The following is a 57,671-nucleotide window of genomic DNA, read 5'->3' as shown; positions in this document are numbered from 1 at the left end:
GCCGATAGTGCGATGGCGTCATGCCTTTCAACTGCTGAAAACGCCGATTGAAATTGGAGATATTGTTGAAGCCCGACTCGAAGCACACATCGGTCACCGGTTTGTCGCCGTCAGCCAGCAGTTCACAGGATTTGCTGATGCGCAGCCGGTTGACGAACTCGATGAAGCAGCGCCCGGTGGCTTGCTTGAACACGCGACTGAAATAGGTCGGCTTCATGCCCAGGTGTTCGGCGACTTCCTCCAGTGGCAGTTCACGGGCGTAGTGGGCAAAGATGTAATCCACCGCGCGGTTGGTGCGATCGATATTGTGTTCATCCGCCAGTTGCGGCGTTGTGGCACCGGACAGCAGTTGGTAGTCGTCGGTGGCTGCGAGCAGCTCCAGCAAAATGAAGAAGTGCCCGAGGCGGGTCATGCCTTTGGTGTCGGCGATTCGCTGCATCAAGGTCATCGCCTGGCGGATGGTGTGCTTGCAGCGAAACTCGATGCCGTACTGCGCGCGCTCCAGCAAGGGCGCCAGTGTCTTGAGTTCGGCAAACACCTGGTGGCCGCTCTCGAACAGCTCGTCGGTGAAGTTGACCAGCATGTCCCGCTTGGGCACCACTTCGTCTTCGGCGACCTGGCTGATCCAGTTGTGGGGCAGGTTGGGGCCGGTGAGGAAGAGAGTTTCCGGATAGAAGTTGCCGATGTAGTCGCCAATGAACACCTTGCCGGAGCTGGCGACGATCAGGTGCAGTTCGTATTCCTTGTGAAAATGCCAGCGCACCAAGGGGCAGGGGAAACCGTGCTGGCGATAGATGATCGACAACCCGTTATGGTCGTCCATCAGTTCGTAGGAAGGATCGGTGACTCTGGCAGTCCGGGTCATATCAGGGCGCTTTTATTGTTATTGCGCCCTGATCATGCCTCTTTACCGGCCGACATTGCCAGCCTGGGGCATGTCGACCGACGTCATGCGCCCGGTTACGGATGCAGGGCGCTGCCATAAACCGCCTTCATGCTCGACGCGCTCCAGCAGTAACGCACGATGTCTGACTCATCGAAAAAGTCGGTGCTGACAATGCTGCATCGCGTCACCCAGTCCCGGGTCGGGTTGAACCAGGCGTTGATCTGGTTCTTGATGTCTTGAGGCCCGCCCAGAAAGCCATAGCTGGTGGCCGATAACGACCAGAGAAAGCTCTCGAACGGTGCGTCTTGCAGCTCGTTGGCAATGTGGCGTTCCAGTTCCGCCGTGTCGGTGAAGGTTTCGCCGCTCCATTTGTGCGGGATGCGCGGCCAGAAGTAATCATCGTCCAGCCCCCGCACAACGTGCGCTGCCAGCACCAGCCTGCGGCGGGTGCTCATGCGTTTGAGTTGACCCACCGTTTTCGACGCGTCGTAGGACGGTATGACTCGGTGCCCGAGTCGACTCACCAGCAGGTCATTGAGTTTCTTGTGGTCAAAACGCTTGGCACCGTCGCCCATTTGGTGGAAGTCGAAGACGATGAACTCGTCCGGGTTTTGATCAAGAAACGCGGTTGTCGCGTCGATCAGCTCATCAAGGACACGATGAGACTGAAAGCCATTGTGATGAAAGTAGAAGATCGATTGATCGTGCCCCTCGGTGTAACCAAGTCGGATATCAAATGCCCGTGCACCATTGGCCAGTTGCCACGCAAATGAATCGTTTTGGCCCGTGGTCCAGTTACCAATGACAACATCATAGTTGGGGGCTTTTTTGTCCATGCCACTGTTGTGAGTGCCTGGCCAGATCAAGTCGGTCAACTTCAGGCGGTCGATGTCGAGCACATTACTCATCCATTTTTTTTTGTCGAGCGTACCTTGTAAAGATTGGGTCATTGTCATTCCTGATAGTGGCTTCAGCCCATCCGTGGGATGAAGTGGATATATGTAATTTCAAGCATAGAGCTGCGTTCCGACATTGCCAGCGACGGAAACATCTGCACAAATTAATAGTGTCAGGCGTTGGCTTTGATCAGATTGGCCATCCGGCAATGGCTGACCAGATTCGATGTTTCAAAAAAGTCCGCATTGATAATGCTGCACTTCAGAATCCACTCGCTGACGGCCGGGTCAAACCATTGATCAAGCTGCTCGCCGATGTTCACCGGGCCGCCCACGGCATGGTAACTGGTGGCGGAGAGCGACCATGGCATGTCGCTGGTTGGCGGGTATCGCATGACCTGCGAGATATGCGCGTTCAGCTCACTGATGCTGGTCGTCCCGATTCCGCTCCATTCGTGCGGAATGTACCGGCAAAACAAGGTGGCATCGAAGCTCGGGTGATATTCGGCGGCAACCAGCACACGCCGGGCATGACTGGCCCGTTTCAATTGACCGAGTGTCAGGTCCGCATTCCTGTAAGGAATTATCCGGTCACCCAAATGAGTCATCAGCAGGCGGTTGAACTCCCGATGGTCAAAGGCCTGGTTGCCTGCATTCAACTGATGAAAATCCAGCACGATGAACTCATCGGGGTTTTCCTGCAGAAACCGGATCACGCTCGTGATCAGGTCTTCCAGGGAGCGGGAGGAGCGAAAACCGTTGTGCTGGCACCAGAAGGTTCCGACGCCATTGCGACCGATTTCATACTCCAGCCTGACATCGAGCGCGCGGGCGCCTTGGGTCAATTGATAGTAGAACGTATGGGTCTGGCAAGCGGCCCAGTGACTGATGCCCGGCGCCGCATACGAGGCCTTTTTGTCCACGCCGGCATTATGCGCGCCAGGTAAAACAAGTTCCGCAAGCGTGAGTGAATCAATGGCCGGAAGTTGGGTCATCCAGCGATGGGTGGTAAATGATTGGTTGTTGTAGAGGAAATTAAGATTAGTTGCTGTTAGATCGTTATTCATTGTGCGTCCTTGCACAGTAGGTTAATCGTCAGAGGAGACGATTCTAACGATCAAGTGTCATCTTTAGTTCGGTTTTTCGCTTCAATCCATTGCGCCATGTATTGAGTGCTTTTATGTTGGTGGTGGCGCAACATACTACCGGTAAAGTTGTCCCGTCTTAGTGTCGACAGGTGCTGTTGGCAATACTCGAGTTTTGCAATCAACGCCGGGCCGTGGGTGTGCAGCTGATAACGTTCGGCCAGCAGTTCCAGGCCAACAGCCTGGGCGTTCGACCATTGGGCCTGGTCTTTATAGAGTTGCACTGCGCTATCGGCAAACTCGCGTGCCGTGCGGGTCACGGCGCCCGGCCAGGGGCCTTGGCCATACATCGCTTCGGCACCGATCGGCGTGGTGACATTCGGTGTACCGCAAATCATCGCGTCGACGATTTTGCCCTTGATGCCCGCACCGAAACGCAATGGCGCCAGGCACACGCGAGCGGCCGACATCACTTGCAACGCGTCTTCTGCCCAGTTCATTACATGGAAACCTTGCGCCGCATTGTGCAGCGCGGTCGCCTTGGGTGGCGTGTAGGCCCCGTAGATGAGCAAACGAGCGGTGGGTAACTGCTCGCGAATCAGTGGCCAAATGGTGGTTTTCATCCAGAGCACCGCATCCCAGTTGGGCGCGTGACGGAAGTTGCCAATACTGAGGAAGTCCGTGCGCTCCTCAAAACCCGCCAGCGGCGCGCTCGGTAGGTCGACCATCAACGGGCACCAGTGCAGCAGGCTGCGCGGCACCTTGAACTGCTCGACCAGCAATTCGATTTCCGTTTCGGAAATCATCAGGTTCAAGTCGCAGCGATACAACGCAGCGATTTCCCGTTTCGCCAGATCGGTGTCGGCCATCAGTTCGAATTCTTCACGCAAGGCCGGTGCGAACAGCCCGCTGAAGTCATTGTCATCGTCGCTCGCCTTCAACCGGTCCTTGAGCCGTTGATGCCGGGCATGGCGCAGGCTTTGCAAATCTTGCGTTCCGAGCACGCGCAAGGCATCGGGGCAGTGCTTCTCGACACGCCAGCCGAACTGTTCTTCCATCATGAATTGCTCGAACAGCACGATGTCCGGCGCCAGTTCGCGGACAAACACATCGAAACTGCTGTTGTTCAGTTCGATCGGCACTTCACGAATGCCCAGCGCCGTCAGGTCTTCCTGATGTTCGCCAGCACCGGCCGGGCTGCTGAAGGTCACGTCCCAACCTTGTTGCAGAAACGTCCCGAGCAGTTGCATCACATACCCACCCGCTGCGGAAGAGCGTGGCTCGGGCCAGACGTAGCCGATAACCAGGACTTTGGTGGCGCGGGGCAGACTCATGCGGGGAGATTCCTTGAAGCGGGCAGGGGAATAAAAGCGGGGCGCAATTAAACCACAGCCGAGGACGATTCCTCAGCCCGCTCAACGAAGGCTAGGCATTGTCGAGAATGCCTTTGACCTTGTCGCGCAATTGATCAATGGAAAACGGTTTGCCGATCACATGCATTCCGGCGGGCACCTCAATATTTTCTGCGTAGCCGCTGGCAAACAGGACGGGCAGTTCCGGGCGTACCATGCGCGCCTGCGTGGCCAGTTCGCGGCCATCCATGACCGGCAAACCGACGTCGGTCATCATCAGATCGATGTATTGATCTTCATCATTGAGAAATGCCAGCGCCTGCTCGCATCCGTCAGCTTCCAGTACCTTGAATTCCAGCTCCTCCAGCACATCGACGATCAGCATGCGCACAATGTCGTCGTCTTCAACGACCAGGATGATGGATTGTTCAGCGGACATAATGGGGCTCTCGACAGTTGAGTTCGCAGTGACCGGTCCGATCAAAAACGCCGGGCGTTAGCATGAGTAAGTAACGGAACCCGACAAGTTCCCGACCCCGCTGGAAAAAGAATAGCCGTACCAGGGTGGACAAGGATAACCGCTCCTTTGCGCTGGGGCAGTTGAATGTAGGATTTCGCGCACAATCACGTCAGAAAATTGGATCAATGCGGCGGATTTGAGGCAGACTCCCTGGATTCCAACAGTTCGACAAGGCCCTCCCATGACCACTGCGTCTTCGGTTGACGAGCAACGATTTCGTAAACTCCTGAGCCGCAACGTCAGCCTGCCGTTGGGTGTCGGTGTGCTCAGCGCGGTGTTCTTTGTCTCGCTGATCACCTATCTGCTGTCGGTGATCCAGTGGGTCCAGCACACCGACCGGGTGATCAATAACGCCAATGAAGCGGTCAAGCTGACCGTCGATCTGGAGACCGGCATGCGCGGTTTCCTGCTCAGTGGCGACGAGAGATTTCTTGAACCCTACGAAACCGCCAAGCCGAGAGTCGCGGTAGCGGTCAAGACCTTGCTCGAACTGACGGCGGACAACCCGGTGCAAACCGACCGCCTGCAACGGCTCCAGGCCCTGCAGGATGAATGGGCGACTTACGCGCAGAACATGATCGACTTGCAGCATGCGGGCGGTGACTACCGCAGCGCCATCAAGGCCGGGCGCGGCAAACGCCTGACTGATGAAATCCGCAAGCAATTCGAAGACGTGATCGACATGGAGCAGCAGTTACGCGCCACGCGTAACGAAGAAGTGCGCCGCAGCACGATCTGGAGCATCAGCCTTTATCTGCTGTTCATTGTCGGCATCAGCGGGTTGCTCGCCTACATTGGCCGTCGGGATCTGCTCAACCTTTCGCAAAGCTACAGCGCCAACCTGGCCGCGCAGCAGGCCAGTGCCCATCGACTGGAACAGCAAGCCTGGCTGCGCAACGGCCAGACCGAGCTGGCCGAGCAAGTGTTGGGGCAACTGTCGCTCAATCTGCTAGGGCGCAACATTCTGCAGTTTTGCGCGCAATACCTCGGCACGGCGGTGGCGGCTATTTATGTACGTGAGGAGCATGGCGGCCTCAAGCGCATTGCCTCTTACGGTTTTTCCCGTGAGCAGGAAGCCCTTGAACAACAGATTTACAGCGACGAAGGGATTGTCGGGCAAGTGGCGCAACAGGCGAAGCTGATACGCCTCGACAACGTGCCAAGCAACTATTTCAAGGTCAGTTCCGGCCTTGGTGAAGGCTTGCCGCACAGCGTGCTGGTGGTGCCGACCAGCGATGACGATCGGGTCAACGGGGTCATCGAACTCGGCTTCCTGCGCCCGTTGAACGACCGCGACATCGAACTGCTCGAACTGATTGCCGGCAACATCGGCACTTCCATCGAGGCCGCGCGCTATCGTCAACGCTTGCAGGAAGTGCTGGCCGAAACCCAGCAACTCAACGAAGAACTGCAAGTTCAGCAAGAAGAGCTCAAGACCGCCAACGAAGAGCTTGAAGAGCAATCAAGGGTTCTCAAGGAATCCCAGGCGCACCTGGAAACCCAGCAGGTCGAGCTGGAGCAGACCAACGAACAACTTGCCGAACAGGCCCTGACTCTGGCCGAGCAACGCGATGCCATGGACCTGAAGAACACCGAACTCAATCAGGCCCAGGCCCAACTCGAAGAGCGCGCCGAAGAGTTGCAGCGCTCTAGCAAGTACAAGTCTGAATTCCTCGCCAATATGTCCCACGAATTGCGCACGCCGCTGAACAGTTCGTTGATCCTGGCCAAGTTGCTGGCGGAAAACCCGCAGGAAAACCTCAGCGCCGAACAGGTCAAATTCGCCGAGTCGATCTATTCGGCCGGTAATGATTTGCTGAACTTGATCAACGACATTCTCGACATCTCCAAGGTCGAAGCCGGCAAGCTGGATATGCGTCCGGAAAACACCAGCGTCGCCCGCCTTGTGGACGGTTTGCGCGGGATGTTCCAGCCACTGGCGACGGACAAGCAGCTGGATTTCCAGGTCGATGTGCAGCCCGGCGCACCGATGATGATTTTCACCGACCGCCAGCGTCTGGAGCAGGTGGTGAAGAATCTGCTGTCCAACGCGGTGAAATTCACCGAGAAAGGCACGGTCAGCCTGACCGTCGCCAGCCAGCCCGGCGACGGCATTGCCTTTATCGTCCGCGATTCCGGGATCGGTATCGCACAAGAGCAGCAGGAAAGCATTTTCGAAGCGTTCCGCCAGGCCGATGGCACCACCAATCGCCGTTACGGCGGCACCGGGCTGGGCCTGTCGATTTCCCGCGATCTGGCGGCACTGCTTGGCGGTTCCATCAGCGTCACCAGCGAACCGGGGCAGGGCAGTGTGTTCACCCTGGTCTTGCCGCAGCAATACGTTGAACCGGGCGAGACGCCGGTCGAGCCGATGCAGGCCTCACCGGTTGCGCTGACGCCGAGAGCACCGGCGCCTGCCCTGGTGCCGCTGATCGCCGAAGTCGATATCCCGCGTTTCGACGATGATCGAGGCAAGGCACCTTTCACCACTCGCTGCATTCTGGTGGTGGAAGATGAGTCAAACTTCGCGCACATCCTCTACGATCTGGCCCACGAACTGGGTTATCAGTGCCTGGTGGCCCATGGCGCCGACGAAGGTTATGACCTGGCGAAGGAATACATCCCCGACGCCATCCTGCTGGACATGCGCCTGCCGGACCACTCTGGCCTGACCGTGTTGCAGCGCCTGAAGGAACACGCGGAAACCCGACACATCCCGGTGCACGTCATCTCGGTCGAAGACCGGGTCGAAGCCGCGATGCACATGGGCGCCATTGGTTACGCGGTCAAGCCGACCACCCGTGAAGAGCTCAAGGACGTGTTTGCCCGCCTCGAAGCGAAGCTGACCCAGAAGGTCAAACGCGTGCTGTTGGTGGAAGACGACGACTTGCAGCGCGACAGCATTGCCCGGTTGATCGGCGACGATGACATTGAGATCACTGCGGTCGGCCTCGCGCAGGATGCACTGGACCTGCTGCGCACCACCGTTTTCGACTGCATGATCATCGACCTGAAACTGCCCGACATGTTGGGCAATGATCTGCTCAAGCGCATGTCCACCGAGGACATCTGTTCGTTCCCGCCGGTGATCGTCTACACCGGGCGCAACCTCACTCGCGATGAAGAGACCGAACTGCGCAAGTATTCGCGCTCGATCATCATCAAGGGTGCACGCTCGCCGGAGCGTCTGCTGGATGAGGTCACACTCTTTTTGCACAAAGTCGAATCGCGGTTGTCCCATGAACGGCAAACGATGCTCAAGACCGCGCGCAGCCGCGACAAGGTCTTCGAGGGTCGCAAAGTGCTGTTGGTGGACGACGATGTGCGCAACATCTTCGCCCTTACCAGCGCGCTGGAGCAAAAGGGCGCAATCGTGGTCATCGGCCGGAACGGTCGTGAGGCGATTGAAAGACTGAATGAAGTGGAGGACATCGATCTGGTGTTGATGGACGTGATGATGCCGGAGATGGACGGTTTCGAGGCGACGAGCCTGATCCGTCAGGACCCGCGCTGGCGCAAGCTGCCGATCATTGCGGTGACGGCCAAGGCCATGAAGGACGATCAGGAGCGCTGCCTGCAGGCCGGCTCCAACGATTACCTGGCCAAGCCCATCGACCTGGATCGCCTGTTCTCGCTGATTCGCGTGTGGTTACCGAAGATGGAACGCATTTAGTGGAACGCAATTATTCAGTGGAGCGAAGTAGCGAAATCGAATTGCGGTTGTTGATCGAGGCGATTTACCTCAAATACAGCTACGACTTTCGTGATTATTCCGGCGCGTCGATCAAACGCCGCGTCCAGCATGCGTTGAGCCAGTTCGAGTGCGCGACCATTTCGGCGCTGCAGGAAAAGGTGCTGCACGATCCAACCGCGTTCATGCAGTTGCTGCAATTGCTGACGATCCCGGTCAGCGAGATGTTCCGCGACCCTTCGCACTTCCTCGCCATTCGCCAGGAAGTGGTGCCGCTGCTCAAGACCTACCCCTCGATCAAGATCTGGATCGCCGGTTGCAGCACCGGTGAAGAGGTGTACTCGATGGCGATCCTGCTGCGCGAGGAAGGTTTGCTCGATCGCACCATCATCTATGCCACCGACATCAATCCGCGCTCGCTGGACAAGGCCAAGCAGGGGATTTTCTCCATGGAGAATGTCCGGGCCTACACTCATAACTACCAGCAGGCAGGTGGCCAGCGTTCATTCGCCGACTACTACACGGCGGCGTATGGCTACGCGATTTTCGACAAGAGTTTGTGTGAGAACGTGACCTTCGCCGACCACAGCCTGGCGACCGACAGTGTCTTTTCAGAAACTCAGTTAATTTCGTGCCGTAATGTTTTGATTTATTTCAATAAAAAACTTCAGGACAGGGCGTTCGGGTTGTTCCACGAATCCCTTTGTCATCGCGGCTTTCTGGTGCTGGGCAGCAAGGAAACCCCGGATTTTTCGGCCTTCGGCAACCAGTTCGAGCCGTTGGTCAAACAAGAACGGATCTACCGTAAATCATGAACAGTGCAGCGAAATTGCCTTCTGTGGAGGCTATCGTGATCGGGGCTTCGGCCGGTGGCGTGGAGGCGTTGCTGAGCATCCTCAGCCCTCTGCGCGAAGGCTTCGTGCTGCCGATCATCGTGGTGCTGCACCTGCCGGACGAGCGTCGCAGCCATCTCGCCGACGTGTTTTCCCGAAGAGTCGCCATGCGCGTAGTCGAGGCCCATGACAAGACGCTGATTGAAGCGGGCACGCTGTATTTCGCCACGCCGGGCTATCACTTGTCGGTGGAGCAGGACCGCAGCTTTTCCCTGAGCCTGGAGGACCGCGTGCATTATTCGCGGCCCGCCATCGACTTTCTGTTCTCGTCGGCGGCGGATGCCTACGGTCCCGCCCTGGCCGCCGTGCTGTTGACCGGCGCCAACCGCGATGGCGCCAGCGGCCTGGCCCAGGTCAAACAGCGTGGCGGTCTGACCATCGTCCAGGATCCGAAAGAAGCCCAAGTCGCGACCATGCCCCTGGCGGCGCTGGATGTTCACCAGCCAGACCATGTTCTCCCTATCAACGACATCGGCCGTCTGCTTGTCGAGCTGGAACGAATAGCATGCTAAGTAACATCCAAGCCAAACTGCTGATTGTCGACGATCTGCCGGAGAACCTGTTGGCGCTCGAAGCGCTGATCAAACGCGAAGACCGCATCGTCTACAAAGCCTTGTCCGCCGACGAAGCCTTGTCGCTGCTGCTGCAACACGAATTCGCCATGGCCATTCTCGACGTGCAGATGCCTGGCATGAACGGCTTCGAACTGGCCGAGTTGATGCGCGGCACGGAAAAAACCAAGAACATCCCGATTGTGTTCGTCAGCGCCGCCGGCCGTGAGCTGAACTATGCGTTCAAGGGCTACGAAAGCGGCGCCGTGGACTTCCTGCACAAGCCGCTGGATATCCACGCGGTCAAGAGCAAGGTCAACGTGTTCGTCGATCTGTTCCGCCAGAGCAAGGCCATGAAGCAGCAGGTCGAAGCGCTGGAGCAGAGCCGCCGCGAGCAGGAAGCGCTGCTTAAACAGTTGCAGAGCACCCAGCAGGAACTGGAGCAGGCGGTGCGCATGCGCGATGACTTCATGTCCATCGTCGCCCACGAAGTGCGTACGCCGCTCAACGGCCTGATCCTCGAAACCCAGCTGCGCAAGATGCACCTGGCGCGCGACAACGCCGCAGCGTTCACCCTGGAAAAGATGCACGCGATGGTCGATCGTGACGAACGGCAGATCAAAAGCCTGATTCGCCTGATCGAAGACATGCTCGATGTGTCGCGCATTCGCACTGGCAAGCTGTCGATCCGACCGACACGCTTCGATCTGTCGGCGCTGGTGCGCAACTTGTTACAAAATTTCGCCCCGCAGATCGATGCCGCCGAATCCTCGGTCACCCTGTACGCCGAGCATCCGGTGGAGGGCAATTGGGACGAATTTCGTATAGAACAGGTGATTTCCAACCTGCTGACCAACGCCTTGCGATACGGCGCGAAGAGCCCGATCACCGTGAAGGTGTACAGTGAGAGCGGTCAGGCGCGGGTGGACGTACGCGATCAGGGGATCGGCATTGGTGAAGAAAACCAGAAGCGTATTTTCCAGCAGTTCGAACGGGTTTCGGCCAAACACGCCGTCGCCGGGCTGGGCCTGGGGTTGTTTATTTCAGAACAGATTGTGACCGCCCATGGCGGTACCATTACCGTCGAGAGCCGGATTGGCGAAGGCGCCTTGTTTCGCGTTTGTCTGCCGCTGTAGGAAAACAGCCATTTAAACGCAACCTCTGATCGACCTCACGGTCGTATCAGCAGCTATTGACCGAACAAAGGCTACCCATGAGTGAAGATGCACAAGATGTCGTACTGATCGTCGAAGATGACCCCTCCATCCTGATGGTGCTGTCGGCCTACCTGTCGGGTGAGGGTTACCGGGTTTTGCAGGCCGAAAACGGCGAGCAGGCCTTCGAGATTCTGGCGAGCAAGCCGCATCTGGACATGATGATCACCGACTTCCGACTGCCGGGCGGGATCTCCGGCGTGCAGATCGCCGAACCCGCCGTGAAACTGCGACCGGAGCTCAAGGTGATTTTCATCAGCGGCTACCCGCAGGAAATCCGCGAGACCGACAGTCCGATCACGCGCACGGCGCCGATTCTGGGTAAGCCGTTTGATCTGGATGTGTTGCAGGAAATAATGCAGGACATGCTGTCCTGAGCATGGCTCGACAGGTTGTCCCAGACCTGTAGGAGCCGGCTTGCTGGCGATGGCGTAAGTTCTGACACTGCGCGTTATCGTTCTTCGCGGGCGAGCCTCGCTCCTACAATGCTGCGTCGTGTTGCCCCGATCCTGTAGGAGCCAGCTTGCTGGCGATGGCGACCGCAAGATCAACAATGATTTAAAGCCCTTGCTGCAGGGCGGGATCGTCCGGATTGAGCTGTTCGAGTTGCGCCAACAGAATCTGCACGTTTTGCAGTTGCCCGCTTTCTTTCCAGTAGTTGATCAACAACACCCGTGCCTTGCGGTCGGCCGGATGGCGCTGGACGATTTCCTGCAACTGTTTCTGCGCCGCTTCCAGCTCTTGTTCGCCGTGTAGCGTGGTGGCGAGGTCGTAGCGGTAATCCTTGTTGTCCGGTTCCAGCTCCACGGCTTTGGACAGGCCGAGCAGGGCGAACTCACTTTGCCCGTGATGCAGCAGCCAGAGCCCCAGGGCATGTTGCAGGTAGGCGGAATCGGGTTGAGCCTTCAATTGTTTGGCCAATAGCAACCGGGCGGCTTCGCCTTGGCCCTGTTTGTCCAGCACCTCGATCTGCATCACCAGTGCCGGCAGATTGTCAGGCGCAAGGCGCAAGGTGTTCTCGAGCGCCTGTTGCGCCGCCTTGAATTCGCCGTTGTGCAGATGCAGCCGGGCCAGCTGGTACTGGTTGTCCGCGCTGTCGGGCGCACTCGTGAGCACTTGCTCCCACGCGTCGATCGCCTGCTGCAACGGCCCAAAGTACAAACCAAGGTCATCCGGCGAGAGCCCAAGCAATGCGTTCACGGCGGTAAACCGCACGCTTTGTTCGCTGTCATCGAGCAACGGGCCCAACAGCAGGCTGCGCTGCCCGCTGGGGACTAAACCGCTGATGCTTTTGATCGCAGCGATGCGCACTTCGGCCGCCGGGTGTTGCAGGTCTGCGTCCGCCAGCTTCAGGGCGAGCGGGCTGGGATAATTGGGCAGTTCGGCATGCAGCCAGACACGGCGTTTGGGCGAAATGTCAGGGCGACCCAATTGCTGGTACAAAACCCGCGCTGCGCCCGGTTGCCCGGCCCGCGCCTGGGCCAGCGCTTCGCTGAAACCGCGCTTGATCGCCTCCGGCACCACGGGCGTTGTACTGCGCAGCAACAGCCACGCAAGGCCGATGGCAAACAGGACACAGAGGCTGATGATCAGGTAACGGCGGGACTGGGGCATGCAGGAATCCGGTAGCAGGCAAGCTTTTGCAAGGTTGCCAGCTTCGGTCAGGCCGGGCTGTGAGTCAAACCCTGAGGCCATTGCGCGGCGAATAGTCAGTATTTTTCCTACAAGTGCTGTCGACACTGAAACCCTGTCGAGCCGCTGAAGCAGTGACTACGCTTGCTGGAGATGACTCGATGAGCGTTCCCATGCAACCGCTGCTTCAATACTTCAAGGCAATACTCAACCCTGGCCCAGGGGTGGTGTTGTTCGCCTTGAGAACCATTGCGGCCGGGCTGTTGACGCTGTACCTGGCGTTCCTGTTCGACCTAGACCAACCCAAGTGGTCGATCATGGCGGTGGTCATCGTCAGTCAACCATTGGGCGGAATGGCCCTGGCCCGCAGTTTCGGTCAGGTCATCGGCACCACACTCGGGGCCGTCGTCGCGGTGGTGATCATGGCCATTTTTCCCCAGGCGCCGTTGCCTTTCATCGTGACCCTGGCCTTGTGGCTGGCGTTGTGTACCGCCGGCGGCACCTTGTTGCGCTACACCAGTTCCCAGGCATTTGTCTTGAGCGGCTACACGGCGGTGGTCGTGGCACTGTTGGCAGTACCTGATCAGGACGGCACGTTCCTGTTGGCCGTGACCCGCGTCACCGAAACCTTGTTGGCGGTGGCCTGCGTGTGTGTGGTCAGCCTGCTCACCGCGCGCCCGGAAACCGTGGCCCGGGACTATTTCGCCAAAATCGATCAAGTCATCAAGCTGCTGGCCACCCATGCCGCGGCGGTCATTCGTACCGAAGAAAGCGAGGCTGACTTTCACCGTCGGCAGATGCAACTGCTGGGGGAAATCAGCGCCCTCGAAGGTGTGCGCAGACATTTGTATTTCGACGCGCCACGGTTACGCAGCGCCAATGGTCTCGTGCAGCTACTGGGTAATCAGCTCGTGTTGCTGACCTCGCGCCTGACGGCGCTGCGTCACCAGCGAGAACTGCTGACCGAGCGTTGGCAAGGGGCATTACCCGAGGAAATCCAGCGTTTGCGCGCCGAAGAGCTGGCCTTCCTCGATCAACTGGCCCTGCAAGGGCGCTCGCTGTCGAGCGAGGCGCGGCACCATTTCGCGGCGCTGCAACAGCGTTTCGATGATCAGGCTTATAAGGCCGAACAACTCACCGAAACAATGCCTGCCACGTTGCGCTCCCTGGCCTGGGCACTGCGCTGGGAACAGGCCCGGATGTTGGAGCAACTGGGGCAGATGCTGGAGCTGAGCGACGCAATCCAGGAAGAGCGGGCGGCCAGTAGCGTATTCCGCGGCCAGGAAAATCCTTTGCATCTGGACTATACGCTGGCGGCAATGAACGCAATCCGCGCCTTTACTGCATTGGTGGTGGCCGGGTTCATCTGGATCGAGACCGGTTGGGACGGGGCTCGGGGCGGGATGATTGTGGTGGGGATTCTCTGTTCGCTGATGGCGACTTTCCCTCGGCCATTACTGGCCAGCCAAAGCTTTGCCAGGGGGTTGGGTCTGTCGTTGGTGGTGTCGGCGCTCTATCTGTTCTTGCTGATTCCGATGATCAATAGCTTCGAGCTGCTGGCCTTGCTGCTCGCTCCGTTGCTGTATGCCGTCGCGGTGGGGCTGTCGAGCCCGCCAACCACGGGCACCGGCATCGGCCTCGGATTGACGACGATGCTGTTGCTGGGCCCGCAAAACGTCGGCGTCGGGCAAAACACCGCGATTCAGTGGTTCGAGTTTGCCGGTGCCTATATCAGTGCCACCGCACTCGCTCTCAGTGTCTATGCCCTGATCTTCCCGTTCCGACCCGTCTTGCGGATGCGTCGGCTGTTCAATGAGAACTGCCAGCAGGTCTACGCTTTGCTGAAGACCCCGGCCACCGACGAGCAACAATTTGCGTTTGAAAGCCGCATGGTCGACCGCCTGACCATGATGTTGGGGTTGTTGCCGGCGATCAGTGACAAGCATTCCAGAGACCTGTTTGAAGTCAGCCTCGGGTGCATGGCACTGGGCGTGGCGTTGAATCAGCTCAGGCAACAGGCGCAAGACAACACGTTGTTGAGTACCGATCAATTGAACCGTTTGCTGGCGGCGGTCCGCGAAACAGGGCGATTGATTGCCGGGCGCGCCGGGATCGACATTGAACGGTTGCTGGAGAACCTGCATGTCCTGGGTGATGAAATGGACGACTTGCATCTGGACGTTCATGAACACCTGTGGTCGGTCTTCAGGATGCGCGTGGCGCTACTGATTGTGGTGTCGTTTCTGGAGCGATATCGCGCCTGGTTTCAACCCGCCGAACAGGAAGGAGACCCCATCCTTGCCCATTGACCTGGAAGTGGGCGGCGTCTATTTGCCGCCGATCGCGCAGGCGCTGTTGCTGGCCTTGCCGATTTTCCTGCTACTGGACTGGACCTTGCGCCGTCTCGGTGTGTTGCGGTTCGTCTGGCACGAAGCCTTGTTTGAAGGTGCGTTGTACGCCTGCGTTTGCGCGACGCTGATTCTGGTGATGGGAGCCTGATGCCTTGAAGAAGATCCTTGCCCGGCTCACAACAGTGGCGGTGGTGCTGCTGGCCTTTGTGCTCGGCTGGTTCGCCTGGGAGCATTACACCCGCGCCCCCTGGACTCGCGATGCACGGGTGCGGGCTGATGTGGTGACCTTGTCCGCCGATGTATCGGGTCGGATTGTCGCGCTGAGGGTTCAGGACAATCAGCATGTCGACAAGGGCCAGTTACTGCTGGAGATCGACCCGGCTCGCTACGTCCTCGCAGTGGAGCATGCCAAGCGTTCGGTGGAGGTTTCGAAGGCCACTCTCGGCCAATCCGAAGCAGCGATTGTCGCCAGCGAAGCGCTGCTGCGCCAGCGTCAGAGTGAAGAGCGCCGGCGGCGCACGCTCAAGCAACGCTTCGCGATTTCGGGCGAAGAATGGGAAAAGTCCAGCACAGAGGTGGCGGTAGCACAGGCCGAGTTGCTGCGTAACCAGGCCAACCTGGGGCTGGCGCAGGCCAATGTGCAATTGGCCGTCGCGGCCTTGACCCAGGCGGAACTGGATTTGCAGCGTACCCGGGTCGAAGCGCCCGTCAGCGGTTACGTCACCAACCTGCTGACCCGACAGGGCGACTATGCCGCGGCCGGGGGCGCATTGTTGGCGTTGGTGGACAGCGATTCGTTTTATGTCAGCGGTTATTTCGAAGAAACCAAGCTGCCGAGAATCGGGGAGGGTGATCGGGTCAGGATCGAATTGATGAGCGGCGAAACCTTCGGCGGCACGGTGCAAAGCATTGCCTTCGCCATCGCCGACCGCGAGAACCTGCCCGGCGGCCGCCTGCTGGCCAATATCAACCCCAGTTACACCTGGGTCAAACTGGCGCAACGGGTGCCGGTGCGGATAAAAATCGACGCCGACTATGCCGGCAAGGACAAACTGCGGGCGGGGACAACGGCCACCGTGACCGTGCAGGAAACCCGCACCTCCCAAAATCACCCCTGATCCCCCGTAGGAGCCGGCTTGCTGGCGATGGTCGTTAACGATAATGCGTACGGATTGTTTCACTGCGGCGCACTTGAGACCATCGCCAGCAAGCCGGCTCCTACAATGGACTGTGTTGAGGCTGAAAATGATGTAATCCTCAATACCAAAAAAAAGCCCCGCGACCGAATGAGGCGCAGGGCTAAAAAATTGGTTGGTTGCGACCAGCCAAAAGAGCTCTATAACGTGTTACTTGCTGGCGATCGTCTCTGGTTGCCAACCGCCACCCAGAGCCTTGTAGATCGCGACGATGCCGCGATACAGATCGACTTCGGCCTGGGCCTGAGTGTCTTCCGCCGCCAAACGTTCGCGTTGGGCATCGAGCAGGACAAGGAAGTCCGCCGTGCCTTCGCGGTAGCGAATTTCAGCGAGGTCGGCTGCCGCGCGGCTTGATTCACTCTGACGAATCAGCGAAATCAGGCGTTGCTGGCGTTTGCCGTAATCACTGAAGGCGTTTTCCGATTCTTCCAGGGCCAGCAGCACTTGTTGCTCGTAGGTCGCCAAGGCGCCTTCGGCATCCGCGTCGGCGCCGCGGATACGGGCTCGAACACTGCCCAGGTCAAACGCCGCCCAAGTGATACTTGGGCCCAGCGCCCAGGCGTTGGCCGCCGAGGATCCGATCTGCGAACCACGTCCGGCGGTCCAGCCGAGGAAGCCGCTGAGGCTGACCCGCGGGAACAGATCCGCCTTGGCCACCCCAATACGCGCCGTGGCCGAAGCCAGTTTGCGCTCGGCGCTGAGAACGTCCGGACGACGTTGCAGCAGTTCTCCCGGATTACCGATCGGCAGTGCCTTGGCAATCGCCGGCAAGTCTTTCGGGCTCAAGTCAACGGTCAGTTTGTCCGGACGTTCACCCAACAAGGTGGCGATACGGTTTTTCTGCCGAACCTGTTCGGCCTGCAATTGCGGCACGCTGGCTTCGACAGACGCCAGGCGTGCATCGGCGCGGACCACATCGAGCTGATCGCCGACGCCGGCATCGCGCAGGCTTTCGGTGATCTTGCGCGACTCCTGCTGGTTGTTCAGGTTAGCCAGGGCAATTTTTTCCCGCAGTTGCGCACCGCGCAGCTGACCGTAGGCGTCCACCAGTTCGGCAATCATGGTGACTTGCAGTTGGTACAGATCCGCTTCGGCCGCTTGCTGTTCGGCGTCGCTGGATTCCAGGTTGCGCTGGATGCGACCAAACAGGTCCAGTTCCCAGGCCATGTCCAGACCCAGGTCATAGCGTTCGCTATTGACCCGTTTGGTGGTCTCGCCCGGAATCTGGCCTTTGCCCAGATCACTGCTGACGCGGCTGGTGATGGTCGGCATGGCGTCATTGCTGACGTCATCGCGGATCGCCCGGGCCGCCTTCCAGCGAGCGAAGGCGACGCGCAAGTCACGGTTGCCTTGCAGCGATTGCGTCACCAACTGGTTGAGGGTCGGGTCTTCAAACTGCTGCCACCAGATGCCTTCGAAACGTGAGCGGTCGAAGTTTTTCTGACCCGCAGCGCCATCGGTGGCGGTGGTGATGTTGGCCGGTTCAGTGGCCGGGGTCTTGTAGTCCGGGCCGACGGCACAGGCGCTCAGGGCCAGTACCAGCAGGCTCGGCAGGAAGGCTTTCAGGCTCATTGTTGCGCCTCCAGTTTCAGGGCTTTGGCCGCTTTGCGCTGCTCGCCGCGTTCCACGAAATTACGGATCAACACGTAGAACACTGGCGTCAGCAACAGGCCGAAGAAGGTCACCCCGAGCATCCCGGAGAACACCGCCACACCCATGGCGTGACGCATTTCGGCACCGGCACCGCTGGAGAACACCAGTGGCACCACACCCATGATGAACGCGAAGGAGGTCATCAGGATCGGCCGCAGACGCAGGCGGCAGGCTTCAAGCACCGCAGCCAGCGGGTTCATGCCTTCTTCCTGTTTGTCCTTGGCAAACTCGACGATCAGAATCGCGTTCTTGCAGGCAAGCCCCACCAGAACGATCAAGCCGATCTGAGTGAAGATGTTGTTGTCGCCTCCCGAAGCAATCACACCGGTGATGGCCGACAGCAGGGTCATCGGTACGATCAGGATCACCGCCAGTGGCAGGCTCCAGCTTTCGTACTGCGCCGCGAGTACCAGGAACGCCAGCAATACGCAGAGCGGGAACACGAACAGTGCGGTGTTGCCGGACAGAATCTGCTGGTAGGTCAGGTCGGTCCATTCGTAGGTCATGCCGTTCGGAAGTTCTTCCTTGAGCAATTTCTCGATGGCTTTTTCGGCCTGGCCGGAGCTGTAGCCTGGGGCTGCCGCACCGTTGATTTCAGCGGTGATAAAGCCGTTGTAGTGCATCACGCGGTCCGGGCCCGAGGTGTCGCTGACCTTGATGAAGGTCGCCAGCGGGATCATCTCGCCTTTGTTGTTGCGCACTTTCAGCTGACCGATCTGGTCCGGTTCGAGGCGGAACTGCTGCTCGGCCTGGACGTTGACCTGATAGGTACGACCGAAGCGGTTGAAGTCGTTGGCATACAGCGAACCCAGGTAAATCTGCAGGGTGTCGAAGATGTCGCTGACGGCCACGCCGTGAGTCTTGGCTTTTTCCCGGTCGATGGCGGCATCGACTTGCGGCACGTTCACCGTGTAGCTGGTGAACAGGCCTGCCAGTTCCGGCACACCGTGGCTCTTGGTAATGATGTTCATGGTTTCTTTGTACAGCTCGTCGTAGCCCAGGTTGCCCCGGTCTTCGATCTGCAGGCGGAAACCACCGATGGTGCCCAGGCCTTGTACCGGCGGCGGCGGGAAGATCGCCATGTAGGCTTCCTGAATCCCGGCGAACTGGCCGTTCAATGCACCGGCAATCGCACCGGCGGACATGCTCGGGTCTTTACGCTCGTCGAACGGTTTCAGGGTCACGAACACGATGCCGGCGTTAGGGCTGTTGGTGAAGCCGTTGATCGACAGGCCCGGGAACGCTACAGCACTTTCCACGCCAGGCTGTTTCAGTGCCAGGTCGGACATGCGTTTGATCACGTCTTCGGTACGGTCCAGGCTGGAAGCGTCCGGCAGTTGCGCGAAAGCCACCAGGTATTGCTTGTCCTGGCCAGGTACGAAACCGGTCGGGGTGTGGGCGAAACCGAAGAAGGTCAGCACCATCAGGCCTGCGTACAACAGCAGGGCAATACCGCTGCTGCGGATAACCCGGGCTACGGTGCCGACATAGCCATGGCTGGCGCGTTCGAAGAACCGGTTGAACGGACGGAACAGCCAGCCGCCCAATAGTTTATCAAGCACTTTGGTAAAGCGATCTTTCGGCGCACTGTGGCTCTTGAGCAGCACGGCGGCCAGGGCAGGGGACAGTGTCAGCGAGTTGAACGCCGAGATCACGGTCGAGATGGCAATGGTCAGGGCAAACTGTTTGTAGAACTGGCCGGTGAGTCCGGAAATGAACGCCGCCGGGATAAATACCGCACACAGCACCAGCGCCGTCGCGATGATCGGCCCGGTCACCTCTCGCATGGCTTTCTTGGTGGCTTCTACGGGCGTTTCTCCCAGCTCGATGTGCCTTTCCACGTTCTCCACCACCACGATGGCGTCGTCCACCACGATACCGATGGCCAATACCAGGCCGAACAGCGACAAGGCGTTCAGCGAGAAGCCGAACAAGTGCATCACTGCAAATGTACCGATCAACGAAACCGGCACCGCCACCAACGGAATGATCGAGGCACGCCAGGTTTGCAGGAACAGGATCACGACCAGAACCACGAGGATCAGTGCTTCGAAGAGGGTGTGAACCACCGCTTCGATGGAGCCGCGCACGAAGATCGTCGGGTCATAGACGATGCTGAAATCCATGCCTTCCGGGAAGCTCTTCTTCAGCTCCGCCATCTTGTCGCGCACTTCGTTGGAGATTTCGATCGCGTTGGAACCAGGACGCTGGAAGATCGGGATCGCCACCGCCGGCTGGTTGTTCAGCAAGGAACGCAGGGCGTATTGGCTGGAACCCAGCTCGACGCGCGCGATGTCTTTCAGACGGGTGATTTCACCGTTGTCGCCGGAGCGAATGATGATGTTCTCGAACTCTTCTTCGGAAACCAGACGACCCTGAGTGTTGACCGACAGCTGGAACGCGGTGGCATTCGGCGCAGGCGGGGCACCCAAGGCACCGGCAGCGACTTGACGGTTTTGTTCGCGGATCGCGGTTACGACATCGGTCGCGGTCAGATTGCGCGAAGCGGTTTTGTTCGGATCGAGCCATACCCGCAACGAGTAGTCGCCCATACCAAACAGCTGCACATCACCGACACCGCCCAGACGCGCCAGCTCATCCTTGATGTTGAGCAAGGCGTAGTTGGACAGGTAGAGCATGTCGTAGCGTTTGTCCGGCGAGGTCAAGTGCACGACCATCGTCAGGTCGGGCGATGCCTTGTCCACGGTGATACCGATGCGCGTCACTTCTTCTGGAAGTTTCGGCTCGGTCCGGGTCACGCGGTTCTGCACCTGCACCTGTGCGTTGTCCAGGTCAGTGCCCAGCGCGAAGGTGATGGTCAGGGTGATCTTGCCGTCAGCGGTGGACTGCGAGGACATGTACAGCATGTTCTCGACGCCGGTGATGGCTTGCTCCAGAGGAGCGGCCACGGTTTCACCGATGACTTTTGGGTTGGCACCCGGGAAGTTGGCACGGACCACAACGGTCGGTGGCACGACTTCCGGGTATTCGCTGATCGGCAACTGGAACAGCGAGATGGCACCGGCGATCAGGATCAGCAGCGATAGCACCGCTGCAAAGATCGGCCGTGAAATGAAGAATTGGGAAAAATTCATCGGAGTCGTTATCCCTTAACCGCGTGGGGTTGCAGCAGCCAGTTTCACAACCGAGCCCGGCGCGACCTTGGCAGGTGCGACTTGGGGCAGGTTGCTGGCTTCCAGCGCTTGTCGTTGTTGTGCGAGTGCCGCGAGGGTTTGCTCGCTGGCCATCGGGATCACTTCAGGGGTGACTGGCGAACCGGGACGTACCCGTTGCAGGCCCTTGACGATGATCGTGTCGTCCTTGTTCAAGCCGTTGCGCACGATGCGCAGCCCTTCGATTTTCGGACCCAGCTCGACCGCGCGGTAGGCGGTTTTGTTGTCGGCATCCATCACCAGCACGAACTTTTTACCGAGGTCGGTACCGACCGCTTCATCGTTGATCAACACGGCGGAGTAGGTGCCGCTGCCGACCAGTTTCAGACGCGCATAAAGGCCCGGGGTGTAAGCGCCGTCGCTGTTGTCGAACACTGCGCGGCCACGGATGGTGCCGGTTTTCGGGTTGACCTGGTTGTCGACGAAGTTCATCACGCCCTGGTGCGGGTTGCCGTCTTCGTTGGACAGGCCGAGGTAAACCGGAGTGGTTGCACCACGTTTGCCCTGGCGAGCGAGTTGGGTGTATTTGAGGAACACACGCTCGTCAGCGTCGAAGTAGGCGTAGACCTTGTCGGTCGACACGACGCTGGTCAGCGCGGTGGTATCGGCGGTCACCAGGTTGCCGGCGGTGATTTCGGCACGGCTGACACGGCCGCTGATCGGTGCGGTGACGCGGGTGAAGCTCAGGTTCAGTTTCGCCAGGTCCAGTTGTGCCTGAAGGGCACCGACTGCAGCGCGGGCTTCTTGTGCAGCACTCGTGCGCGAATCGGCCAGCTCGGCGGAAATCGCGTTGCTGGTACGCAGGCGCTCACCGCGCTGGGCTTCGTTTTCGCTGCGGGTCGCATTGGCGCGCGACTGAGCGACCAGCGCTTCGAGACGGCGGACCTCGGCCTGGAAGGGACGCGGGTCGATCTGGAACAGCAAGTCGCCTTTCTTGACCAGTGCGCCTTCGGTGAAGGCAACGTCATCGATCTGACCGGAGACCCGTGGACGAATCTCTACCGTTTCCGGCGCTTCAAGGCGCCCGGTGAATTCGTCCCACTCATTGACCGGTTGTTCCAGCACCTTGGCGACACTGACTTTCGCCGCAGGCATGGTCGCGGCAGACTCCGGAGCCTTGCCGCAAGCGCTCATCACCACTACGGCCAGCAGGGCCAACGGGAAGCGCAAATGTTTGAGTGACTGTTCCATGGATGCATCCGCCAATGTATTGAGATGGGCGGATGATGCTCGGCGGGGGTGGTATCGCACGAATCGAATGAAGCGAAGGTAACTATCATTCGGAATGATATAAGCGCCGTGCGAGCCCTCTAGCATGCACCTCGGGTTGGAACGCGATCAATGTGTTTGACGGCAATTCTGTGTTGCGGGGAATGCAAGGAATCGGCGTGAGACCGAGTCGCTCCCTTCGCGGGCAAGCCTCGCTCCTACAGTTGATCGCATACTCCTGTAGGAGCGAGGCTTGCCCGCGAAGAGGCCATCAGCGCCAACAGAAGATCAGGATCAGGCCAAACTATCCGGATCCCCAAAGAACATTTTGACAGGGCTCTAGGACGGTTGTTTCAGGTTGCAAAAAAAGAGTTGTGCCCCCATTTTTGCCCCCACTTGCACCGACTGTGCTAGCGATCGTGAATGGCGATTACTGATAAACACCAGTGTGGCTATGTTTGGCTTTCGGTGTACTCCCTCAAGTCAGTATTTAATCTTTCTTGTGACTACATCAGTGCTATGCAGATCGGGCAGGCCCAAAGCATTACCGACCAGCCCAAGCTCGCCTCGGCAGGTATCCAAATCAGCATCCATATCCTCGCGCATTTCATTCATCTGTATGCGTCCACTTTCTCACCAGTTGCCGATCTTCTGGCAGCTTCGCCAGCAAAGGTAGTAGCTGACCTGTGGCACTTCAAAGCTGAAGATATGAACTTCAATTTTGAGCAAGAAAAAAGCGCCGATCACGATGCTTAGTTAACAGCGCACTCAAGCCAAGACACTGCAGATAGAGCTGTTCATCGGCAGTGCGCAGACGAAGTTTGCCAAGACCAAGCAGCAAGTACCTGGTTTCACCGGCAATGAGTGGCATACGGTGCTGTGAGTCATGAATGTTCTGCATCAGGGGCGAGGGCGTTATGACGAGATCGCCTCGGAATTAAGTGCCAAGGATGTGCAAAATGCCTTGAAAAAGCTTGGCTGGCCAACCTAAAAGTCTCGGTTCAAGCAGTCGATGCTGCCGTGCAGCGCTTGGACAACAGGGGCAAATTAAAGGGGGGCAAGATTTGACTCCCCTGGCACCTAAGGCGTTTTGACATCACTCTGTCTTTGTGAGAAAAGTCCTGGCTCCAGCATGGCCATACCCAGGGCAGCGCGAGCGAGCGTCGGATTACAGGAGTAGAGCGTGAAAATCGGTGTTGATTTCGGTACGAGCTTTTCCAGTGCTGCGGTTTGCATAAATGGCAAGGTTCAGTACATCACGTTTGGCCAGGATCAGCAGTTTCGCACTGCGGTGTTTTTCCCGGATCGGCACGTAGATGAATCGCTGTTCAGCCTCACTGTCGAGTACGAACGCGAGATCGACAACGCGATCAGGGCCCGTAAAAGCCGCTATTCACAACAGCTGTCCGATTATGAGATGCGTTTTGCAGCGGTGGTCAGCGAGGAGCGCAAAAGGGCGCGCGAGGGCGACCTGTATTCTCCCCAGGAGAAAGAAGCGCGGCGTTCGACACTGATCAAGCCTCGACGTTTCTCCGACGAAGAGATGCGCCAGGCAGAGCTCAACGCTATCCGCCGGCGCTGGCGCGATCAGCAACGCGAAAGCATCGCCCAGGAAGGTCTGCACGTCAGGCAGGCGACAGGTGTGTTCGGTGAAGATGCCATAGATGCGCTGTACAACAGCGAACTTGGCAGGATATTCCAGTCGCCCAAATCCATGCTGGGCTTCAAGCTGGAGCAGCCTTATTTGGACGTTGTGACCAGTGTGGTGGCGCAAATCCTGGCGCATATCCGCCGCGCCGCCGAACAGCAGCTGGGTACTGAAGTTCGATCGGTGGTACTCGGGCGACCTGTCGAGTTTCGAGGCACGGGGGCTAGCGTCAATCACCAGGCCCCGCAGCGTCTGCTGGAGCAAGCGGCGAGGGACGCAGGCTTTACCCAGGTTGAGTTTCTCGAGGAACCCTGCGCTGCTGCCTTGGCTTATCACGTCGGCGAGCCTGTCGCACACGAGGCGCTCATCATCGATATGGGCGGCGGAACTACCGATGTCGCTTACGCAACAGTCGGTGGCAACGCTGCCATGCCAGTTATCCATCGCGTCTGGGGCAAAGGGCTCGGCGGGACGGACGTGGATGTCGAGCTGTCCATGCGCGTGGCTATGCCTTTGTTTGGCCACGGGAATGAGCATGGGCTGCCGTTGTATGCCTACCGCAGTGCCGCAAAGGTTGCCGATTTGAGCCGCCAGCAGGCGTTTCTCAAGTATTGCATCAAGCGTGTGGTCGAGCCCTTCAAGACACGCCTGGAAATTCTGGGTGAAAAGGGCGCGACCGTCAGGCTTAACCGGGATGTCGAACAGCTCAAGATTGAATTGAGTGACGACCGTACTGCTGGCCTCTCGCTCGACTTCATTGAACAGGGTTTGGCGGTGCATGTTGAAGACGTTGCGCTGACCACAAGCGCGCAGGGTTTCCTGGACAAACTTGGGCAACTGCTCGAACAGGTGCGTAACGACCTCCCAGAGGCCAACCCTGTCATCTTCATGACCGGTGGTATGTCCAGGGCGCCTTATGTGCAGGACTGCGTGCGCAAGTACTTCGGCCTGTCGCGGATAGTCTTGGGCGATGCGTCGTTTGGTGTCGTGACCGGGCTTGCGCAGTTTGCCCAGCCTTTCGAAGCGGCAGACCCGGTGCAAGAAGAAAAACGCATGACCCAGTTGCGCGAGCGGTATGCGCGGGCTGTGGCGCACGCTGACGAGTCGGCAGCCCTCTACCAGAACAAAGTGGATGACTTCGAGCGTCAACTGCAGGTGCAGAGGAACATTTTTGCCGGCACCAAAATTGCCAAATACCTGGACCTTCTCGAAGAGCAGGTGAGCAGTACCTATGAGGCCAACCAGCTGGCAGGCTGGCTGCCGCACGGCGACAAGTTCACTGAGCTCGAGTATTTCGAAGCGCTCGTTCGCCAGGACCGTGGCGCCCGGCGCTACACGTCGTTGGCCAATGTGCCTGGGTTCTTGCGCCATGAGTTCGAGGATTGCGACGAGGACTCTTTCCGATCTTATGCCGATGAACTCCGGCAGGAATGTCGGAATGTCTACGGCTGGGTGACCGAGTCGCGGGAAATCATGGAAGACCAACCGGGCTTCGACGATTTCTTCGATGAGCTCGGGTCCTGGCCCGACGAAGTAGTAGCGAAGAAACGTCATGCCGACCTGGCGCTTACACTGTTTGATAATCTGTATGAAGGTTGGCAGCGCTGCCAGAAGGCAGGCCTTGATTTGCTGCAAATGGCCAACTACCGCACCGATGACTTCGACCCCACCTTGCAGTAAGAGCTGCGGGATTCTTGATAGTCCCCGCTCGTAACCTATGTAGTGCCACTGGTGCAGCAAAGCCTGTGCTGCCTGGTCGTGCTGTCGATATCCTTCGTTTTGAGTAATCCCATGCGGTTGAGCCAATACCTGACTGAATATGATGAAGACCTCAGTGGCGACAGCCAGATCGATCCGTTGGGCGTGCTGATCATCTGGTCTGCCTTTGGCCAGCAGATTTTTCGCAACCGGGTCAACTCGGTTTCGAACGATGTACGGAACTACACGCTCAATCTGTTGCATCATGCCGTTATCAAGGACTTGTTGGACGATGTTGATACCAGCCTGAGCAAAGCGTTGGACGAGCAGTCTGGTGGGCGCCATGGCCTGGCGCTGCGCCAGGCTTGCCTGGTCTATCTGGAAAACATTTTCACGTATGCCGTGGTGACTGCGGCGCCCGACTCGGGCGTTGACAGTCAAGGCGTGCTGGGTGCCAGCAAAGCCCGTGCACGCCTTGAGGTCGACAGCAACCCGTTTCTGCGCTTCACCCATAAAACAGCCGGGCACCTGTTGGTACGTCAGTTAGGCTTGGGTGTGAGTGGGCGCTACAAGACGCCGTTCATGCAAATAGGCTTCTTTAACGACCGCTATAACTACCATTACAGTCAAGAAGCAGCGCAGTTGTGGTTGAAAGTTAAGGCGATGATTCAAACTCACGCGCCGTTCAGCGTGTTGTTCCAAGAAGCACGCATGCATTTGCAGGGGCTTTTCCGGGGCTTCAAGGCAGGTGGCGGCAGTGCGCTCAAGCAAGTACCTGACAGCCTCATTGAGGCCTACCGAAGGGCATTGCCAAACTCGGCGCAAGTAGGCGCTGACACGCGCGATTTCTGGTTGACCTTGACCGGCCTCGACACTGGCGCTGCGGGCGCTCTGCTGCAGGTACTGGATGATCAGGCACAAAACTATCCAGGCAGTGACATGCCGATCCAGCAGTTGTTCTCCGTGGCCGAAAAAAACTGCAGCGAAGCGCCGGAGCGGCGAAAGCTTGTGCACGTGCAGCAGGTTGAACCACTGCTTGCGCAGGCCGATCTGCTGTTTACGCTGGCCTGCCATGGCCGGCACCAGAGCCTCGACGAAATCGAGGCGCACTGGCGAGGGCTGGGGCGCGACGCCGGTACCTTGCCGGCTGCCGCCGCGCGTATCGACGCGCATCCAGAACTGCTCGACATTCCTTCGCACACCGGCCGCCGGCGGCTGGAGCGGCTCATGCGCTTGGCGCGTCAAGAGCGCTTCAGCGACCAGCTCCGCGACCTGATGGGCTACCACGCGGCGGTGATGCGCGAGCGTGGCCAGTTGCCCTGGGTGCAAATCGAGCAGGCCGAAAAGGTCAAGCTCAATGCACGCACCAAGGCGTTGCCAGAGGCGCAAAATACGCCCATGTATCGCTGGGTGAACACCTACTACATCCACCAATTCAACAATCTGGTGACCGGTTATCGGGGAGGCCAGGCATGAAACTGCATTCAGCTTTCGCCGAGCAAGTGAAGGCCTGCGGCCAGTTGCGCAGGGTATGGCTCACCAGTTTCAACATCGATATCGAATTTATCGAAACCTATGTGTTGCCAACTGTGCTGGGCGCCGAGATTCCCCGCACGCGCATGGAGTACGAGGCGCTTCAGTTGGCCCTGACTGAGCAGGAAATCGATCTGAGGGTCTTTTGTGATCGACGTTTCATCGGTGCCGACCAGAACAAGCGCACGGCGCTCCAGGTGCACGGTGTCTGTACTGCGCAAAAAACGGAGTGGAGCTACCCAGGCGTTGACGCAGACAGCCTGTTGCATGCAAAGGTGATCTACCTGGAAGGTGACCAGGGGCGTGTGCTCGGCGCGGGCAGTGCCAACCTCACGCTCAGCGGGTGGGCGCGCAATCAGGAGGTATTCCACTTCCAGCCGATCGACGCGTTTTCGCTTTATCAATCCGTCAAAGTGTTCTTCCAGGCTCTGTTTAACAATGTGGGTACACCGTGCCCCTTGGAGAACAGGCGCAGTAGCTCGTTCGCCAGCGCTGAGTCATCCGTGCAGTTCTGTCACAGTTTTCAGAGGCAACCGTTTCTGGCGCAATTGCTGGGCGAGCGTGCTTGCCATCACCTGGCCGTCTGGTCCCCTTATCTACCCAAGGATCTGGCACAGTTTGTCAGCCACCTTAAGCGCAGCTACGAGCAGCCGCGCATGAAGGTCAGTCTGGTGCCTGATCGGCTCGATGGGCAGTTCCTGCGCACCGGTTGGACCGAGGCGCTTGGAGATCTTCTCGCCAACGATGAGTTGCGCTTGCGGCACAACCCGAGCACGGTTGATGACCGCTCGCCGATGACCCATGCCAAGCTTTGGAAAACCTCCACGCACCTGGCCATCGGCTCATGGAATTTCACCCGGGCGGGCAGTAACTCGCTGCTCGACTCACGGGGCAAGCGGTTACCCGGCAACAACATCGAGGCGGGGTTCATCCTGGCGAACAACAGTGCCGTGGAAAGCGTCCTCGGCCCCACGATGGACACCAGCCCGGCGTCGTTCTTGAGCGCTGAAGCATTGCAGGCGCAAGCGTTGCAAATCCCGCAGAACCTTCCCTTCGACATCGTGGTGGCGTTTGACTGGGCAGAGCAGGTGTACCAACTGCGCGGCCAATGGCATACAGCAGGAGAACCGGACCAAGGGTATCGGATAAAACTGCCGGACATCGACGTTGCAATCGCGCTTGGCTGGAAACCCCGCAGCCGCGAACTGCGAGAGTGCAGGGTGCCGGTGGCGAACGCGCACGCGCTGTTGTTCGATCACAGCTTCCAGGTGCTCAAGGACGGCCGGGTGTGCTTCGTGGGCATGTTGCTGGAGACTACCCCCGAGTTCCGTCGCGCGCAGCGATACGACGACCTACTTGGGTTGGTCGACGCCATGGCGCAGATCGACATTGTGCCCAACCAGGATGATGTCGGTTTCCGCGTGCGCGAATCAGAGACGGGTGAGCTACAGGTCGATGGTGGGAGCGCCGACGAAGACACTGGATCAAGCGAGCAAGACGGTTCAGCCCCTGCACACATCAGCTACTTCCGGCTATTCACAGCGAGCTACCAGTTTGCGGCCCGGTTGCATGGGCTTGAACAGTTGTCGGCGCTCGAGCAGTGGGTATTCGTGCGACCGGGATGCCTGCAGGAATGGGTAGACAAGACCCGCCAGCGCCTCAGCGGGTCTACGCCCAATGTCTTCGACTGGTTCCTGGCCCAGGAGGTTAGCGGGCTCTGCAAGCTGGCGTTGGCGCTTCGTCATCGCCTGCCCAAGGGTGACCGCAAAATTGCCTTGACGCGTTGGCACACACTGAAGGTCGATATGCCGCCGTTACCAGCCGAGGCCAACGATGATTATCGGCAAACGCTCGAGCAGGAATTTGGCAGATTGGAAAGCAAGTGGGGTGGGGCATGAGTCGATTTGAAGAGAGCGTGCTGACCCCTGAATCCGTGTCGCAGTGGATCAACTTCAAAGGGCGCAAGGATCCTGACTGGCGCTATCTGGCAGATGATCGCCAGTCCATGGCAGCCAAGCAGACCGAAGGGGTCGCCTACCTGTGGAACCTGTTGGCAGCGGACAAGGTGGCGCTGCTGGCGGATGAAGTCGGCATGGGCAAGACTTTCCAGGCGCTGGGTGTGGCGGCATGGCTGTGGAAAAACAAGCCTGATGCCAAGGTGTTGGTGATGGCGCCCAACCGACATTTGTGCGGGCATTGGCGCAGGGAGTTCGAAGGCTTCGTTCGCGAGCACATTTGCCAAACCGAGACCACCGATGGCATGCCGGTACCTACGGTCTGTGAGCGCTACAAGCTGGAAGACCTGGTGCAGGCGGTGCAAAACGATGAAGGGCAGTTTTACCTCACCACTGTCTACGCGCTCAGTGGCTTGCTCGACCCCGAGCGGCGCGCTGAAGGTGCTCAGGGGGCAGGCAGGATCGCTGCCGATTTTCATCAGCAGTTGAAGCAGCACCTGGGCCCCTCGGGGTTTGACCTAATCATCGTCGATGAGGCGCATTACCTGCGCAACGTGTCGGGTGGATCGCAGCGCGTGAGTGCCGCAAGGGCACTGTTTGGCAACGCTGGCAGCCGCCTGGGCGCCTGGAACCTTCTGCTCACCGCGACGCCCAGCCATACCCGGCTGGACGATGTGCAGAACATCCTGGGTTATTTCACCCGGATCGATCGTGACGCAGGCCTTGAAGCCATGAACGGTGCCGAACACACTCGCCATTTGCTGCAACGGCACGCCTTGCGGCGTTTGCGACTGATGGAGGGGCAGGGCGGTTTGTATGGCAAGCGGCATTACCGCCACGAAAAAGCTGTTCCTGCAAGCTTCGATGGGCGCCCGGATGCCGAGATGTTCTTTGCCCTGTATCAGAAGCGGTTGGTGGCCGACCTGGGCCGGCAGAAGGAGAACAAGAGCCTTACCTATGGCTACCTGGAAGGATTCGAGTCTTTTGGCTGGAAACCGCAGATCGGCGTTGGCGGCGATGGCGGCGATGCAGATTACCAGGACGCGGTCGAAGATCGGGTGGTCGAGGATTTCACCAAGGCCACCGATACCGAACTGTTGCGTGACCTCACCCGCAGCTATCACGATCAGTTTCACACCTTTCCCGATCATCCCAAGTACGGCTTGCTGATAGACCAGTGCGTGCCCAAGGCAGTGGGTGACCTCTGCACCGCGCTCGAAGACTTGAAACACCTGATTTTCGTTCGGCGTATTCCCTCTGTCCGCGAGTTGACCCAGCGCATCAACGAGCGCTATGACGAGCTGTTGGCCGGCATAATTGTCAATGCATGGGGCAAGCAAGCGGACGATCCGGCAGTCAAGCACTGGCGCGATCAGGGTTGGTCGCGCGATGGCTATACCCAGTTTCTTAAAGGCGTGAAGCATTCGTTTGCCGAAGTGGACGCGCACGAGGAGGCAGAGCAAGACGAGGGAGAGGGAGAGGGCACGCAACTGGCGTCGCGGATTGCCGAGCTGTTCGTGGTCAAGAAAGGCGCTGGTGGGCAAACCGATTGTGCCAATGTGCGCCTGCGCTTCAGCAAACCGGAAAGCGTCTTTGCACTGTTCCTGGAACCGGCATCGGACTACTTGATTGGCGGTTACACCGCGTTCTACGCCAAGACGGAGACCGGCCGGGTTGATTATGCCAATGCTGCCAAGTATGTGCGTTTGCACGGTTGGGACGGTCCGCAGATCCACGATACCGCTGCCCGCAAGCGCGGTGCGCCGCACGACCACCTGGAGCATCCGCTGCACAGCGTTTGGTCGCTGTTGGTACCGCGCTTGCCGCAGACCCTGTATCGCAAGCTCGAAGGCTGGGCGCGCGACAACAAGGCGATCGCGGAAAACTTCGCGAACTACATCAAGGCCGGGTTTCTTTATGCGAGTCCTGTCGTCGTCGAGCTTTATGCCTGGTTTGTCGAATACTGGCAGCAGACCCATGAGCGTGAAGCGCAGCGTGCGTACCGTGGTTTTCAAGAGTGGGTAAGCGCACGTGTCGATGACTCTTTGATGCTGCGCTATTTCATCGCAGCGTTGGAGACGTTCGACACGCTGTGCGGCAAGATCATCGATCATGGTTTAGAGCAGTGGGACGAGGAGTGGCGCAGCCTCAAGCGCCTCACCAGCCCATGCTGGTATGCCTGTGGCGACAACAGCGAAGGGCGCCCGCGCCTCATCCTGGGCTTCAATAGTCCGTTCTATCCCAACGTGCTGGTCTCCACTTCGGTACTCCAGGAAGGGGTCAACCTGCATTTGCAGTGCCACCAGATCCATCATTACGGTCTGGCCGGCTCACCCGGTGACAATGAGCAACGCGTGGGGAGGCTGGATCGCCTGTTTGGCTGCGTGAACCAGCGGCTGCAGCGGTCAGGCAACGCAGAGCTGAGCATTCACTATCCGTTTTTACAGGGATCGGTCGATGAAGACCAGGTTGCTTCGTTCATAGAGCGCAAGCATCAGGTGGAAGAGCAAATGGACGCGTGCGTGCAGGTGCACTTCGATAAACAGCTAAGGATCAGTGACGCTCAACAGTGGCGTAGCTTCCTGCGCAAACCAGTGCCCATCAGCGACGAGCCTCTGCAGGATCCGTATGGCGCTGTGTTTCCTGCGCCGGGCCGACAGTGTTTGCTACCCCAAACGGCACATGCACCATCGGCAGATCATCCGCTGGAGACTGCAGTTGACTGCGTTGATCGTCGAAGAACACGTGGGGCTTGAGGATCGACAGTACCTTCATGATACGCAGCCTGAGTTGCAATAGTTGGTGTTAGCGAAGTGGGCTGTATATTAATTGAGCGCCATCGAGCCTTGCGAAGTCGCGTAAGGAGGGGGCACGCCCCCCCTTACCGAGTCAATACGCTTGACGCAGTGCCAGCAGGGCTTCTTCGAACAAATGCTGGTCTTGCGTCTGTTCTTGCCCGCTCTGCACGAGCAGCGCGCGCTGGGTCGCCATCCATTCATCGATCGGCTTGAAGACTTCCTCAATCACCAGGGCAATCTGGTTCAGATAGGCTTGGCGCAAGTCTTCGACAAAGGTGCTGGCCGCATCCTCCACCGCCTTGGTCTGGCGCTCCAGCGTGGCCTTTTCGGCCTTTTCACTGCTGATGGCCTGGTAGATGCCGTAGATGGCCATCCCTGCCTGTACCAGCGGGCCAGCCCAGCGTCCGGCCATAGCGGCCCAACGTTCCATGGTCTTCTTGCCGATCCCCTTGAACAAGGTGGGCAACAGCTCTTTGCCCAGTTCCAGCGCCTTCTTCACGCCTTGCTCGGTCATCGTTTTCAGGTCGCCCATGGGCATTTTGCGCATGGCATCCTTGAGCGCTGGCGACAATCCACTGTCGTCATTGCCGTTGCTCTCGCGAGTAACGCCATTCACGCAGGCGTGAGCAGCACCGAAGGCGCTGTCGGCCAAAGTCTGGCCAATGTCTTCAAGTTTGCGCTGGGTTGCCGGCAACTCGGTCTTGAGGGCAGTCATCATGTCGGCGGTCAGCGCGGCGATGACTCTTGAGGCGCCGTCTTCCATGGCCTGCTCGCCCTGTCCAGCGGGTTGGAGGTGCGCATCGTTGATCAGCGCTACGACGCTCGACTTGGCGCGCACGCAGCGGCTGTCGAGGTGATGACGCAGCACGTTCTGCAGCCGGTCACGCTCGCTATCGATCTGCATGCGGGCTTTGTCCAGCGCCTGCGCCTGTTCATCGCCGCCGGCCTGATGCAGGCGCATCAGCGCCAGTTCGATGGTTTCTTGCAGGTCTTTGCGGCAGGTCTTGAACATCACGCCACTGTCACTGCTGGCAAGGAAATCGCCCAGCGCCTGTTCCAGTTCGAGGATGCCGCTGAACTCCACCAGTGGCTCCTTACTTTCGACACGGCCGCGCAGGGCAGCCTTGGCGTTGACCCAGTGAATCGGCACCTGCTCCAGGATATCGCCGATGCCATGGGCGAGGGCGGCGCTCTGCAGATGCTGGCGCAGGTTGTCGTTGATGCTGACGAAGTCGCGGCTGTCGTGCTGCACACCGGCCTTGTTGTTGACGATCAGCATCACCCGGCGGCCCGAGACGACGATCTGCGCCAGGCGTTCCCAGGTGGCGGCCTCGTCGATCGTACCGCCGGCTGCCACCACAAACAGCACCACTTCGCTGTCCTGCAATTGCTGCGTCGCAACTTGCTCATGCCTGATCGGCGCATCGATACCCGGTGTGTCCAGGAGCACGTACCCCTGCCAAGGATACTCGGCCACCACCGAGGTTTCCGGGTGGTCGGCCATTGGCGCTTCGGCGCGTCCCATTAGGGCGTTGAGCAGCGTGCTCTTGCCCGCGTTGTAGAGCCCATAGACCATGATCTGCGGACGCAGGCGTGCCGCTCGGCTATGCAATTGGTTGCCCAGTTCGCTGACGCGTTCGGCTGGCAACCAGCGCTGGAGCGGCGCAGTGACTGTGTCGTAAGTGGCGAGTACACGAGAGAAGTCAGGCAGGGCCATGATCGAGTTCCTTGCTAATGGCGTTGATCTGTTGAGCAGCGAGGTCGTCCAGGTTTTTCAGGGCCTGGCTGAGATTTGACAGCCAGGTCGATACATCGACGAAGCACAGCGCATCGAGCTGGAGGTAGAGCCGGTTGAGGCGATCTTTGGCGTAGTCAATGAAATGCTCGCGCGTCGTTAGAGAAACTTCGTCACGGTTGTCGCCGACGATGATCTCGAATTGGGTCGTTTCATCGAACTGGCCGCCCGCCGCCGCCCCAGCCTTGGCCCCCATCCAGCCACCGATGGCTGCACCGATTAACCCGCCGATGATGGTTCCGGGTCCCGGCAGCAGCATCGTACCAAGGGCGGCACCGGCCTCAGCCCCGCCCCAACCTCCGAGCCCGGCACCCCCGGCCTTGCCGATGCCTTCGTTGCGCCGCGATTGGTAGTTGACGCTGCGCGTGCGAGGGGTAAACCCCGGTAGCGCCTTGCCGGCCGGCGCCACGCTCTGGGCTGCATGGCCCAAGTCTTCGAACTTCTGCCCGATGGCCTCGCACAGTGCCCCGGCGCACTCGGCAAATTGGCGGTCGAACAGCGCCCAGCAGGCGTCGAAAAATCCCTGGTCGTCCAGCGCGTGTTGATCAGCCAGCTTGTTGATCTCCATGGGCAGGCGCTGCTGCAGTTGGGAGAGCACCCGCTCGGTGTTGTTTTTCAGCTCTTTGCGCGCATTGGTCAGTTCGCTCTGCAACTCGCTCAAGAGCGTCTGCTGCAAACTGATCGACTCGCTCAATTGGCGGCAGAAGGCTTGCAGATTCTTCAACGGCACTTGCTGCTTGATCTGCAGGCCTTCGGCAACGGCAAGGCGGCCGATTTCTGCCGCAAAGTCGGCCAAGCCGCTGACTTGCCAGCGCTCTTGCTGTTCCTCGGCGGGGCCTTGCTCGGCATAGCAGGAGGAGATGGAGTGAACCTTGAGATCATCCAGCGAACATTCGGGGGCTGATTCGCGCAGGGACTGGATGAAGTAGTCGACTTGCAGCTGGCGTGCGCTGTCGCCTTTCATGATCAGCTTCTCCACGACCTCACCGTCATCATCGACGTCCACGTCGTTTTCGTCGCTACCGGTGAGCAGCACGATCATGTTCTTGTCTCTGTGCAACAGAGCCCTGGCCTCGTCCAAGTCCGAACGACGGCCTGGGCTTTCGGATTTGCTGAGGAAGATCACCAGGTCGGCGGCGTCGACGTAGTCCTTGGTCAGCTCACCGTTGCCCGCGTTGACCGAATGCAGCCCGGGCGAGTCGACCCAAGTCAACCCTGGCAGGCGGAACCCTTGGATGGCGCTGGTGGCCTCCACGACATCGACGCCGAAACAGCCGTTTTCGCGGATCTTCGCATCGCTGGTCTGTTCGCACAACCGAGTGGAGGCTTCGCTGAAAAACTCAGGTTTGGGCTGTGCCTGGGCGATCAGTTGCGCATCGGGTTCGGTGCGGCCATAAGCCAGGTAATTACCCAGCGATGACTTGCCAGCCTTGACCTTGCCAAAGACAAACACCAGCAGGGAGTCGCCGAACTTGCTGCGAAACTGCGTGTTGCGCTCGTAGTTCCTGACGTTCTTGATCCAGGCGTCGAAGCGCTCATCCAGATTGTTTTGGCAGGCCTTGGCAAAGGTCAGGAAGGGGTGATCGGGAGCCAGGCCGGAGCGGCTCCATGGCGAAGTTGTGCGAATCCGCTCCAGCGCATCCAGAGTCTGCTTAAGGCGCGCTTCGCGCTCCTCGACCTGGCGTTGCACTTCGTTGAACCCTTGCGCGACCTGCGTAAAGACATGCAGCAGTTCGCTGCGGTTGGCGGGAGCGGGCGTCATAGCGATCTGTCCAGTAATTGTCGTTTCAAGCGTTTGAGGCCTTGAATTTCAGTGCGCAGGGCTTTGACTTGGCCTTCGCACTCTAGCCATTTAGGGCTGAATCGGGTGTTGGGGGCCAGCAGACGCAGGGCCTTGAGCTGGCCTTGGGCCGTGGCTTGAGGCGGGCTGGCGATAAACGCCTGCAGGCTTTCTATCGTCACACCGGCGTGGCCTTTGCCTGAAAGTATGATGTCGGCCTTGTGCGTGGCCATCAGCTCGCTCAGCTGTGCGTCGATGTCCTGAGTGAGCTGTTGATTGCGCTGCGCCTGCAGTTGATCCCTTGCCTGCTTGCGTGCCCGCGCCTCGGCGCGTTCGCGCGACTTGGCGCGTGCCTGGCGCTCGGCTTCTTCCTTTTCACTGCTGTCGGAACTGACGACCGCTGCCACAACGGTTCCGATCACAGGTATCAGTAACCACCACATGTTGATTCTCCTTGCGTGATATCAATCAGTCAGCCGCGGGCCAAGCCATGGCTTACCGATTCGAAGAGTCCGTCGACACTGCTTTGCAACTGTTCGAGCTGAGCGGCCTGCGTGCCCTCGAGCTTGACCAGTCGCTTTCTACGCTGGGCAATCTGCTGGTCGAGGAAATGCTCCAGGACGTCGCGACGGTGATCGTCGCGTTCGGCACGCTGTTTGCTCACACCTCGCTCAAGCAGCACCGGATGCGCCTGCAGATGCTCGCGCAAAGAGTCGAAGCCGCTCAGTTCGAGCAGCTTCGTGTTGCCCTTACGCACACCGTTGCGCAAGGTGGTGAACGAGGTTGCGAAGGCAGCCGGCACGGTCCCGAACAGCGACTGCAAGATCTTGCTGATCGCCTGCTCGCTGACTTCCCGCTGGGTGACGCTTTCGGCATGGGTAAGCACCACCACCAGGTGGCGCTCCAGATCCAGGCGACGGCGCTTGAGTTCGCACAAGAAGGCCGTTTCGATTTGTTCAAGCGTGGCGGTACGCAAGTTGTGCACGAACAAAATGACATCGGCATTGGCCAGGCCCAACCACGCGAGTCGATCATCCTCATCGCAGGCATCGATTCCCGGGGTATCCAGATAGAGGCGTCCTTCATGCTCCAACGCCTGTAATTGCGTGGTTGCCCGTATTTCCTTGGTTTCAAAGACTTCCGTTTCAATATGCCCGGTCAGGCCGTTGAGCAGTGCGCTCTTGCCCGCATTCATGAGTCCGCATACGGCAATCCGAGGTGCCGGGCCAAGGCTTTTCGCCTCTTCCAGCTCCGTGCGCAGGCGGCAGAAGTCAGGGTGTTGCTGGGTAAGCTGAATCAGCAGGTCGTCGTCCGGCACCTTTCGCTCCATGTGTTGGATCCCGTTTGGTGCATAGCATGGCGATGAGATGGCTAAGTGGCAACTGGCTATTAGTCGTTAGAGCGCAGGCTGCATGAGGCAATCATGTCACTGGCATCCAAATAGCCCAGAAGCGAATGGAGTGTACGTGCTCCATACGATGTACGAAGGATTACGGTGTCACGTCTGCTAGAAGTCTGGTCAAGCCTCCAGCATCACTAGGAGTGAGCGGCCGACTTTCTGGCAGCGCTTTGAAAAGCGTCGGGGTGAGGTCTGAATTCAGCTTGGCAAGCTACACCTGCGATATTAATTGCACAGGAGGTTTCACTCGGTTGCTCACGCACTTGGGCAGAGTAGTGCATCTCATCGGCCTACCTTCACTCCGCGGTGTTTGGGAAGAGTAACGGGTGAGTTTTCGAGAGGGGACTGTTGAACTCTAGGCTGGGGGCATCCTTTTCAAACCATCCAAAGCATGCCCTCAGATGTGCCCCCAATGTAGCAATCCACTGGAAGTGAATGGAGCTCCATGGTTTGTGGAAAGGCAGAAATGATCAGATGAACAGCCCGCCCGGCGAAACCTAGAGACTGTCAGGATCGCCAAAGAACATTTTGACTAGGCTCTAGGACGGTATTTTTAGGCGGAAAAAATTCAAATGTGCCCCCAATTTTGCCCCCAGTGCATCAAGTTCGTGAGTGGCGATTTCCAGCAGAGCCAGATGGATTCAGATGGCTTTCAGTAGTTCATAAGTGCGGGGGAGGAGCTCACACTGCCTACCTCTCAGTCGGGAATGACCAGCGGCGTTGGATGGGGCTGTCTACAGTGCTGCGTATCTTTCAGTCCGACGCTGGATTGGCCTACGAACAATTGGATATTTATACAGCTGTTACGCGAACTCCGACGATTTGCACCAAAAATTGTCTTCGATCTTGTTTACCGGTCCCGTCAATCACGCTAACTTGCGGTAACGCTGGCACAGTGCCGCTATCGGTCATCCCTGACTAGATCTCACCCGCGCGCACAGCTGCTCAGCTGGTGCCTACCCTTAATCAGGGCGGGATGATTGATCGCGCGCAGCAACCGCAAGAGGATTCTGCGGTTTAGTGTTTGTAGGAAGTGTTATGGATGGCGTGAGCTTCAAGCAGGTAGACCAGTATGCCTTGTGTTGTGTCGAGAATTTTTCTGATGAGCTTAAGCTCGCGCTGAGGGAAAACCTCACCCGTATCTGCCATGGTGCTGATCAGGCCAGCAAGGACAGGGCGATCTACAAATACCCAGCGACGATTAAGCACTTCTGGAACGAGCGCTATTCCAAGAAACCGTGGGAAACCCGGATTGGTATGCTGGGTGAGCTCCTGTCTCACGTCATCATTCTGAAGCTCTTCCCCGACTTCGATGTGGTCTCCCCGTTCTTCAATATGGAAGAGAAGAGCATCCGGAAGGGCTTCGATCTCCTCCTATACGAGACCTCAACCAACAACGTCTGGATCACCGAGGTAAAGTCGGGCGGTAGAGGGGCGGACAAGACGTCTTGCTCGGCCACAAGTGCGCAATTGCGTTTGGCTCGGGATGACCTCAAGAGGCGTTTGGCTGAGCCGGAGCTCAATCACTGGCTCAACGCGATCAATGCCGCGAAAAATGCGATCCACAACAAAGCAAATTACCGGGACTCAGTTATTGAGATCTTGGAGATGGAAGGTGATTTGGCTGAAGAAGACGTGGCGAGTGCTTCGGACAACAATGTGTTTCTGGTCTCTGCCCTGTTCAGCGAAGTGTCCCAGGCTATCGCCGAAAATACCGTGTCAAATTTCACCACCAAGCTGGTAGCTGACGCTGTGTTCAAAACGGTGTGGGTGCTGTCGCTCCACAAAGGCACCATGGAAAAGCTGGAAGAGTTCTTGAGGCAGGAGGCGGAGCAGTAGCATGGAAGAGCTGACTATCAGGAAACTGGGCAACACCAAGTTCAAGGATCTGTATTTCCAACTCCTCAAGGGAGACGAACTGGGTAACACAGAGATTGTGAAACTTTTGGCTATCGCCGTGCTGCTCCTTAACCACAAGACCCTTGAAATTCGGCGTCTCGGCTACCGCATTATCCTGTTTTACGGTAACGCTTCGGGTCAGTACCAGGCGCTGTACGATGTAGCACTCAACAGTGGCCTGCACCCTGTCTCAGCAGTAATCAGCAGCTACTTTTCCGAGGGTGATCACCGCAGCGAGTCGTTCATCCGAAACATCGTGGGCAGCTACATCGATACCTTCCGTGATCAAGGCATCGTGCTGACTGAGCAACAGGATGCCCTGCGGACATTTGTTCAGTCGGAGTACCGTAAGTCGTCAGTCGTGGTTGCTCCGACCAGTTACGGTAAATCTGAGCTCATCATCCAATCGGTGAGGGAAAATCCAGGGCAGCGGATCCTGATCCTCGTGCCCTCTAAGGCTCTGCTGGCCCAGACGAAAAAGCGGTTGATCTACGCGGACATTGAGGGGTTGGGCAAGGTGGTGACCCACCCCGAGATGTATTCGGTTGAGCGAAAGAACAGGGCATTTGTCCTGACCCAGGAGCGGCTCAACAGGCTCTTGAACGAGAACGCCGGGCTGAGCTTCGATATGGTCTTCGTCGACGAGGCCCACAACCTGCTGCAGAGCGACCGCAGAAGTGAGTTACTGGCTGCCATGCTGTGCATCCTGGGGGCTCGTAACCCGGAAACATCGTTCAAGTTCCTGACTCCCTTCCTGTGCGATGAACTCAATGTCCGTGTGCGCTTCCTGGACATGATCCCGAGCGGATTCAAGATCGACGAGTACATCAAGTCTGAGCGCTTCTACATCAAGGATTTCAGGGCAGGGAGGGACCAGACGAAGCTCAAGCTCTATGACCATTTCCTGAACGACTGGATAGAGTTCGATCGGAGGTATGCAAACTGCTTCGAGCTCATCAAAGGCGAAGCACTGTCCAAAAACATCGTTTACGGCAACAGGAAGAAAAGCATTGAGTCATTTGCGGTTGAACTGGCAGCCGTGCTGTCGCCCGTAGATTGTCCGCTGATCCAGACGGCTTGTGCCGAGCTAGAAGAGCTTTTTGACCGACGCTACAAACTGATCGGCTGCCTGCGCAAAGGGGTTATGTACCACCATGGTTCGATCCCTGACACTATCCGTCTTTACTTGGAGAACCTGTTCAGCAGCTCCAAGCAGATGAGGTTTCTGGTTTGCAACTCCACGCTTCTGGAAGGGGTGAACCTGCCGATCGAACGACTCTTCGTCTTTGACTTTTTCAAAGGGAAGCAAAAGCTGACGCCATCTCAATTCAAGAACCTGGTCGGACGCGTCAACCGGTTCAGTGAGGTCTTCGCGCCTGGAGCTAAGGCTGCGTTGAGAAAGCTGGAATCCAGCATCTACCTGTTGGGCGTAAATGGCTACACACGCGACAGTGCAGCACTTGCGACTTTTTACGATAAATCCGTCAACGTCTCAAAGGTGGTCAAGGACACTGTCAGCAACGTTCTGCTTGAAGCCACCAAGATCATCGATGGGAAGGTGTCGGTTCTCTACGACGACGCCGTGGCTCGTCTTGAGAATCTGCATCCTGGCGTGGTTAAAGATCGAGAGTGTCGGTACGTTACCACTCAGGTGGGCAAGCTCCTCATCGCGAACAGTGTCAGTGAAATTGACGTGTTCTCAGAGGAGGAGGCTATTGAACGGAAGATCAGGCGAGGCATCGAGGCGAACGGCGTCATCAACACCGTTGACAGGCTGATGCTGGCGATCTCCAAATCGTTCGTCGATCACTTCGACAACAGCCGAGAGTACAGCGACCTGGTGCGTCTCAAGCAAGAGCCTGCCCGGAATTTCTACGCCATGATCCTGGATTGGAAGCTGAAGAAACTCAGCGTCAAGCAGACGATCCGACAGACGCTCGCGTACTGGAAAAAGTTGGTCGAGACTAGCCATAGCGATCACGTGTTCGTGGGTAAATGGGGTGATACCAAATATCGCGACAGCAAATACGAGAACTGGGTAAGGATCTCCCAAAAGGATGACGGCGAGCGTATTAACCTGGCAATCGTCCGTCTCAAGGACGAGGACGATTTCTTCGACAACAAGATTTTCAAGTTCGTCGAGGTACTGAATGGGGTAGATGCCCTGGATCCAGGGTTCTACAAACTCATCAAATACGGTACCGCGGATGACACCAAGATCAAGCTCATCCGCGATGGCTATAGCCATGGCCTGGTAGATTTGATGCTCGAACGGTACCCCGAAACTGTGCGTTCGACGCTCGGCGGCGAGATCGAAGTGAGCCCTCGCCTAGTCAACATGATGATCAACAACGAGGAAAGCGATCTGCTGATTTTTGAAGCCAAGATGAACCTCAAACCCATCTGATTGGGGATCTTGGAAACGCCTGAGAGGTTGATCAGGGTAGGCGACAAAATCTTCGTATGTCGGAATGGCTACTAAAGTTTTTTTCGTTAATGAACTGGGTGGTATTTTGAGAAAAGACAAGCTTCCTTGGGATGAATCGATTTCGTTTGATGACTACAAGCTTGATCATGTCTATACGCAGACAATGATGAACTTTACGTCAGTGGATAAATGGCTGTATCTAGGGGCCGATGCAGGTAATGACCGCTTCGCCAAGATAGGTATAACTATGGGGGATTTAGGCTCTAGGTCGTACAGTTCAGCAAATCCTAATTACTATTTGTTCTGTGCTTTTAAATGCAATCATGATGTGTCTAGAGATGAGCTGATACACATGGAGAATGTGGTGCTTGAAAGGTTGGACGGTTTGTTTAAGTACGACTATGGTGCATCTAAAAGAATGTATCATTATGAGTCGGGTGTCCTGTCTGAGTGTTATCAAAATATAAATTTTCAAGAATTTTTTGTGACTCTACATCAGGAAATTTATGATGGGTTTAGGCACAAATTTGTTATTAGTGAAATGGTGAACGAGATTGGGATGGGGTATGGAGAGTTTGTGGATTGCCTGTTCAGTCACAAGATAACGAATCATCAATATTTTAGGGACATGATTATCCAGTACTAACGAACTGTTAAGAAATTTGGTGGCAATGCATTGCGAAAGGGCACCGAGGCAACGATACGACTCTGACATCGTTTAAGCGTAATGATGGCATTGCCAACCCTTGGGGAGCTTGTTGAAAGTTCAAATGAAAAGAGTGCCGGGCATGGTGCCTAGCCCTCTGCACGAAATCCTGAGAAACCCAATCGGTGCCCCTCGGGGGCTTCGTTGTAAGAAATGCCAGATCGCCTCGGTCCGTGGTCAACGGTGTGCCAACGTTTTCGAGGCTGGCGAAACCTAGGGACGTCCGATCAGATATTCAACCGCTTGCATCTCAGACTGAATGAACGGGCCTGATCTATCAGCAAGCTCGGATGGACGACAGAGCCGCTGTGCGAGCATCCTGAGCCTCGTGATGCTCTGCGACGCTAACTGTACACTTTTGCTTTTCCTCTTCTCAGTATAACGCGCTGCCCGCGATGCTCGGCCAGTCCCTCTTCGGCCAGGAAGTGAGCGCGCTGACTTGGCAGTCCGCATTTTCCGACTACGCTCTTTGCCGAGCTCCCCAAAGAGGGGGTGCGGTTACTTGATCAACATAGGGAGCGGTCATGTCGAGTTTACAGGCGGAATATCAGCGGTTTTTGGTCTATCTGGCCGGCCAGCCAGTGCACGATGACGTCCGGCGCATGGCGAACCTGATCATGGCAAATCTTCACACTCTGGCGGAGGTGGGTACCCAAAGACGGGGGCGCTCTACGAGGCTGGCTCCTCTCGCGCTTCAGCAGCTTGCTCAAACGCCTGCAGAGCTACCTGGGGCCACTCAGCTTGCTCAAGCCGCTGGCAGTCATTTGCGCCTGGATCGATTGGAGGTCGGCCCGTTTCGAGGTTTCATGCAGGCCGAATCATTCGACTTGAGCCGTGATATCACCTTGATCTACGGGCCGAACGGGACAGGGAAAAGCAGCTTTTTCGAAGCGCTCGAAATGGCCATGCTCGGCTCGATCAGTGAGGCAGAGGCCAAGCGATTTGATAATCGCGCCTACTGTAATAACGCACGCTTAGGACGTCATGTAGCGCCGCGGTTGATGGGTTCGCTAAATGGTGCTCCCGCGGCTCAGGTGCAGGCAAACGAAGAGAGCTTTCGTTTCTGCTTCGTGGAGAAAAACCGGCTCGATGACTTCGGTCGCATCGCCGCAAGAACTCCAGGTGATCAGCGCCAATTGATCGCGACCTTGTTTGGCGTCGACCAGTTCAGCGAATTTGTCCGGGGCTTCAATGCCACGCTGGATGAAAACCTTAGTATTTCCAGCATCAAAGCACTTCAATTGGAGGGAAGGCGCAACCAGGTTGCCGCCTCTCAGCAGACCTTGGATGCCTATCAACAACGGCTCGTAGGGATTGTTCAGGAAGAGGAGGCGTTGGCCGCCAGAATTTATCCGGGAAGCACTTATCAAGGCTGCGTCGACTGGATTTTTGGCACACAGGAGAGGCAGGGCCAATTGGCGTATTTGCAAGGTGTCTTGGAGTCACCGTTACCCATAATCCATGGGTGCACTGTGGCAAACCTATGGCAACTGCGCGCGCAGGTCTTTGAGTGGCATGGGGCAAGCCAGGCAGCGCAGCAGGCGCTCAGTGCCAGAGCGGCGGACGTTTCGTTTTCCAACCTCTACGACTCCCTCCTGCAGCTGGCAGAGGGTGCAGCGGCCTGCCCGGCGTGTGGTACGCCGCTGGATCGGGTCGCTTACGATCCATTTGAACGCGCGCGAACGGGCTTGGCGCAACTCGCCGAGCTCAGAACTTTGCAGCAGCGGTCAGTGGACGCCACCAATAACTGCAACGAAGCCTTGCGGTCGCTGCTCATCGAAATGCGGAGGGTGTGCGATGTCGCGTCACAGGTATGCCCAAACGAATTTCAGGCAGCACAATTGCCCGCACTTCCTCCCACTTCTGTCGGTCAGTGGCTGCAGCCCTGGATGAATGAAAATGAGAGGGCATGGCAAGCGCTGGTGCAACTTATGATTCTCATTGAGCAGGCGGATGCTGCTAGCCGTCAGGTCGTCGAGCAAAGACAAACCTTTGCACAGCAACGTCAGACGCTCGATGGGTTCAGAGGTGACATCGAGCGCTGCAGGGTGATGCGCTTTCAAGCACTTCAAGAGTTTACTCAGGCGCAAGCAACGATCACCCAATTCGAGACTGATAATCAGCAATTGATCGAAGAGGTGGGGCGCGAGGCGCTGACGCTTGAGCACAATAGGCGGATCAAGGTTGCCTACGATGCCTATCTGCTCCAGCTGCAGGCGTACCTGGCCGCATTGCCTGCTCAATTGCTGCAGGGGCTGGGTGACAGTGCTCGGGATCTCTACAACCTGTTCAACCGGGAAGATCCACGGCCAGCTCAGATCAATGCGCTATGGCTGCCATTGGCTGAAAACGGGAAAATCGAAATTGAATTCGTAGGTCAGCCAGGTGAACGCTATGACGCCTTGCTGATCTTGAGCGAGGGACATATCCGATGCCTGGGTCTGGCGATTCTTCTGGCGAAAAATCTCGCAGAGGACTGCCCAATCGTGATCTTCGACGATGTCGTCAACGCGATTGATGATGAGCATCGAGATGGCATCTGGCGTACCTTCTTTGAGAGTGGTCTGCTCGATGCCAAGCAGGTCATCCTCACCTCGCATGCCGAGGAATTTTTGCACCGAATCCAGCAGGAGATTGGCGCCCAGCGGGCAGCGCAGATTCGTCGGTACCGCTTCCTTCCCCACCATGGCGAGCACCATCTACGCATCGACACCGACCCACCTACAAAGAATTACGTTTTGCTTGCCAATGCGGCGTTGCAAGCCGAAGAGAAGCGCGATGCATTGCGCCACTCAAGGGCGGCAATTGAGAGTTTGACGGATCGTGCATGGACATGGTTTGGGAAACGTCAGGATGGACGATTAGAGCTCAAGCTTGGCGGCCCCCGAGCCAAATGGGAATTGAACAACAAATGTCTCAAGCTTCGAGCTGCGCTTGGTCGGATTCCGAATCCTGCCCAAGGCCTTCAGGACTTTCTTGCTGGGCTTGAGGCTCTGCTTCACGTCAATGGGGCCTCCATTGAATGGAGTTATCTGAACAGCGGGACGCACGACTCGCAGCAAGATCATGAGTTTGATCGAGCCGCGGTCAACACGATTGTAACGGCTGCTCTGGCAATGGATCGGGGTCTAGAAGTGCTGAGGAACGGTTGAGGGTAGGGGACGGCGAGAGCTCGTGAATGAGGGCTCTGCTGTCCGAAACGCGAGGCACTATCTGCTGACAGTCCGCTGGGAAATGTGCGGGGGTAAGTGATTGAAAGCGATTGCCTCAGACCTTCTGAGAAAGCTTAATTTAGTTGCCGGCTCGTTTCGTATCGGCAAGCACGCATGTCAGAAAACGTGTTAACTGGTTTTTTGTGGTGTAAACGACGTAGGTTTACAGTCTAAAAAAATGGTTAACACGGCAATGTTTTAGGAGCAAGTCAGGTCACCAAGTCGTTCGGTTTGGAAGGTGCCTGAGTCGGACGCCTACGTCCCCGCTTTCAGTGTCTGTCAGTCCATGCATTGAGAGTGGCGGCTTGGTTGTGGGTAAGGAGACAGCTATTTCTTCTGAACGTCCGAGGCTCTGCGGGTGGAGTGCCCCCCAAGCGGAAGGGCATCAATGTTTTCAGGGCTACCTTACTCGACCCGCTCGAATGTCTTCGATCAAGCTCAGCTGGGAGTCAAACTCATGGCGTTGGGCATCTGTGAACCCTGCGCGAAACGGTGCGATTGATGCCATCTCGCGGTCGGCGGATTCAAAGTCTCTGCAGTAGGCCAAGATCACAGCGTAGAAACTGCGAGCACTGGAGAGCTCACCTAGTAAATGTGCTTGCTTGATGAGAGGGATAATGTTGGTGCCCACCATTGTCCGTGCAGCTTGAAAGTCACGCATATCCATCATGTCCTGAGCAGCGTCCAGGCCAGTCCTCACCACTGAGCTGAATGACTGCGTACACACAAAAAATTTCCATGCATACAGACGATAGAGCTGTGGGTTCACCCCTCGTTTCTTTAGTAGGAGTGCTTTGACTTCGTAGGCGTTCGCAAGGTGGGTTACCAATGTTGCATCTGCAGATACCTCGCGGAGGTGTTCGATGACTGAGTTAGTCGGGCGCCCATGGATCCACTGCTCATTCATGTGGAGCAGCTTGAGATGTTCATTGATGACTTTCTCGATCAATACTTCGGCTGCCCTGTATTGATGGACTCGCCATAGCGCCACTGCACTGCAGTAATCCAAAGTACGACGCTGATCTTGAGACAGAGCGGGTAATTTCTTGATGAGTTCGATAGCGTCATGAACACCTTTGGCGTTCTGCTGTAAGCCTTGCCACTCCATTTCCTTTTGATGGTAGGAAAGCAATGCCCGATCTGACAGCTGATGGTTGGCAACCAATTGGGCCATTGAGGACAGATAGATCGATTTCTGTTCCGGGTTCTCTGTTCGATTCGTAATGAAGAGGAGAGAGTCAAACGCCCAAAATCTAGTCTCGGCATCAAGATCAGATGAGGTGGACGCCTTTTCGAGATAATCGATGAGCAGCGACGATAGCCCCGTCTCCTGGAATAGCTCTTCCCCGGCCAGCTCAATGAGAAACTCGCTGTCTTCAAGATCGATCAACGTCTTGATGAGCAGCCTGAGCTTATGATGGCTACGCGTTTGCTTCAGGGAGGTCAGAAGCAGATCTTTGAGCACCACCTTGGTTGCCAGCAAGCGTGGGTCTGCCACGGCGTGCAACCCGCCTGCTCCAACCAATCGCATAGCATCGTGGAGTTTGATTTCGAGGCTGCCTTGCACCTCCAGGACGCCAAGCGCACGAAGTGCTCGGATGGCCTGATTAACCCCAGCAGTAGGTGTTGTTGCGTAAGCTGCCATCAAGCTCTGCAGCTCGTTTTGAGTAATGGCGACATCGACCATGCTCAGAAGGGTAACGATGTGCAGGCTCGTTTCTGGGAGCCCCTGGTACACCTTGGCAAGAATGAGTTCCTGTGCGGTCGTCTCCAGCGTGGCTTGTTGCTCCAGCGCGGTACAAAGCGCGGATAGATCCCCCGCATAGTCTTTGGCTGCGAGTCTGGTGGCGCTTTGGAGATACAGAGGCATGCCGGCAGTCAGTACGCGCAGCCTTTCCAAGGTCTCAACGTTACCCCTGGCACCCAGGCGAGAGGCCTCTGCCGCCACGGAGTCCAGGCTCCACCCCTGAAGCACCTCCCGACGCACCCCCGTCAGTTGCTCCACTTCCTGAATCGATCCGACGGGTTGGCACAGGAGGATGAAGCGCATATGCGTGGTACAACCGAACACGGCCTGTAGGTCTGCCGCAGGAATTTCATGAGCGTTATCGACGATCACCAGTGGCTCTATGCCTTGGATCTCCAAGTGGCGACCCAGCGCTGTCATCGCGTCGATGCCAGATGCGCCTGGGGCGAAGAGTTCGCCAATTTCATGAGGCTTGTCGACTAGTCCGCCGGCGATCTCCCTCACCAGGGATCTTGCGAACGCTGGGCCCGCGGTCTCACGTGCATCGAAGTAGATGCACGGTTCCGGGGTGTGCATTGCGGCCTGAGCGCACCAGGATGTTTTGCCCGCACCGGAGAAGCCGCAGATGATCCGAATGCGCTCACCGTTGATGAGTGCAGGCTCGTCAATCTGCGGGAGATAGTGGGTTTGAAGCGCCGGCAATCTTTGCAACTGCGTCAGTAGCTGCTCGAACAGGGCAGGCAGCGATTCTGAGTGGAAGGTGTAACCACCTAGGTTCTGGTGCCCAGTGGCGGCGGCTTGCACCTTTCCCGCCAGTTTCCATACCAGCGATTCGGGTACCAATGCCCCATGAGGAATCGTCTCTGCCAGCTTCACACAGTCGGCCACCGCGTGACTCAGATCAGTCCAGCAACTCGGTAGGCACGCAAACTCCGCAGGGAGCGTCTCGCCCGGATGGATGAATTGCACATCATCACCCAATTCACCATGCTTTATTTGGGTGCCGAGTTTCGGGCCTGGGGACTGGTTAGAGGCAACCACGAAAAGAGGAGTGCCGTGTCGAAGGCCTTGCTCGTGCTGCTCGCGGAGTAGCTGAAACCGATCTAGAGCGGTGCCGAGGTCGCTCGGGATAAGGGGATCGCTGCGAGTTTTAACCTGGACATAAATCCGGGTATCTGCGAGCACGATTTCGACGTCCTCATCTCGCTCGATCACCACACTCAGGACGTTTGATGCCTTGGCTTTGAGCAGGCACGCTACCGCGAATAGATGTTGATACAGGAAGCCGCCATGGACAGCAGCAATCCGCTTTTCCTGGGCTTCATCAAGGGTTGGGTAATTGACTGACATGACGTGTTCTTCCTGCGTTCCTTGGCATCAACCGCGGAGTGCGTGATTGCATTCCACTTGAGCAACCGTTTGCATCGCCAACGACCTCTCAATTGCATTCAACCTGACGAGTCGTTTGCACTGGATTTGGCCAGCGCGCTGAGTGTCCATGACCAAAACCCAGCGCTACGGTCTTTCATGGTGGGCGAAGGTTCACCCCTTGATCGGCACAACACCCAAGAAGGGCGACGCCTTAGAGTTCGTGGATATCCACCTGGTACCGCTTCGGATTCTTGCGAGCCTGGAAAAATTTTGGCTTGAACCCATAGGTTTCAATTGCGTTGATGTGGTCTTTCACGTCGGCATGACTCATGCGCATGCCAAACACGACTTCCTTAAGAGCACTTTGGTTGAAAACCTTGGACCCAGAACCTTCAATCGTCACATTACCCACTAGGAATGTGTATTTTTCTTTGAGTTGCTCTTCGGAGTAGTAGGGTGACTGGCTTGGATTCGACCTAAGCAGCTCTAGTTCTCGTTCGTAGTGTTCATCAGGCGCAAAGCTGCTGTTGTACTCCATTTCGGGTTTAGCCACCGAACGCCACTCGCGCTCATATGCCCAGTCAGACGACTTCTGCAAAAGAGAAATCGCCGCGAATTCAGCTTCAGTGTGTGAATAGTATTCGAGCGTGCGATAGCGATTCTGGTAGATGACCTCTTCAGCCGGTGGTAGGCCTGTCTCGTCCCACTCGAATCCCAAGCACATTCCATAGTGGTTGGAGGCGTAGTGAGCCCAGAGCAGAAGATTGTCGGGATTTTCCGCTAACGACACTATTCCGAATGAGTCGATCATGTCCCGGTAGTATCGGTCGTGATCAATATGGGTGTCGTTCAATACCTTGTCGTATATGCGCTCGATGTTGAATTTCGCATTCGAGTGTGTACCTTGAACGCTGTCGATAAAGCCGCCCCTTTTACGGGCTCGCTCGCGCAATATTAACCAGTGTCGGTCTATGGCCTCTGCTCGGGACGAGTTAGGCTCTACATTGACTTGTGCGTCGAAGGGGTCGTTGAAGGTTGAGGCCTTGGCGTAATACAAACTAGACGACGAAAAAATTCGGCGTGTGTTGTCGTTGTCAGCGCTCCCCATTGCGGATCGATACTTGTACAAAAGCATGCTTTTTCCTTGCGTAAATTTAACCGCGTTCCGGTCATTCAGTCCGTAAGTGATATAAGGGTGATGTTGGCCACATCAATCGTGAAACAGTTTGATCCGAGGACGGCATTCAGTCTGAAGCAACCATTAATTCAAATTACTTGAACCACATGAGCCCGGCCCGCTGTCAGAGGGCAGAAGAGTACCGGGTGCATTCTCCTGCAAAGGGCCTTCAGTCGGTATTGGCACTTCTGATCAGAGGCTGATCACCTCGGCCCCAGGGTCAGCGACCCCGGGTGAACGGAACTACAACCCCTGGTTCGCTCGCAGGCTTGGCATGGGGAGCATCAACATTTTTGAGCTTGGCCAGATGCACCACAGCAGCGTTGCCGCTGAGGTAGCGCAGAGGCAAGCCGCTAAGCATCTCGATATCAGTTGCCGACAAGCCAATGTAGCTAGATACCGCATCGACGGGCATAACTCCTGATGACGCCAATAGCTCAATGGTGCGCTTGAGGAGTCGAGTTTGCTCCGGTGCACGGCCATCATCACCCGGTTCAGCCTTGACGCCCCAACGAGCAGAGCGGCGCTTGAAGAGCAAACTCTTGGTTTCGTCGTCGATGATCTTCAAGGCCCAAAGGCGCATGAACATGGCGGCAACGGATACGCCCCATCGTTGCTTTAGCAACAGCAGGCTGTCCAGCGTGACCGGGCTTCGCACATCGGCGGCAAAGGTTTCAGCCGGGAGCAGGAACGCACCCGCAAATCGGTGAGCCTGGTCTTCCATCATCTTGTGTCGAACAGGGTCGGTCGAGCGCTCGATGCCTTTGTGCAGGATCAGGTGACCCAACTCATGAGCCAAGTCGAAACGGCTACGGAAGCCATTTTGCTTGTCCGCTGACAGCAATATCATCGGGCGATCCAAAGCCTGGCTCCAGGAAGAAAGGCCTTCGATTGTCGCGATGCCTGTTTCTTCACGAACGAGAATTACCCCAGCGCCTTCAACTGCCATGGCCAGATCTGGGATAGCGCGTCGCCCCAGATTCCACAGCGCGCGGCATTCATCTGCAGCTTCCTCGATATCCGCGCTCGTGATCTGCTCCGGATCAGTGAATGAGCGCACAGGCAAATTCACGTCAGGAAAATCCACGAATTCGCTGAGGGCCAGCGCGATGTCTTGGGCCCACTCCAACCGGGCTTCGAGCATTTTTCGAGCGTCGGAATGCGCCGAGGCGTTGCTCCTGAACAGTGGGAGTGAGCACTTCTCTGGTAAGGGGCGAGTGAACCACTCCGGGGTCACATTGATGACCTGGGAGAGGCTCGTCAACGCCTCAGCTTCAGGGGATTGCTGGCCATTTTTCCACTTGCTCACGGTAGCAGGTGAAACCCCGACCATACTGGCCAGGGCAACTTGAGAAAGGCCGCGTGCCGAAAGCGCTTGTATCAGCCGCCCCGGCTCAAACCCTGTAATTCCACGACTCATGATGCTGTCTGCTGTCCTGTTTCGAGTAGGCCTTTCTTGAGCTTCGGCGTTGCCAGGTCGACTTGCAACTGAGGCGCCTCGTCGTAGCGAGCCAGGAACCGGCCCAATGGCTCACGGAAAAGCCAGCCCTTCATTTTGGTGTCTGGCACTGCGATGTGTATTTCCAGTGGCCGTTCAGGTTGGTTGGTCAACGAGCCGCTGAAGCACGCTACGAAGAAGAACGTAGCGGTGGTGATAGGTTCCGCAGCAAAAAGCGAAGGCTGCACCAGTTGGGTAATCGACTGATTGGCCTCGGCAAGCTGACGGCGGATCGCGCTGCGACCACAGTTGTTCCAGGTCTCCGAGGACATGTTCACCCGGCTGAATTTGAAAATTCCAGCATGCCCCACGACAACGCTGTTGCCTTTGAGCGGGGTGTGGACGGCATCCGCGGCGCGCAGGGTCTCGTCAAACGCTTCATTCATGAAAAACGCCCGCATCTGGCCCAACGCATTCTTACGATGGTTCTCGTCCATGTCCTTTGTCGCTTCATGGGCGCGAACTGCACCGACCTCGCAGGCGTCTTCAACGCCCATGATCAGGTCGCGCGGGACGTGCTGGATCAGCAACTTGGGAATGGTAAGGCTGCGGGGTTCAATCATTGAGTGATTCTCTGGTTTCGAATAACGAGATTATAGCCTCAAAAAATTTCGTGTGGATAGGCCTTGTGCCGTTCGTGTTGAGATAAGGGCGAGGTTGCCGTCGATGGCCAGTCTGCGATGGGTCGCTGAGCCATCATTGGCCTTGGCAGTTTTATGCACCACGCTGATCCTTCCGATATCGCCTCTCATTGGAGATCGTTCCCACCTAAACGGATGTCCGGTTCCATTGTCCATGGGTGGAACTATGTCAGGTCGACAAGAATTTTCGGGAGGGGAGGTGACATGATTGGACGCTTGCTGCCAAGCATCGATGGGACACGCTTCATTTCTACACCGGCTGACGGGCGTCAATCTGCTTGTGCGCGAAAGAACTGGTATCAACCAATCCTTTCGCGCGCTGCAGCGCTTGGATTTCAAATCAGGCCTGATTGGTTGAGCAACCAAGACAATCCTGTTCTATCAGAGGGGCTCGACCTCCACGGCACCCCTGCGTTCGATTCACGCACGCTGGGAGCGGGTGACGGCGGGGGAGGCCTGCGTAGGAGCCCCCTCAATCTGATCTGCATGCGCACCGCTCTTGGGTAGAACGAGTGCAACGCCTGCAGCCAAGGCAAAGAAGCAGGCGCATACGATCAGGCCGCCACTGAAGCCAATGGCACCCGAGATTCCCGCGAGCAGGAACGGCGACATCGCGACTATTCCCCGCCCGACATTGAAGCAGAAGCCGGCGCCGGTGGAGCGTACCCCGGGTAGGGAAAAGCTCGCTGAGGTAGGAACCAAAGAGACCAAAGAACGCGGTGAAGAGGCCGAACAATGGCCCAAGCCACAGTAACGCATTGTGGTTACTGGTGATGGCGTAGATCGGCATCACTGCCGCTACCCCCAGAAGCGTGATGATGATGGTGCGACGACGGCCAATGTGATCAGCCAAGAAGCCGAACCCGTTGTAGCCGACAAACATCCCGATGTTGAGGATAGTAACGAAGTAGGCCACGGAAGATGAAGACAATCCCCGCTCCACGGCTAGGTAGGTCGGTAACCAGGTCATCGCGCCCCAGTACCCGGTCAGCGCGAACGCTACCATGAGCGTCCCTAAAATGGTGGTACGACGCAGTGGCCAGGCAAAGACGTCCCGCACAACCACTGTGTTAGATGCATGCTGTGCTTTCTGTTCTGCCCAGGTCGCGGACTCTTTGAAAGTGAACAGGATGATTGAAACGGGCAGCAGCACAGCGATGCCGGCCACCAAAAACATGAGTCGCCAGTCAGGCAAGAAGTAACCAGAGACCAGTGCCGCTACAGCACCCCCGGCTGGAAATGCGCTGATCACGAAGGCGGCAGCACGGCCTCTACTCTCGACTGGCCATGTTTCGACGATATAGGCGGAAACCACACTCCACACCGACCCCAGGGCAACGCCGGCGAGGAATCGAAGCATAAGGAAGCACGCGAAATTCGGTACGACAGACAGAGCCGCGGTGAATATGCCAAAGGTAATCAGCGCCGCAATCAGCGCTTTCTTTCGACCGAAATTATCTGAGATATAGCCCCCGACCAGGCTACTGAAGCCGATACCGACCAGGGTCAGCCATTGCCCGGATACCCTCTCATCAGCGAAAAGCTTGCCCTGAGCTCGATCGCTTGCCATCCCCAGCAGACTTGCACTGCCATCCTTCTAACGCCGCTATTCACCTCCCAACGTGCAACGTTCCTGTCGACCGTTGGAGCATGTCCATTCCCTTGCAGTGCGCCTTCACCAGTGGCTCAAGCTCTCGCATGTCCGTGCGCGTTGTCTGAGATGCTGAGTGTTAAAAGGGGCGCTCAAGGCGTTTCCCGTTCTAGAAGGGCTCCCCGAATTATTAACTGGACGAATTAGTGGCAAATTGATGTTGCTGGCGCTTTTTATCCGTGTTAGTTGTCTTGAAATCGCAACGTATCAAGGACGACAGCATGGCGGTACAGCTTTTGATTTTTGATCTGGATGACACGCTGATCCGTACCGGTGACCTGGAGCAGAGATTTCGTGGTCAGCAGTTTCTGGGCAGGCAGTCGCAGCAGTACGTGGATGATCTACGCGCCGCTTACCGTCAAGATCCTGGCCGAGTTGTCTATTCTGCTTTCGCCATCATAATCCTGCGTGCAAGATACCCTGGCGTCCGGATTGGTGTTTTTACGAGGTCGCCAAGGCATTACGCCGAAACCCTGCTGGATCTTGCCTATCCCGGGCTGGCTTGGGACTTCCTCCTGGCGTTCGAGGACACTCCTCAACCCAAGCCAAGCGGAGAGGGTATTCGTAGGGCTATGGTAAGGTTCAATATTCCCGATCCCAGTACCGTTTGGATGGTGGGGGATTCACCCGTGGATATACGAGCCGCCTACGATTCAGGTTGCCAAGTCATTCTTGACACCACCACTTGGCCAAGAACGCCAGCCCCGCGTCGCAGAGATGATTGGAAGGCTTTGGAAAGAATGCCTGACGCAATCATTAGTAGCGCTGCCGATTTACAGACCACGCTCGACTCCCACATGTCTTACCTGCCCGTGGCAGAGAGGCTGCAGCAGACCGCGTGTGCCCCCATTCCGAACCGCCATCCTTTCGCGCGCATCGAGAAATTCGGCGCTTTCGATCACGAGCGAGAGAAGCATGACATCCATTACCTAGGACGGCATTTCTCTACCCAGGCGCAGCATCGTGCGAATTGGCACCAAGTCACCAATGATATCCATGCCATGAAGAATGCCTTGGTCGTTCCTAATTATTGGGTAGCGGCCATAGGCGCTTTCCTCCAGAATTTGGTGCGGAGAAACCCGCATCTCACCTTTGGTAGCTCTCTCGTAGTGACCGTTGTACCCGCAAAGCCGGGCAGAACCAGGCGCTTGGAGGCCATGCTGACCCAGCTATCGACCGTCCATGCTCAGAGAGCACTTGTGAATGCTGGGGTGTCGTTCACCCCTGACCTCATGCGGTATCGCGAGGGAGTGCTCTCTCACCATGGCGAGGGCCTGAGCAAGGAGCAGAGGATTGAGAACGTTAGGAATCACTTGGAGGTCATAGCAGGATCTGGCTACGAGAATAAGCATGTGGTAGTCATTGATGACGTCGCCACCACAGGGGCTTCACTCATTTACGCTAGGAAATATTTAATGGCAGCCGGGGCCAGGCAGGTTACTTGCCTTTCGCTGACAAAGGCCATCAATACTCAATGATCACGATTTCGCCTTCAACCCAAAAAATGCTCGCCTTATCCATGTTGTCCGGGGTGGGCCCTGCAACCCTTCGACGGGTTGTATCTCATGGCTTGGAGTCTGCTCCAATCATTGAGCTGTCGCAGAGAATACCTGCTATAGCCAAGGCGGTTGCTGACCCCAGTGCATGGGAGCTGGCTCAAGAGCTTGCACACAAGCAGCGCGAAGCGTCTGAGAAGGCAGGCGCGTACATCATCAGTGCTCTGGATGAAGGCTATCCAGCTTTGCTTTCCGCCACCAAAGACGATCCCTTTATCCTTTTTGTCAAAGGCACTCTATTCAAAACCCCTGAAAAGTCCGTAGCGATCATTGGCACCCGACAGCCTACGAAACATGGCGAGATGATCACTCACCGAATCACCGAATTCTTTTGTGGCCAGCGTTGGAGCGTAGTGAGTGGGCTGGCTCTGGGATGTGACGGGATAGCTCATCGAGCGGCCATCGCGGCTGGGGGACACACCGTCGCGGTGCTGGCTCACGGGTTGCAGACCGTTGCTCCGTCGCAGCATCGAAAGCTGGCCGAAGAAATCTTGAATAGCGGAGGCGCTTTAGTTTCCGAGTACCGATTTGGACAGGGAGCATTGCCCACCCAGTTCGTAAAGCGTGATCGCACACAAGCTGGCCTAGCCCAGGGCGTCGTGATGATTCAATCTGACCTCAAGGGAGGCAGTCTCCACGCCTCCAGAGCTGCGCTGGACTACGAGCGTTGGTTGGCTGTGCCATACCCAACTGCTACAGACGAGCTGGCCAATGAACCGAAGATCCAGGCGAATCTGATGATTGCGAATTCGCACGCAGACATCGACCGTGCCAATTTGCTCAAGTGTCACCTAAGTAAGCTTTCAAAAGTAATCGTGTTGCGGGCAAGGGAAGACTATCCCCGACTGGTCTCCGCGTCTGTAGGCGTGCTTGAGGCGGAAGAGGAAATGGCACTTGATGGCGAGGAGGGGGGGGAGCAAGCATCCCTGATGCTTAAGGGCGACGACCTGTCCAAAAGCAGCCCTGATGACCTTCATTCAAGTGCTGCGCCGGCTGAAGGAATTTGTCACGACCAGTCCGATCCTCAAAGCGAAGACGATGGGGGAAGATCTGAGCCAGGGAGCCCCGATCAGAGAGGTCAAATACCAGAGGTCTCCGGCGGCACTCACAAGGTCGACGCTACCTCTGAGTCTAAAGCAGACCTGACCGTCCAGCAGAAGCTGTTGTAGGGCTGGCTCAATATCTGTGAGCGGTGGTCTCGTCTGCCAATCCAAAACAATCCTACCGGTTGCCACATTGATGGCCGCCTGGGCCGCAGTACCATCAAGACCCTTCTTTAGCCCATCGTTGGCAGCAAATTTCACCCATAAAAAAAGGGCAGCAAAGCTGCCCAAAACCCACACCAGAGCGAGCGTTAATCAGAATTTGGTCTCTAGCTTGATGCCAGCGACCAGAGCGTTGTCCACGTGATCAGTGCCGCCAGGATGGACGATGTATTGAACGTTCGGGCGAACGGTGAGCCAGTCCGTCACATGGATGATCGGGGTGAGGGTGTAGAGATTCGCCCGGAATTGCGGTGGCATCTTTTCTACGCTTTGCGTCGGAAATTGATCTTCGACGGGCACCTCACGGACGCCATGGTGGACGACCACATCAGTGCAGACCTGGGGCTGTGATGCTCGGGCCGTTCGGTTTCGTCGAGATTCTCCCGTGCCTAGAGAATGCTTCAGCATCCGACTCGAATGAGCATCCTATCTGCTGGCTGGAGATGGCTGAGGCAGCTTATGTCGCTGCCCTATGCCGAACTCGTGCCTGCGGTTGGCGGATAAACCGCAAGATGTTGCTGTAGTAAAAATAGGCAGGCTGTACCGGCCAAATTCACGCACATGGTGGCCACGCTTTCACTGAGATTGTAGGCAGCACTTCCACGACCATGCGCGTCACCAAACTCATTGCGTAAATCCCCAACAGTTTTCATCAGGGTGGCCATGTCCTGGACGGCTTGTTGCACCTTCGGAGGGCGCTGGTCTAACCGCAGGACTTTGCAGGTTGCCTTGAACAACTGATCTCCTTGTAGGTGGCGGTCATTCCCATGCTGGATCAAAATCCATTTTTGGGTCGCCTCCCAGAAGCTTCTTGCGGCTGTCAGGGCGCCGGCTGGGTCGTTGGGATGACGGTTGAGTGCTTTCGCCCACAGCGTATCAAGGTGTTCATCCCCTAAACGACCTAGCAGTTCGCCCAGATGGTAATCGACGGGTTCCAACTGTCCGATGGCTTCTCGCAACAACTGCTCGCCTTCATAAGTGAGCCCACCGATGACGATGACCTGACTGCAAAGCAGATCACCACCCAACGACTCCATGTGCGGCAGCTGTTTCTTGATCAAGCCCTTTTTGCAGGCATAGTCGAGTGCCTTGGCCGTCCCCTGAAAGGCTTGCAGCGCTTCTCGGGTGTGATCAGCAGGTGAAAAATCATTTTCCCCCTGTTCGACCTGCCTGAGCACGTCCAGCAGTGTCCGATCCATGACCACATCCTCCCTGATGCCCTGCACCCTTGAGGGCCGTTGCCCGGCGATGTTGTACCTGAGCCCGATGGCTCAGGCGTTGACCTGCCGATTTACTCAGGTTTAGAGGCAGGCGTCTAGCAGGTTCCTCTGCTTGGAAGAACGACACCCTCTCTGAGGGTGCGTTCGGATTAGTTACTGCAGGCACTTCCCCGGTACGGATGTTCCAAACTTCCATGGCCATCGACTTTCCGGGACTTGGTAGTGCGTACGCCTACAGCATGAAGATGGCGATGCTCAAACGTAATCTAAGGATCTACCCATGTGTCTGCCGATCGCTCGGAGTGGACTCGGAAGGGCGCATGCGCTCCAGAGTCCCCAGCCGCACACCAGCGAGCAAACTGATGATCAGATTGTTGCCGAGCAATGGGGTG

37 protein-coding genes and 4 pseudogenes (1 of these 41 cut by a window edge) are annotated in these 57,671 nt (G+C 57.3%); 20 read left to right on the top strand and 21 right to left on the bottom strand.

The features are described 5' to 3' along the window. The 5 genes from KGA82_RS17595 to KGA82_RS17575 all read right to left on the bottom strand — a co-directional run. On the bottom strand, positions 1 to 865 hold the 5' portion of the coding sequence (locus KGA82_RS17595) for an AraC family transcriptional regulator (protein ID WP_008026553.1). 41 nt of this gene lie to the left of the window's left edge; only the first 865 of its 906 coding nucleotides appear in the window; the start codon lies at positions 863 to 865; the stop codon falls past the left edge of the window. A 95-nt stretch (positions 866 to 960) separates the two neighbouring features. Continuing rightward, positions 961 to 1,836 carry a phospholipase gene (locus tag KGA82_RS17590; protein WP_223451569.1) on the bottom strand — a complete coding sequence of 292 codons (876 nt, stop codon included), beginning with the start codon at positions 1,834 to 1,836 and terminating at the stop codon, positions 961 to 963. 119 nt (positions 1,837 to 1,955) lie between these two features. After that, positions 1,956 to 2,849, bottom strand: coding sequence for a phospholipase (locus KGA82_RS17585; RefSeq protein ID WP_223451567.1), 894 nt, complete (start codon positions 2,847 to 2,849; stop codon positions 1,956 to 1,958). A gap of 50 nt (positions 2,850 to 2,899) precedes the next feature. Continuing rightward, the gene (locus KGA82_RS17580) at positions 2,900 to 4,201 is read right to left on the bottom strand and encodes a glycosyltransferase (protein WP_223451565.1); all 1,302 of its coding nucleotides are present in this window, start codon (positions 4,199 to 4,201) and stop codon (positions 2,900 to 2,902) included. Positions 4,202 to 4,292: 91 nt separating this feature from the next. Then, positions 4,293 to 4,658: a response regulator gene (locus tag KGA82_RS17575; protein WP_223451563.1), complete on the bottom strand. Its 366-nt coding sequence runs from the start codon at positions 4,656 to 4,658 to the stop codon at positions 4,293 to 4,295. Positions 4,659 to 4,920: 262 nt separating this feature from the next. Here KGA82_RS17575 and KGA82_RS17570 point away from each other — a divergent pair, with 262 nt between their 5' ends. From KGA82_RS17570 to KGA82_RS17550, 5 genes are all read left to right on the top strand, one after another. Next, positions 4,921 to 8,412: a response regulator gene (locus KGA82_RS17570; protein WP_008044274.1), complete on the top strand. Its 3,492-nt coding sequence runs from the start codon at positions 4,921 to 4,923 to the stop codon at positions 8,410 to 8,412. Next, positions 8,412 to 9,245 carry a CheR family methyltransferase gene (locus KGA82_RS17565; protein WP_008044275.1) on the top strand — a complete coding sequence of 278 codons (834 nt, stop codon included), beginning with the start codon at positions 8,412 to 8,414 and terminating at the stop codon, positions 9,243 to 9,245. The genes KGA82_RS17570 and KGA82_RS17565 overlap by 1 nt, the downstream gene beginning before the upstream one ends. Beyond that, positions 9,242 to 9,835, top strand: coding sequence for a chemotaxis protein CheB (locus KGA82_RS17560; protein WP_223451561.1), 594 nt, complete (start codon positions 9,242 to 9,244; stop codon positions 9,833 to 9,835). Before KGA82_RS17565 ends, KGA82_RS17560 begins: the two co-directional genes overlap by 4 nt. Then, positions 9,829 to 11,010: a hybrid sensor histidine kinase/response regulator gene (locus tag KGA82_RS17555; protein ID WP_223451560.1), complete on the top strand. Its 1,182-nt coding sequence runs from the start codon at positions 9,829 to 9,831 to the stop codon at positions 11,008 to 11,010. The genes KGA82_RS17560 and KGA82_RS17555 overlap by 7 nt, the downstream gene beginning before the upstream one ends. 77 nt (positions 11,011 to 11,087) lie before the next feature. Then, on the top strand, positions 11,088 to 11,465 hold the full coding sequence (locus KGA82_RS17550; RefSeq protein ID WP_008026542.1) for a response regulator: 378 nt from the start codon (positions 11,088 to 11,090) through the stop codon (positions 11,463 to 11,465). 181 nt (positions 11,466 to 11,646) lie between these two features. Here KGA82_RS17550 and KGA82_RS17545 read toward each other — a convergent pair whose 3' ends face one another. Then, the gene (locus KGA82_RS17545) at positions 11,647 to 12,702 is read right to left on the bottom strand and encodes a tetratricopeptide repeat protein (RefSeq protein WP_223451559.1); all 1,056 of its coding nucleotides are present in this window, start codon (positions 12,700 to 12,702) and stop codon (positions 11,647 to 11,649) included. 179 nt (positions 12,703 to 12,881) lie between these two features. Here KGA82_RS17545 and KGA82_RS17540 point away from each other — a divergent pair, with 179 nt between their 5' ends. From KGA82_RS17540 to KGA82_RS17530, 3 genes are read left to right on the top strand one after another with little or no spacing between them, the layout of a single operon-like run. Next, positions 12,882 to 15,029 (top strand): FUSC family protein, encoded by a 2,148-nt coding sequence (locus KGA82_RS17540; RefSeq protein ID WP_223451558.1) that lies wholly within the window; start codon positions 12,882 to 12,884, stop codon positions 15,027 to 15,029. Then, positions 15,019 to 15,219: a DUF1656 domain-containing protein gene (locus KGA82_RS17535; RefSeq protein WP_008026537.1), complete on the top strand. Its 201-nt coding sequence runs from the start codon at positions 15,019 to 15,021 to the stop codon at positions 15,217 to 15,219. The genes KGA82_RS17540 and KGA82_RS17535 overlap by 11 nt, the downstream gene beginning before the upstream one ends. Before the next feature lie 4 nt (positions 15,220 to 15,223). Continuing rightward, positions 15,224 to 16,189: an HlyD family secretion protein gene (locus KGA82_RS17530; protein WP_223451557.1), complete on the top strand. Its 966-nt coding sequence runs from the start codon at positions 15,224 to 15,226 to the stop codon at positions 16,187 to 16,189. Positions 16,190 to 16,417: 228 nt separating this feature from the next. Here KGA82_RS17530 and KGA82_RS17525 read toward each other — a convergent pair whose 3' ends face one another. The 3 genes from KGA82_RS17525 to mexE are packed head-to-tail and all read right to left on the bottom strand — an operon-like array spanning position 16,418 to position 22,284. After that, positions 16,418 to 17,839, bottom strand: a complete 1,422-nt coding sequence (locus KGA82_RS17525; RefSeq protein WP_223451556.1) for an efflux transporter outer membrane subunit — start codon at positions 17,837 to 17,839, stop codon at positions 16,418 to 16,420. Next, on the bottom strand, positions 17,836 to 21,015 hold the full coding sequence (locus tag KGA82_RS17520; protein WP_008044286.1) for an efflux RND transporter permease subunit: 3,180 nt from the start codon (positions 21,013 to 21,015) through the stop codon (positions 17,836 to 17,838). The genes KGA82_RS17525 and KGA82_RS17520 overlap by 4 nt, the downstream gene beginning before the upstream one ends. A 15-nt stretch (positions 21,016 to 21,030) precedes the next feature. Continuing rightward, on the bottom strand, positions 21,031 to 22,284 hold the full coding sequence (gene mexE / locus KGA82_RS17515; protein WP_008026285.1) for a multidrug efflux RND transporter periplasmic adaptor subunit MexE: 1,254 nt from the start codon (positions 22,282 to 22,284) through the stop codon (positions 21,031 to 21,033). Between the two features lie 441 nt (positions 22,285 to 22,725). Between mexE and KGA82_RS17510 the strand changes: the two genes are divergently transcribed. The 5 genes and pseudogenes from KGA82_RS17510 to KGA82_RS17490 form a co-directional block, all read left to right on the top strand. After that, positions 22,726 to 23,058 (top strand): hypothetical protein, encoded by a 333-nt coding sequence (locus KGA82_RS17510; protein WP_223451555.1) that lies wholly within the window; start codon positions 22,726 to 22,728, stop codon positions 23,056 to 23,058. A 427-nt stretch (positions 23,059 to 23,485) separates the two neighbouring features. Further along, positions 23,486 to 25,630: an Hsp70 family protein gene (locus tag KGA82_RS17505; RefSeq protein WP_223451554.1), complete on the top strand. Its 2,145-nt coding sequence runs from the start codon at positions 23,486 to 23,488 to the stop codon at positions 25,628 to 25,630. Between the two features lie 51 nt (positions 25,631 to 25,681). Beyond that, positions 25,682 to 27,124 carry a hypothetical protein gene (locus KGA82_RS17500; RefSeq protein WP_223451552.1) on the top strand — a complete coding sequence of 481 codons (1,443 nt, stop codon included), beginning with the start codon at positions 25,682 to 25,684 and terminating at the stop codon, positions 27,122 to 27,124. Next, entirely contained in the window at positions 27,121 to 29,079 is a 1,959-nt protein-coding gene (locus tag KGA82_RS17495) for a hypothetical protein (protein WP_223451550.1), read from the top strand. The genes KGA82_RS17500 and KGA82_RS17495 overlap by 4 nt, the downstream gene beginning before the upstream one ends. Continuing rightward, positions 29,076 to 29,813 (top strand): annotated as a pseudogene (locus KGA82_RS17490) (DEAD/DEAH box helicase family protein); the annotation flags it as partial. The gene KGA82_RS17495 and the pseudogene KGA82_RS17490, both read left to right, overlap by 4 nt. A 1,924-nt stretch (positions 29,814 to 31,737) precedes the next feature. Here KGA82_RS17490 and KGA82_RS17485 read toward each other — a convergent pair. The 5 genes and pseudogenes from KGA82_RS17485 to KGA82_RS17465 all read right to left on the bottom strand — a co-directional run. Continuing rightward, a pseudogene (locus tag KGA82_RS17485) lies at positions 31,738 to 31,908 on the bottom strand (5'-nucleotidase); the annotation flags it as partial. Positions 31,909 to 32,025: 117 nt separating this feature from the next. Beyond that, positions 32,026 to 33,651, bottom strand: coding sequence for a GTPase (locus tag KGA82_RS17480; protein WP_223451548.1), 1,626 nt, complete (start codon positions 33,649 to 33,651; stop codon positions 32,026 to 32,028). Then, a complete protein-coding gene (locus KGA82_RS17475; RefSeq protein WP_223451541.1) occupies positions 33,638 to 35,491 on the bottom strand; it encodes a dynamin family protein in 1,854 nt (617 codons plus the stop codon). Before KGA82_RS17475 ends, KGA82_RS17480 begins: the two co-directional genes overlap by 14 nt. Further along, positions 35,488 to 35,952: a hypothetical protein gene (locus KGA82_RS17470; protein WP_223451538.1), complete on the bottom strand. Its 465-nt coding sequence runs from the start codon at positions 35,950 to 35,952 to the stop codon at positions 35,488 to 35,490. Before KGA82_RS17470 ends, KGA82_RS17475 begins: the two co-directional genes overlap by 4 nt. 29 nt (positions 35,953 to 35,981) lie before the next feature. After that, positions 35,982 to 36,839: a GTPase gene (locus KGA82_RS17465; RefSeq protein WP_223451537.1), complete on the bottom strand. Its 858-nt coding sequence runs from the start codon at positions 36,837 to 36,839 to the stop codon at positions 35,982 to 35,984. A 1,107-nt stretch (positions 36,840 to 37,946) separates the two neighbouring features. Here KGA82_RS17465 and KGA82_RS17460 point away from each other — a divergent pair. From KGA82_RS17460 to KGA82_RS17440, 5 genes and pseudogenes are all read left to right on the top strand, one after another. After that, a complete protein-coding gene (locus KGA82_RS17460; RefSeq protein WP_161428770.1) occupies positions 37,947 to 38,747 on the top strand; it encodes a hypothetical protein in 801 nt (266 codons plus the stop codon). A 1-nt stretch (position 38,748) separates the two neighbouring features. Then, positions 38,749 to 41,214, top strand: a complete 2,466-nt coding sequence (locus tag KGA82_RS17455; RefSeq protein WP_161428771.1) for a DEAD/DEAH box helicase — start codon at positions 38,749 to 38,751, stop codon at positions 41,212 to 41,214. 64 nt (positions 41,215 to 41,278) lie between these two features. Next, a complete protein-coding gene (locus KGA82_RS17450) occupies positions 41,279 to 41,881 on the top strand; it encodes a hypothetical protein (RefSeq protein ID WP_223451535.1) in 603 nt (200 codons plus the stop codon). A gap of 210 nt (positions 41,882 to 42,091) precedes the next feature. After that, positions 42,092 to 42,202: pseudogene (locus KGA82_RS17445) on the top strand (IS5/IS1182 family transposase); the annotation flags it as partial. Between the two features lie 263 nt (positions 42,203 to 42,465). Next, positions 42,466 to 45,093, top strand: coding sequence for an AAA family ATPase (locus KGA82_RS17440; protein WP_223451534.1), 2,628 nt, complete (start codon positions 42,466 to 42,468; stop codon positions 45,091 to 45,093). A 460-nt stretch (positions 45,094 to 45,553) separates the two neighbouring features. On the opposite strand, the gene KGA82_RS17435 is transcribed toward KGA82_RS17440, so the two are convergent. The 5 genes from KGA82_RS17435 to KGA82_RS17415 all read right to left on the bottom strand — a co-directional run bounded on the left by KGA82_RS17435 (position 45,554) and on the right by KGA82_RS17415 (position 53,157). After that, positions 45,554 to 48,250 carry an ATP-binding protein gene (locus tag KGA82_RS17435; RefSeq protein ID WP_223451528.1) on the bottom strand — a complete coding sequence of 899 codons (2,697 nt, stop codon included), beginning with the start codon at positions 48,248 to 48,250 and terminating at the stop codon, positions 45,554 to 45,556. 232 nt (positions 48,251 to 48,482) lie between these two features. Next, positions 48,483 to 49,406: a DUF2971 domain-containing protein gene (locus KGA82_RS17430; RefSeq protein WP_223451526.1), complete on the bottom strand. Its 924-nt coding sequence runs from the start codon at positions 49,404 to 49,406 to the stop codon at positions 48,483 to 48,485. A 262-nt stretch (positions 49,407 to 49,668) separates the two neighbouring features. Further along, positions 49,669 to 50,868, bottom strand: coding sequence for an XRE family transcriptional regulator (locus KGA82_RS17425; RefSeq protein WP_223451524.1), 1,200 nt, complete (start codon positions 50,866 to 50,868; stop codon positions 49,669 to 49,671). Continuing rightward, positions 50,865 to 51,509 carry a hypothetical protein gene (locus KGA82_RS17420; protein ID WP_223451522.1) on the bottom strand — a complete coding sequence of 215 codons (645 nt, stop codon included), beginning with the start codon at positions 51,507 to 51,509 and terminating at the stop codon, positions 50,865 to 50,867. Before KGA82_RS17420 ends, KGA82_RS17425 begins: the two co-directional genes overlap by 4 nt. 550 nt (positions 51,510 to 52,059) lie before the next feature. Continuing rightward, positions 52,060 to 53,157 (bottom strand): MFS transporter, encoded by a 1,098-nt coding sequence (locus KGA82_RS17415; protein ID WP_223451520.1) that lies wholly within the window; start codon positions 53,155 to 53,157, stop codon positions 52,060 to 52,062. 302 nt (positions 53,158 to 53,459) lie between these two features. Between KGA82_RS17415 and KGA82_RS17410 the strand changes: the two genes are divergently transcribed. Together KGA82_RS17410 and KGA82_RS17405 are read left to right on the top strand one after the other, a co-directional pair. Then, positions 53,460 to 54,716, top strand: coding sequence for an HAD family hydrolase (locus KGA82_RS17410; protein ID WP_223451518.1), 1,257 nt, complete (start codon positions 53,460 to 53,462; stop codon positions 54,714 to 54,716). Beyond that, a complete protein-coding gene (locus tag KGA82_RS17405) occupies positions 54,680 to 55,963 on the top strand; it encodes a DNA-processing protein DprA (protein WP_223451516.1) in 1,284 nt (427 codons plus the stop codon). The genes KGA82_RS17410 and KGA82_RS17405 overlap by 37 nt, the downstream gene beginning before the upstream one ends. Positions 55,964 to 56,152: 189 nt before the next feature. Here the strand turns inward: KGA82_RS17405 and KGA82_RS17400 are convergent. Together KGA82_RS17400 and KGA82_RS17395 are read right to left on the bottom strand one after the other, a co-directional pair. Continuing rightward, positions 56,153 to 56,317: pseudogene (locus KGA82_RS17400) on the bottom strand (carbohydrate porin); the annotation flags it as partial. Between the two features lie 212 nt (positions 56,318 to 56,529). Continuing rightward, entirely contained in the window at positions 56,530 to 57,258 is a 729-nt protein-coding gene (locus KGA82_RS17395; RefSeq protein WP_223451514.1) for an abortive infection family protein, read from the bottom strand. Positions 57,259 to 57,671 lie beyond the last annotated feature (413 nt).

The sequence above is a fragment of the Pseudomonas sp. BF-RE-22 genome (assembly GCF_019956155.1).
Taxonomy (GTDB): Bacteria; Pseudomonadota; Gammaproteobacteria; order Pseudomonadales; family Pseudomonadaceae; genus Aquipseudomonas; species Aquipseudomonas migulae.
The sequence above is the reverse complement of the archived record's forward strand: the minus strand, read 5'-3'. Positions and strand labels throughout refer to the sequence as shown.

What these genes read in the sequence shown, in the direction of transcription:
- KGA82_RS17415 (WP_223451520.1), bottom strand. Translation starts at nt 53,157, where the DNA reads ATGGCAAGCGATCGAGCTCAGGGCAAGCTTTTCGCTGATGAGAGGGTA.
- KGA82_RS17560 (WP_223451561.1), top strand. Translation starts at nt 9,242, where the DNA reads ATGAACAGTGCAGCGAAATTGCCTTCTGTGGAGGCTATCGTGATCGGG.
- KGA82_RS17495 (WP_223451550.1), top strand. Translation starts at nt 27,121, where the DNA reads ATGAAACTGCATTCAGCTTTCGCCGAGCAAGTGAAGGCCTGCGGCCAG.
- KGA82_RS17480 (WP_223451548.1), bottom strand. Translation starts at nt 33,651, where the DNA reads ATGGCCCTGCCTGACTTCTCTCGTGTACTCGCCACTTACGACACAGTC.
- KGA82_RS17575 (WP_223451563.1), bottom strand. Translation starts at nt 4,658, where the DNA reads ATGTCCGCTGAACAATCCATCATCCTGGTCGTTGAAGACGACGACATT.
- KGA82_RS17430 (WP_223451526.1), bottom strand. Translation starts at nt 49,406, where the DNA reads ATGCTTTTGTACAAGTATCGATCCGCAATGGGGAGCGCTGACAACGAC.
- KGA82_RS17410 (WP_223451518.1), top strand. Translation starts at nt 53,460, where the DNA reads ATGGCGGTACAGCTTTTGATTTTTGATCTGGATGACACGCTGATCCGT.
- KGA82_RS17510 (WP_223451555.1), top strand. Translation starts at nt 22,726, where the DNA reads ATGGCGATTACTGATAAACACCAGTGTGGCTATGTTTGGCTTTCGGTG.
- KGA82_RS17540 (WP_223451558.1), top strand. Translation starts at nt 12,882, where the DNA reads ATGAGCGTTCCCATGCAACCGCTGCTTCAATACTTCAAGGCAATACTC.
- KGA82_RS17520 (WP_008044286.1), bottom strand. Translation starts at nt 21,015, where the DNA reads ATGAATTTTTCCCAATTCTTCATTTCACGGCCGATCTTTGCAGCGGTG.
- KGA82_RS17435 (WP_223451528.1), bottom strand. Translation starts at nt 48,250, where the DNA reads ATGTCAGTCAATTACCCAACCCTTGATGAAGCCCAGGAAAAGCGGATT.
- KGA82_RS17470 (WP_223451538.1), bottom strand. Translation starts at nt 35,952, where the DNA reads ATGTGGTGGTTACTGATACCTGTGATCGGAACCGTTGTGGCAGCGGTC.
- KGA82_RS17465 (WP_223451537.1), bottom strand. Translation starts at nt 36,839, where the DNA reads ATGGAGCGAAAGGTGCCGGACGACGACCTGCTGATTCAGCTTACCCAG.
- KGA82_RS17425 (WP_223451524.1), bottom strand. Translation starts at nt 50,868, where the DNA reads ATGAGTCGTGGAATTACAGGGTTTGAGCCGGGGCGGCTGATACAAGCG.
- KGA82_RS17550 (WP_008026542.1), top strand. Translation starts at nt 11,088, where the DNA reads ATGAGTGAAGATGCACAAGATGTCGTACTGATCGTCGAAGATGACCCC.
- KGA82_RS17395 (WP_223451514.1), bottom strand. Translation starts at nt 57,258, where the DNA reads ATGGATCGGACACTGCTGGACGTGCTCAGGCAGGTCGAACAGGGGGAA.
- KGA82_RS17460 (WP_161428770.1), top strand. Translation starts at nt 37,947, where the DNA reads ATGGATGGCGTGAGCTTCAAGCAGGTAGACCAGTATGCCTTGTGTTGT.
- KGA82_RS17525 (WP_223451556.1), bottom strand. Translation starts at nt 17,839, where the DNA reads ATGAGCCTGAAAGCCTTCCTGCCGAGCCTGCTGGTACTGGCCCTGAGC.
- KGA82_RS17580 (WP_223451565.1), bottom strand. Translation starts at nt 4,201, where the DNA reads ATGAGTCTGCCCCGCGCCACCAAAGTCCTGGTTATCGGCTACGTCTGG.
- KGA82_RS17420 (WP_223451522.1), bottom strand. Translation starts at nt 51,509, where the DNA reads ATGATTGAACCCCGCAGCCTTACCATTCCCAAGTTGCTGATCCAGCAC.
- KGA82_RS17455 (WP_161428771.1), top strand. Translation starts at nt 38,749, where the DNA reads ATGGAAGAGCTGACTATCAGGAAACTGGGCAACACCAAGTTCAAGGAT.
- KGA82_RS17570 (WP_008044274.1), top strand. Translation starts at nt 4,921, where the DNA reads ATGACCACTGCGTCTTCGGTTGACGAGCAACGATTTCGTAAACTCCTG.
- KGA82_RS17545 (WP_223451559.1), bottom strand. Translation starts at nt 12,702, where the DNA reads ATGCCCCAGTCCCGCCGTTACCTGATCATCAGCCTCTGTGTCCTGTTT.
- mexE (WP_008026285.1), bottom strand. Translation starts at nt 22,284, where the DNA reads ATGGAACAGTCACTCAAACATTTGCGCTTCCCGTTGGCCCTGCTGGCC.
- KGA82_RS17590 (WP_223451569.1), bottom strand. Translation starts at nt 1,836, where the DNA reads ATGACCCAATCTTTACAAGGTACGCTCGACAAAAAAAAATGGATGAGT.
- KGA82_RS17440 (WP_223451534.1), top strand. Translation starts at nt 42,466, where the DNA reads ATGTCGAGTTTACAGGCGGAATATCAGCGGTTTTTGGTCTATCTGGCC.
- KGA82_RS17555 (WP_223451560.1), top strand. Translation starts at nt 9,829, where the DNA reads ATGCTAAGTAACATCCAAGCCAAACTGCTGATTGTCGACGATCTGCCG.
- KGA82_RS17585 (WP_223451567.1), bottom strand. Translation starts at nt 2,849, where the DNA reads ATGAATAACGATCTAACAGCAACTAATCTTAATTTCCTCTACAACAAC.
- KGA82_RS17475 (WP_223451541.1), bottom strand. Translation starts at nt 35,491, where the DNA reads ATGACGCCCGCTCCCGCCAACCGCAGCGAACTGCTGCATGTCTTTACG.
- KGA82_RS17450 (WP_223451535.1), top strand. Translation starts at nt 41,279, where the DNA reads ATGGCTACTAAAGTTTTTTTCGTTAATGAACTGGGTGGTATTTTGAGA.